Annotated in this window: 51 protein-coding genes, 1 other RNA gene and 1 pseudogene (2 of these 53 cut by a window edge); 28 read left to right on the forward strand and 25 right to left on the reverse strand. The window is 55.8% G+C overall.

The annotated features are described in order from the left end of the window. The 6 genes from carB to grpE all read right to left on the reverse strand — a co-directional run. Positions 1–1,248: the 5' end (the start) of a carbamoyl-phosphate synthase large subunit gene (carB, locus tag FIV39_RS23995; RefSeq protein ID WP_090399744.1), read on the reverse strand. Its footprint begins 1,974 nt before the window's first position; 1,248 of the gene's 3,222 nt are visible here — the first part of the coding sequence; its start codon is at positions 1,246–1,248; its stop codon lies off the left edge, out of view. Between the two features lie 104 nt (positions 1,249–1,352). Further along, positions 1,353–2,489, reverse strand: coding sequence for a glutamine-hydrolyzing carbamoyl-phosphate synthase small subunit (gene carA / locus FIV39_RS24000; protein WP_090399742.1), 1,137 nt, complete (start codon positions 2,487–2,489; stop codon positions 1,353–1,355). Positions 2,490–2,748: 259 nt separating this feature from the next. Then, positions 2,749–3,555 carry a 4-hydroxy-tetrahydrodipicolinate reductase gene (dapB, locus tag FIV39_RS24005; protein ID WP_090399740.1) on the reverse strand — a complete coding sequence of 269 codons (807 nt, stop codon included), beginning with the start codon at positions 3,553–3,555 and terminating at the stop codon, positions 2,749–2,751. A 10-nt stretch (positions 3,556–3,565) separates the two neighbouring features. Next, a complete protein-coding gene (gene dnaJ / locus FIV39_RS24010; protein ID WP_090399738.1) occupies positions 3,566–4,690 on the reverse strand; it encodes a molecular chaperone DnaJ in 1,125 nt (374 codons plus the stop codon). A 318-nt stretch (positions 4,691–5,008) separates the two neighbouring features. Next, complete coding sequence (gene dnaK / locus FIV39_RS24015) at positions 5,009–6,922, reverse strand: molecular chaperone DnaK (protein WP_090399737.1); 1,914 nt, start codon at positions 6,920–6,922, stop codon at positions 5,009–5,011. A 103-nt stretch (positions 6,923–7,025) separates the two neighbouring features. Next, positions 7,026–7,586: a nucleotide exchange factor GrpE gene (gene grpE, locus FIV39_RS24020; RefSeq protein ID WP_053137824.1), complete on the reverse strand. Its 561-nt coding sequence runs from the start codon at positions 7,584–7,586 to the stop codon at positions 7,026–7,028. Positions 7,587–7,840: 254 nt separating this feature from the next. Between grpE and recN the strand changes: the two genes are divergently transcribed. Further along, on the forward strand, positions 7,841–9,514 hold the full coding sequence (gene recN / locus FIV39_RS24025; protein WP_090399734.1) for a DNA repair protein RecN: 1,674 nt from the start codon (positions 7,841–7,843) through the stop codon (positions 9,512–9,514). An 84-nt stretch (positions 9,515–9,598) separates the two neighbouring features. On the opposite strand, the gene fur is transcribed toward recN, so the two are convergent. Beyond that, positions 9,599–10,003 carry a ferric iron uptake transcriptional regulator gene (gene fur, locus FIV39_RS24030; RefSeq protein WP_003194220.1) on the reverse strand — a complete coding sequence of 135 codons (405 nt, stop codon included), beginning with the start codon at positions 10,001–10,003 and terminating at the stop codon, positions 9,599–9,601. A gap of 98 nt (positions 10,004–10,101) precedes the next feature. Between fur and FIV39_RS24035 the strand changes: the two genes are divergently transcribed. Continuing rightward, positions 10,102–10,629, forward strand: a complete 528-nt coding sequence (locus FIV39_RS24035) for an outer membrane protein assembly factor BamE (protein WP_090399732.1) — start codon at positions 10,102–10,104, stop codon at positions 10,627–10,629. A gap of 62 nt (positions 10,630–10,691) precedes the next feature. Here the strand turns inward: FIV39_RS24035 and FIV39_RS24040 are convergent, their stop codons facing one another. After that, positions 10,692–10,994, reverse strand: coding sequence for an RnfH family protein (locus FIV39_RS24040; RefSeq protein WP_090399730.1), 303 nt, complete (start codon positions 10,992–10,994; stop codon positions 10,692–10,694). Beyond that, positions 10,987–11,421: a type II toxin-antitoxin system RatA family toxin gene (locus FIV39_RS24045; protein WP_090399728.1), complete on the reverse strand. Its 435-nt coding sequence runs from the start codon at positions 11,419–11,421 to the stop codon at positions 10,987–10,989. The genes FIV39_RS24040 and FIV39_RS24045 overlap by 8 nt, the downstream gene beginning before the upstream one ends. Positions 11,422–11,589: 168 nt before the next feature. On the opposite strand from FIV39_RS24045, the gene smpB reads away from it, so the two are divergent. Then, entirely contained in the window at positions 11,590–12,072 is a 483-nt protein-coding gene (gene smpB, locus FIV39_RS24050; RefSeq protein ID WP_003176160.1) for an SsrA-binding protein SmpB, read from the forward strand. A 35-nt stretch (positions 12,073–12,107) separates the two neighbouring features. Here the strand turns inward: smpB and FIV39_RS24055 are convergent, their stop codons facing one another. Further along, on the reverse strand, positions 12,108–12,875 hold the full coding sequence (locus FIV39_RS24055; RefSeq protein ID WP_090399726.1) for an FCD domain-containing protein: 768 nt from the start codon (positions 12,873–12,875) through the stop codon (positions 12,108–12,110). Positions 12,876–13,136: 261 nt separating this feature from the next. On the opposite strand from FIV39_RS24055, the gene FIV39_RS24060 reads away from it, so the two are divergent. The 6 genes from FIV39_RS24060 to FIV39_RS24085 all read left to right on the forward strand — a co-directional run bounded on the left by FIV39_RS24060 (position 13,137) and on the right by FIV39_RS24085 (position 20,981). Beyond that, positions 13,137–14,831 carry a lactate permease LctP family transporter gene (locus tag FIV39_RS24060; RefSeq protein WP_090399723.1) on the forward strand — a complete coding sequence of 565 codons (1,695 nt, stop codon included), beginning with the start codon at positions 13,137–13,139 and terminating at the stop codon, positions 14,829–14,831. A 106-nt stretch (positions 14,832–14,937) separates the two neighbouring features. Then, positions 14,938–17,748 carry an FAD-binding and (Fe-S)-binding domain-containing protein gene (locus tag FIV39_RS24065; RefSeq protein WP_090399721.1) on the forward strand — a complete coding sequence of 937 codons (2,811 nt, stop codon included), beginning with the start codon at positions 14,938–14,940 and terminating at the stop codon, positions 17,746–17,748. Positions 17,749–17,885: 137 nt separating this feature from the next. Then, a complete protein-coding gene (locus FIV39_RS24070) occupies positions 17,886–18,164 on the forward strand; it encodes a hypothetical protein (protein ID WP_027605349.1) in 279 nt (92 codons plus the stop codon). A gap of 94 nt (positions 18,165–18,258) precedes the next feature. Further along, positions 18,259–18,656: a transfer-messenger RNA gene (gene ssrA / locus FIV39_RS24075) on the forward strand. A gap of 182 nt (positions 18,657–18,838) precedes the next feature. Beyond that, positions 18,839–20,074, forward strand: a complete 1,236-nt coding sequence (locus FIV39_RS24080) for an integrase domain-containing protein (protein ID WP_090399718.1) — start codon at positions 18,839–18,841, stop codon at positions 20,072–20,074. A 244-nt stretch (positions 20,075–20,318) separates the two neighbouring features. Next, complete coding sequence (locus tag FIV39_RS24085) at positions 20,319–20,981, forward strand: hypothetical protein (RefSeq protein ID WP_090399716.1); 663 nt, start codon at positions 20,319–20,321, stop codon at positions 20,979–20,981. A gap of 3 nt (positions 20,982–20,984) precedes the next feature. On the opposite strand, the gene FIV39_RS24090 is transcribed toward FIV39_RS24085, so the two are convergent. Both FIV39_RS24090 and FIV39_RS24095 read right to left on the reverse strand, forming a co-directional pair. After that, on the reverse strand, positions 20,985–22,070 hold the full coding sequence (locus FIV39_RS24090; RefSeq protein WP_090399714.1) for a YagK/YfjJ domain-containing protein: 1,086 nt from the start codon (positions 22,068–22,070) through the stop codon (positions 20,985–20,987). Positions 22,071–22,434: 364 nt separating this feature from the next. Further along, the gene (locus tag FIV39_RS24095) at positions 22,435–22,659 is read right to left on the reverse strand and encodes a helix-turn-helix transcriptional regulator (RefSeq protein ID WP_090399712.1); all 225 of its coding nucleotides are present in this window, start codon (positions 22,657–22,659) and stop codon (positions 22,435–22,437) included. Positions 22,660–23,025: 366 nt separating this feature from the next. Between FIV39_RS24095 and FIV39_RS33590 the strand changes: the two genes are divergently transcribed. Both FIV39_RS33590 and FIV39_RS24105 read left to right on the forward strand, forming a co-directional pair. Beyond that, on the forward strand, positions 23,026–23,355 hold the full coding sequence (locus FIV39_RS33590; protein ID WP_090399709.1) for a hypothetical protein: 330 nt from the start codon (positions 23,026–23,028) through the stop codon (positions 23,353–23,355). A gap of 49 nt (positions 23,356–23,404) precedes the next feature. After that, positions 23,405–24,373 (forward strand): DUF932 domain-containing protein, encoded by a 969-nt coding sequence (locus FIV39_RS24105; protein WP_090399707.1) that lies wholly within the window; start codon positions 23,405–23,407, stop codon positions 24,371–24,373. 63 nt (positions 24,374–24,436) lie between these two features. Here FIV39_RS24105 and FIV39_RS24110 read toward each other — a convergent pair whose 3' ends face one another. Further along, entirely contained in the window at positions 24,437–24,682 is a 246-nt protein-coding gene (locus tag FIV39_RS24110) for a helix-turn-helix domain-containing protein (RefSeq protein ID WP_090399705.1), read from the reverse strand. 151 nt (positions 24,683–24,833) lie between these two features. On the opposite strand from FIV39_RS24110, the gene FIV39_RS24115 reads away from it, so the two are divergent. Then, positions 24,834–25,502 carry a hypothetical protein gene (locus tag FIV39_RS24115; RefSeq protein ID WP_143513823.1) on the forward strand — a complete coding sequence of 223 codons (669 nt, stop codon included), beginning with the start codon at positions 24,834–24,836 and terminating at the stop codon, positions 25,500–25,502. A 75-nt stretch (positions 25,503–25,577) separates the two neighbouring features. On the opposite strand, the gene FIV39_RS24120 is transcribed toward FIV39_RS24115, so the two are convergent. The 6 genes from FIV39_RS24120 to FIV39_RS24145 form a co-directional block, all read right to left on the reverse strand. Then, positions 25,578–28,754 carry an N-6 DNA methylase gene (locus tag FIV39_RS24120; protein ID WP_143513822.1) on the reverse strand — a complete coding sequence of 1,059 codons (3,177 nt, stop codon included), beginning with the start codon at positions 28,752–28,754 and terminating at the stop codon, positions 25,578–25,580. A 34-nt stretch (positions 28,755–28,788) separates the two neighbouring features. Next, complete coding sequence (locus FIV39_RS24125) at positions 28,789–29,874, reverse strand: DNA cytosine methyltransferase (RefSeq protein WP_208603988.1); 1,086 nt, start codon at positions 29,872–29,874, stop codon at positions 28,789–28,791. Further along, positions 29,855–30,004, reverse strand: a complete 150-nt coding sequence (locus tag FIV39_RS33220; RefSeq protein WP_162207700.1) for a hypothetical protein — start codon at positions 30,002–30,004, stop codon at positions 29,855–29,857. Before FIV39_RS33220 ends, FIV39_RS24125 begins: the two co-directional genes overlap by 20 nt. Positions 30,005–30,811: 807 nt before the next feature. Next, positions 30,812–31,945: an MFS transporter gene (locus FIV39_RS24135; protein WP_244176206.1), complete on the reverse strand. Its 1,134-nt coding sequence runs from the start codon at positions 31,943–31,945 to the stop codon at positions 30,812–30,814. 215 nt (positions 31,946–32,160) lie between these two features. Further along, the gene (locus FIV39_RS24140) at positions 32,161–32,601 is read right to left on the reverse strand and encodes an Lrp/AsnC family transcriptional regulator (RefSeq protein WP_090399822.1); all 441 of its coding nucleotides are present in this window, start codon (positions 32,599–32,601) and stop codon (positions 32,161–32,163) included. Between the two features lie 208 nt (positions 32,602–32,809). Beyond that, the gene (locus tag FIV39_RS24145; protein WP_090399819.1) at positions 32,810–33,439 is read right to left on the reverse strand and encodes a LysE family translocator; all 630 of its coding nucleotides are present in this window, start codon (positions 33,437–33,439) and stop codon (positions 32,810–32,812) included. A 432-nt stretch (positions 33,440–33,871) separates the two neighbouring features. On the opposite strand from FIV39_RS24145, the gene FIV39_RS24150 reads away from it, so the two are divergent. The 4 genes from FIV39_RS24150 to FIV39_RS24165 are packed head-to-tail and all read left to right on the forward strand — an operon-like array spanning position 33,872 to position 38,604. Then, positions 33,872–34,831 carry an ATP-binding protein gene (locus tag FIV39_RS24150; protein WP_090399695.1) on the forward strand — a complete coding sequence of 320 codons (960 nt, stop codon included), beginning with the start codon at positions 33,872–33,874 and terminating at the stop codon, positions 34,829–34,831. Next, on the forward strand, positions 34,770–36,077 hold the full coding sequence (locus tag FIV39_RS24155) for a hypothetical protein (protein ID WP_143513821.1): 1,308 nt from the start codon (positions 34,770–34,772) through the stop codon (positions 36,075–36,077). Before FIV39_RS24150 ends, FIV39_RS24155 begins: the two co-directional genes overlap by 62 nt. Further along, on the forward strand, positions 36,074–37,939 hold the full coding sequence (locus tag FIV39_RS24160; protein WP_143513820.1) for a hypothetical protein: 1,866 nt from the start codon (positions 36,074–36,076) through the stop codon (positions 37,937–37,939). Before FIV39_RS24155 ends, FIV39_RS24160 begins: the two co-directional genes overlap by 4 nt. Positions 37,940–37,947: 8 nt before the next feature. After that, positions 37,948–38,604, forward strand: coding sequence for an OmpA/MotB family protein (locus FIV39_RS24165; protein WP_074847689.1), 657 nt, complete (start codon positions 37,948–37,950; stop codon positions 38,602–38,604). A 65-nt stretch (positions 38,605–38,669) separates the two neighbouring features. Here FIV39_RS24165 and FIV39_RS24170 read toward each other — a convergent pair whose 3' ends face one another. Together FIV39_RS24170 and FIV39_RS24175 are read right to left on the reverse strand one after the other, a co-directional pair. Next, positions 38,670–39,818: a hypothetical protein gene (locus FIV39_RS24170; RefSeq protein ID WP_090399688.1), complete on the reverse strand. Its 1,149-nt coding sequence runs from the start codon at positions 39,816–39,818 to the stop codon at positions 38,670–38,672. A gap of 28 nt (positions 39,819–39,846) precedes the next feature. Then, positions 39,847–40,656 (reverse strand): ubiquinol-cytochrome C chaperone family protein, encoded by an 810-nt coding sequence (locus FIV39_RS24175; protein WP_090399686.1) that lies wholly within the window; start codon positions 40,654–40,656, stop codon positions 39,847–39,849. 23 nt (positions 40,657–40,679) lie between these two features. Between FIV39_RS24175 and FIV39_RS33770 the strand changes: the two genes are divergently transcribed. Then, positions 40,680–40,961, forward strand: a complete 282-nt coding sequence (locus tag FIV39_RS33770; protein ID WP_159440106.1) for a hypothetical protein — start codon at positions 40,680–40,682, stop codon at positions 40,959–40,961. Positions 40,962–40,976: 15 nt separating this feature from the next. Here FIV39_RS33770 and FIV39_RS24185 read toward each other — a convergent pair whose 3' ends face one another. Continuing rightward, positions 40,977–41,234, reverse strand: coding sequence for a hypothetical protein (locus FIV39_RS24185; protein ID WP_090399683.1), 258 nt, complete (start codon positions 41,232–41,234; stop codon positions 40,977–40,979). 119 nt (positions 41,235–41,353) lie between these two features. Here FIV39_RS24185 and FIV39_RS24190 point away from each other — a divergent pair, with 119 nt between their 5' ends. From FIV39_RS24190 to FIV39_RS24210, 6 genes and pseudogenes are all read left to right on the forward strand, one after another. Continuing rightward, a complete protein-coding gene (locus tag FIV39_RS24190) occupies positions 41,354–42,229 on the forward strand; it encodes a WYL domain-containing protein (RefSeq protein WP_090399681.1) in 876 nt (291 codons plus the stop codon). Between the two features lie 458 nt (positions 42,230–42,687). Next, positions 42,688–43,620, forward strand: coding sequence for a chemotaxis protein CheV (locus tag FIV39_RS24195; RefSeq protein WP_090399679.1), 933 nt, complete (start codon positions 42,688–42,690; stop codon positions 43,618–43,620). Between the two features lie 75 nt (positions 43,621–43,695). Next, positions 43,696–44,811: an HD-GYP domain-containing protein gene (locus FIV39_RS24200; protein ID WP_090399676.1), complete on the forward strand. Its 1,116-nt coding sequence runs from the start codon at positions 43,696–43,698 to the stop codon at positions 44,809–44,811. Between the two features lie 443 nt (positions 44,812–45,254). Next, positions 45,255–46,205: pseudogene (locus tag FIV39_RS34140) on the forward strand (PDC sensor domain-containing protein); the annotation flags it as partial. A 111-nt stretch (positions 46,206–46,316) separates the two neighbouring features. Further along, positions 46,317–47,105 (forward strand): methyl-accepting chemotaxis protein, encoded by a 789-nt coding sequence (locus FIV39_RS34145; protein WP_452603503.1) that lies wholly within the window; start codon positions 46,317–46,319, stop codon positions 47,103–47,105. A 148-nt stretch (positions 47,106–47,253) separates the two neighbouring features. Further along, positions 47,254–48,693, forward strand: a complete 1,440-nt coding sequence (locus FIV39_RS24210; protein ID WP_090399672.1) for an ArnT family glycosyltransferase — start codon at positions 47,254–47,256, stop codon at positions 48,691–48,693. 15 nt (positions 48,694–48,708) lie between these two features. On the opposite strand, the gene FIV39_RS24215 is transcribed toward FIV39_RS24210, so the two are convergent. Further along, positions 48,709–49,197 carry a TIGR00645 family protein gene (locus tag FIV39_RS24215; protein ID WP_016976786.1) on the reverse strand — a complete coding sequence of 163 codons (489 nt, stop codon included), beginning with the start codon at positions 49,195–49,197 and terminating at the stop codon, positions 48,709–48,711. 163 nt (positions 49,198–49,360) lie between these two features. On the opposite strand from FIV39_RS24215, the gene FIV39_RS24220 reads away from it, so the two are divergent. Then, positions 49,361–51,184, forward strand: coding sequence for a hypothetical protein (locus FIV39_RS24220; protein ID WP_090399670.1), 1,824 nt, complete (start codon positions 49,361–49,363; stop codon positions 51,182–51,184). Positions 51,185–51,190: 6 nt separating this feature from the next. Here the strand turns inward: FIV39_RS24220 and FIV39_RS24225 are convergent, their stop codons facing one another. Continuing rightward, the gene (locus tag FIV39_RS24225) at positions 51,191–51,508 is read right to left on the reverse strand and encodes a PA4575 family protein (protein WP_090399668.1); all 318 of its coding nucleotides are present in this window, start codon (positions 51,506–51,508) and stop codon (positions 51,191–51,193) included. Positions 51,509–51,806: 298 nt separating this feature from the next. Continuing rightward, positions 51,807–54,245 (reverse strand): Lon protease family protein, encoded by a 2,439-nt coding sequence (locus FIV39_RS24230; protein ID WP_090399666.1) that lies wholly within the window; start codon positions 54,243–54,245, stop codon positions 51,807–51,809. A 267-nt stretch (positions 54,246–54,512) separates the two neighbouring features. Here FIV39_RS24230 and FIV39_RS24235 point away from each other — a divergent pair, with 267 nt between their 5' ends. The 4 genes from FIV39_RS24235 to FIV39_RS24250 all read left to right on the forward strand — a co-directional run. Then, positions 54,513–55,001, forward strand: coding sequence for a DUF3015 domain-containing protein (locus FIV39_RS24235; RefSeq protein ID WP_090399664.1), 489 nt, complete (start codon positions 54,513–54,515; stop codon positions 54,999–55,001). 91 nt (positions 55,002–55,092) lie between these two features. Then, the gene (locus tag FIV39_RS24240) at positions 55,093–56,946 is read left to right on the forward strand and encodes an Lnb N-terminal periplasmic domain-containing protein (protein WP_090399661.1); all 1,854 of its coding nucleotides are present in this window, start codon (positions 55,093–55,095) and stop codon (positions 56,944–56,946) included. Positions 56,947–56,994: 48 nt separating this feature from the next. Next, entirely contained in the window at positions 56,995–57,300 is a 306-nt protein-coding gene (locus tag FIV39_RS24245) for a chorismate mutase (RefSeq protein ID WP_090399659.1), read from the forward strand. Positions 57,301–57,447: 147 nt separating this feature from the next. Beyond that, a protein-coding gene (locus tag FIV39_RS24250; protein WP_090399656.1) for a hypothetical protein crosses the window boundary here: on the forward strand, positions 57,448–57,671 show its 5' portion. Its footprint extends 133 nt past the window's final position; only the first 224 of its 357 coding nucleotides appear in the window; it begins with the start codon at positions 57,448–57,450; its stop codon lies off the right edge, out of view.

The raw sequence follows: 57,671 nt of genomic DNA on the forward strand, positions 1-57,671 counted from the left end.
GCTCAGGTCAAGCTTCTCGTCCAGACCGCAAACGCCCACTTCCAGGCCGCGCAGGGCTTTCTGCAGGGATTCCTGGAAGGTCCGGCCGATGGCCATGACTTCACCGACCGACTTCATCTGGGTGGTCAGGCGCGCGTCGGCTTTCGGGAATTTCTCGAAAGCAAAGCGCGGCAGCTTGGTCACAACGTAATCGATAGACGGCTCGAACGACGCGGGCGTAGCGCCGCCCGTGATTTCGTTTTGCAGTTCATCCAAGGTGTAACCGATGGCCAGCTTGGCAGCGATACGTGCAATCGGGAAGCCGGTAGCTTTCGATGCCAGCGCCGAAGAACGCGATACACGCGGGTTCATCTCGATCACGACCATGCGGCCCGTGTCCGGGCAGATGCCGAACTGAACGTTGGAACCACCGGTTTCAACGCCGATCTCACGCAATACCGCCAACGAGGCGTTACGCATGATCTGGTATTCCTTGTCCGTCAGGGTCTGCGCCGGAGCAACGGTGATCGAGTCACCGGTGTGTACGCCCATCGGGTCGAAGTTTTCGATGGAGCAGACGATGATGCAGTTGTCCTTTTTGTCGCGGACAACCTCCATCTCATACTCTTTCCAACCGATCAGGGATTCGTCGATCAGCAGCTCTTTGGTCGGCGACAGATCCAGGCCGCGCGCGCAGATTTCTTCGAACTCTTCACGGTTGTAAGCAATGCCACCACCGGTGCCGCCCATGGTGAAGGACGGACGGATAATGCACGGGAAGCCCAGCTTTTCGAGAACTGCGTTGGCCTCCTCCATACTGTGGGCGATACCGGAGCGCGGGCAGTCAAGGCCGATGGACTTCATGGCCTTGTCGAAACGCGAACGGTCTTCAGCCTTGTCGATGGTGTCGGCGTTGGCGCCGATCATCTCTACGCCGAATTTTTCCAGGACACCTTCGCGCTCCAGGTCCAGGGCGCAGTTCAGTGCAGTCTGGCCGCCCATGGTCGGCAGCAGTGCGTCTGGGCGCTCTTTCTCGATGATCTTGGCAACCGTCTGCCACTTGATCGGTTCGATATAGGTGGCGTCGGCCATGTCCGGATCGGTCATGATGGTGGCCGGGTTGGAGTTCACCAGGATGACGCGGTAACCCTCTTCGCGCAGGGCTTTACAGGCCTGCGCGCCGGAGTAGTCGAATTCGCAGGCCTGGCCGATAACGATCGGGCCAGCGCCGAGAATCAGGATGCTTTTTATGTCTGTACGTTTTGGCATGGGTTTGTCACTCAAATCCGCAGGTCAGTCGGCAAGCCGTCTTGAACAATCTTCGAAGAGCCTGCGAGGGCCGCCGAGGTAGCGGCCGCCCGCAGGCCACTCAGTCAGCGTCGCTTGGCCATCTCATTGATGAAACGGTCGAACAGCGGCGCTACGTCGTTCGGGCCCGGGCTTGCTTCAGGGTGACCCTGGAAGCTGAACGCGCTCTTGTCAGTACGCTCGATGCCCTGCAGGGAACCGTCGAACAAAGACTTGTGAATCGCGCGAACATTGCTCGGCAAGGTCGCTTCATCCACCGCAAAACCGTGGTTCTGGCTGGTGATCATCACAACGCCAGTGTCCAGATCCTGCACAGGGTGGTTGGCACCGTGATGGCCATGACCCATTTTCAGGGTCTTGGCGCCGGAGGCCAGCGCCAGCAATTGGTGACCGAGGCAGATACCAAATACCGGAATCTCGGTTTCCAGCACTTCCCTGATTGCCTGGATGGCGTAGTCGCAAGGCTCCGGATCACCCGGGCCGTTGGACAGGAACACACCGTCAGGTTGCAGGGCCAGCACATCGCTGGCAGGCGTTTGCGCCGGCACCACGGTGACGCGGCACCCACGCTCGACCAGCATGCGCAGGATGTTGTACTTGACCCCATAGTCGTATGCGACCACGTGATACGGCAGGTCAGCCGCCTCGATAGTCTCGTGGCTGTCGGTCTTCAAGTCCCAGACAGTGGAGCGCCACTCGTACTGCTCCTTGGTGCTGACAACTTTCGCCAGGTCCATGCCTTTCAGGCCTGGGAAGCCTTGCGCTGCAGCAATCGCCGCCGCTTCGGAAATATTGTCACCGACCATGATGCAGCCGTTCTGCGAGCCCTTTTCGCGCAGGATGCGAGTCAGGCGGCGCGTATCGATACCGGCGATCGCCACAACGTTGTTGGCTTTCAGGTAATCGGACAGCGACATCGTGTTACGCCAGTTGCTCGCAACCAGTGGCAGATCACGAATGACCAGGCCCGCCGACCAGACACGATCAGACTCAACGTCTTCCGGCGTCGTACCGGTGTTGCCAATGTGTGGATAGGTCAGGGTAACGATCTGTTGGGCGTAGGAAGGATCGGTAAGGATTTCCTGATAGCCGGTCATGGCGGTGTTAAACACCACCTCTCCAACGGTCTGACCGTCGGCTCCAATGGCTTCGCCGCGAAAAATGCTGCCATCAGCAAGGGCGAGTATGGCTGGCTTAGTCAAGAAGACCTCCCGTAAATAAAGCCTGAAAGGGCGATCGCAGGTTGTAAAAAAGCGGAGTGACGTATGGACACGTCACCCCGCTTCTTCACTGAATTATTCTGCGCGCTTTTAGTGGACACACTAAAGCTGTAGCTTACAGAAAAAGGCTTTTTTGGTCCACCGCTAATGAGCCTTAAAGGCAGGAGAATGCGACAGGACGTCGCTTAGCGGGTAAAAACGGGGCCTTAGGATAATCCCGAGGCCCCGTTTTAGCTACTGCTTAGTGCAGATCCAACACATCGCGCATGTCGTACAGACCAGGCTCGCGACCTTCCAGCCAGAGCGCAGCACGCACTGCCCCCTTGGCGAATGTCATGCGACTGGAGGCCTTGTGCGTGATTTCCAGGCGCTCGCCCTCGGTAGCGAACAACACCGTGTGGTCGCCTACGACATCACCGCCACGTACGGTCGCAAAACCAATGGTGTCACGCGCACGCGCACCGGTATGCCCTTCGCGACCGTAAACCGCCACTTTGGACAGGTCACGCCCCAGCGCATCAGCAATAGCTTCACCCATGCGTAGCGCGGTCCCCGACGGCGCATCGATCTTGTGACGGTGATGAGTCTCGATAATCTCGATATCCGCCTCATCCCCCAGCACGCGCGCCGCCATGTCCAGCAACTTGAGCGACAGGTTCACGCCGACACTGAAGTTGGCAGCGAAGACGACAGGAATATCCTTACCCGCCTCCTCCAACAACTGCTTCTGCGGAGCAGTCAAGCCAGTGGTACCGATCACCATCGCCTTGCCCGCCTTGCGGCAGAACGCGAGGTTTTTCAGCATCACCTCCGGCAAGGTGAAGTCAATCAGCACATCGAATTCGTCAGCCACCTGCTCCAGGTTGCCTGACAATGAAACACCGATACGCCCAAGCGAAGCCAACTCACCAGCATCCGCACCGATCAACGTGCTACCGGGACGAACAATCGCCGCGGTCAGCCCAGAGGCCGGAGAACGCTGCTGCACCGCCTCGACCAGCGTCTTGCCCATGCGCCCGGCAGCGCCCATTACGGCTATACGTCGCATATTCCCTTCCTTACAGGTCGCCGAAGAAGCGCTTCACGCCTTCGAAGAAGCCAGTGGTTTTCGGCGAATGAGTGTCATCCCCTTCCAGCGAACTGCGGAACTCCTCAAGCAGTTCACGCTGACGGCGCCCCAGATTGACCGGAGTCTCCACGGCCACACGACACATCAAGTCGCCAGCACCACCACCGCGTACCGGAGCTACGCCTTTGCCGCGGATACGGAACTGCTTGCCGGTCTGCGTACCTTCAGGAATCTTGAGCTTGACCCGACCGTCCAGGGTCGGAATCTCCAATTCGCCACCCAAGGCCGCATCGACAAAGCTGATCGGCACTTCACAGAACAGGTGCTTGCCGTCGCGCTGGAAGATCGAGTGCTCGCGCACATTGATCACCACGTACAGGTCGCCCGTTGGACCACCCTGAGTACCGGCCTCACCTTCGCCCGACAGACGAATACGGTCTCCGGTGTCCACGCCCGCCGGCACTTTCACCGCCAGGGTCTTGTACTCTTCGACGCGGCCTTCGCCGTGGCAGGCGTCGCACGGATCGGAAATGATCTTGCCCTGCCCATGGCAACGCGGACAGGTCTGCTGCACCGAGAAGAAACCCTGCTGCATACGGACCTGGCCGATACCGCCGCACGTCGGGCAAGTAATCGGCGAGGAGCCTTTCTTGGCCCCCGAACCATCGCAGGGCTTGCAGTTAACCAGCGTCGGCACACGAATATTGACGCTGGTGCCGCGTACAGCTTCTTCCAGGTTCAGCTCCAGGGTGTAACGCAAGTCACTTCCACGCTGGGCACCACCGCGCTGACCACCCCGGCCACCACCAAAGAAGTCACTGAATACATCACCGAAAATATCGGAGAAGTTCTGACCGCCAAAACCGGCACCGCCGCCACCCATGCTCGGATCGACACCGGCATGCCCATACTGGTCGTAGGCCGCACGCTTGTTGGGATCAGACAGACACTCGTAGGCCTCATTGGCCTCTTTGAACATATCTTCGGATTCTTTGCTATCCGGATTACGGTCCGGGTGGTGCTTCATTGCCAGGCGACGGTAAGCCTTTTTCAGGTCCGCCTCGCTGGAGCCGCGCTCCACACCCAACACTTCGTAATAGTCACGCTTTGCCATAAGTCTTTGCACTCTTAAGGACGTTCAGCCAGACCCTCCTGAGCCTGACTAAACTCGTTGAGCCCCAATACAGGCCCGGACCCAACTCACGTCAATTCAACGATCCTGGTCATTACTACTTTTTAGCCAGGGACCCGGCCAAAAACACGGTATTTATTGCTCGGAAAGCAGGAGCATCCCCGATCACACCGCCAACATCCGAACGCTGTCGCATGCTGTAAAAATTCGCATACCCCAGACACGCCAACGCGGGAGCAAGCTCCCGCGCGGCGACATCCTACCAGTCACCGCTTGATAGCGGTCAACCGGGCGACCAACTTACTTCTTGTCTGTAACTTCTTCGAACTCGGCATCGACAACATCGTCTTTGGCTTCAGGCTCTGCCTTTTGAGCAGCACCATCAGCTGGCTGTGCCTGTTCGGCGTACATTTTCTGAGCCACTGGCGCGGAGACTTTCGACAGCTCTTCAACCTTGGCTTCAATGGCAGCCTTGTCGTCGCCTTTAACAGCGGCTTCCAGGGCAACCACAGCAGCTTCGATTGAAGCCTTCTCTTCAGCGGTCACTTTCTCGCCAGCATCAGCGATCATTTTGCGCGTCGAGTGAACCAGTGCGTCACCCTGGTTACGGGCACCTGCCAGCTCTTCGAACTTCTTGTCAGCTTCAGCATTGGTTTCAGCATCACGGATCATCTGTTGAATTTCTTCGTCAGACAGGCCGGAGTTGGCCTTGATGGTGATCTTCTGCTCTTTGCCGGTAGCCTTGTCTTTCGCACCTACGTGCAGAATGCCGTTGGCGTCGATATCGAAGGTCACTTCGATTTGTGGCACGCCACGTGGTGCTGGTGGAATCTCAGCCAGGTCGAACTTGCCCAGGGACTTGTTCTGAGCCGCCTGCTTACGCTCACCTTGCAGCACGTGAATGGTTACAGCGCCTTGGTTGTCATCGGCAGTCGAGAACACTTGGGATTTCTTGGTAGGAATCGTGGTGTTTTTCTCGATCAGCGCAGTCATCACGCCACCCATGGTTTCGATACCCAGGGTCAGCGGACTTACGTCCAGCAGCAACACGTCCTTCACGTCCCCGGCCAATACTGCGCCCTGGATGGCAGCACCCATGGCAACGGCTTCGTCCGGATTCACGTCTTTACGTGCTTCTTTACCGAAGAACTCGGTAACCAATTTCTGAACCAGTGGCATACGGGTCTGACCGCCTACCAGGATCACGTCGTTGATCGCGCCAACGTCGATACCGGAGTCTTTCAGTGCAATGCGGCACGGCTCGATAGTGCGCTGAACCAGGTCTTCGACCAGCGCTTCCAACTTGGCGCGAGAGATCTTCACGTTCAAGTGCTTAGGACCGGTGGCGTCTGCAGTGATGTACGGCAGGTTAACGTCGGTCGACTGAGCGGAAGACAGCTCGATCTTGGCTTTTTCAGCAGCTTCTTTCAGGCGCTGCATCGCCAGCGGGTCACCCTTGAGGTTCATGCCGCTTTCTTTCTTGAATTCGTCAACGAGGTAGTCGATCAGACGAATGTCAAAGTCCTCACCACCCAGGAAGGTGTCACCGTTGGTGGCCAACACTTCGAACTGGTGCTCGCCGTCTACTTCAGCGATCTCGATCACGGAAACGTCGAAGGTACCGCCACCCAGGTCATAAACGATCACGGTGTGATCGCCTTTGGCCTTGTCCATACCGTAAGCCAGAGCAGCTGCGGTTGGTTCGTTGATGATACGTTTTACGTCCAGGCCCGCGATGCGGCCGGCGTCTTTGGTCGCCTGGCGCTGGCTGTCGTTGAAGTAGGCCGGAACGGTGATCACCGCCTCAGTCACTGTCTCACCCAGGTAATCTTCGGCAGTCTTCTTCATCTTCTTCAAGATTTCAGCCGAGATTTGCGGTGGCGACATTTTCTGGCCATTTACTTCAACCCAGGCGTCACCGTTGTCAGCCTTGGCGATCTTGTAAGGGACCATCTTGATGTCTTTCTGTACGACTTCTTCGTCGAACTTGCGACCGATCAGGCGCTTCACCGCGTAAAGGGTGTTATGCGGGTTGGTCACAGCCTGACGCTTGGCCGACTGGCCAACGAGGATTTCACCATCGTTGGCGTAAGCGATGATCGACGGCGTGGTACGCGCGCCCTCGGCGTTTTCGATTACTTTTGCAACGCCGTTTTCCAGCACGGAGACGCAGGAGTTGGTGGTCCCCAGGTCAATACCGATAATTTTGCCCATGATTTACTCTCCCGAAACTTGAATTTGGTTGCCGCAGCAGTGGTGGCTAAACTGCGGTAGCACTTAAACGCTTGACTTATAAATGGGGGCCTTGCGGCGGATTTCAAGCCTGCTCATCAATAGAAGGTGCAACGGGTGCAGGAGCCTTGCTCACTACCACCATTGCCGGGCGCAACAGGCGACCGTTGAGCTGATAGCCCTTCTGGAACACTTTCAACACACTGTTGGGTTCCAGGTCGTGGCTCTCTTGCATGGCCATGGCCTGGTGATGCTCAGCGCTGAACGGTTCGCCGCCTTGCGGATCAATGGCTTCGAGCTGATAACGCTTCAGGGTGTCCTGAAACATTTTCAGGGTCAGTTCGATCCCTTCGCGCATCGGACGGATGTTTTCGTCATCCGGGTTGGACAACTCAAGGCCGCGCTCCAGGCTGTCAATGATTGGCAGCAGGTCGCCTGCGAATTTTTCCAGCCCGAACTTGTGAGCTTTTTCTACATCCTGCTCGGCACGGCGGCGGACGTTCTGCAGATCGGCGGCAACACGCAAAGACTGATCCTGCGCAGCGGCCAACTGCTCTTCGAGCACTTGCACACGAGTTGCCAGTTCATCACCGACAGCCGAATTGGCGTCTGGAGTTTGCGTATCCTGCGTCTGTTCGTCAGCCATAGATTTCTCCTTTCAAAATCATGCGCGAACTCAACTCGCGCTTCTGTTCCGGTATATGGGGCCACAATTTCCAGGTTCAAGGGCGCAGGCGTTACCAAAAGTCTTTCGCCTGCCCCAGATCAACTTCGACACAATCATTCCCCTTTGCACTAAAAAACCTGGATGACCGAGCAAATTGAGCTAAGCATCAGGATTGTCAGCCCAGAACAAAACACTGTATAAATAACCAGACCTAAAGCCTGGGAGCGGCCGTCATGCTCGTGCACCTGTCTGTACACAACTACGCCATCGTTGAACATCTGGATCTCGAACTGGATCGAGGGATGAGCGTAATCACAGGCGAAACCGGCGCCGGCAAGTCGATCATGCTCGACGCCCTGGGCCTGACCCTGGGCGACCGCGCCGACAGTGGCGTGGTGCGCCCCGGCGCGGACAAGGCCGATATTCTGGCCACCTTCGACCTCGCAGACATTCCCGAAGCCGAAGCCTGGCTGGCCGAGCGCGACCTTAATAATGATGGCCCGTGCATCCTGCGCCGAGTCATCACCGCCGAGGGGCGCTCGCGCGGCTATATCAATGGAACACCCTGCCCCCTTGGCGACCTGAAGGCCCTGGGTGAACTGCTGATCGACATCCATAGCCAGCATGAACACCAGTCCCTGCTCAAAACCGACACCCATCGCCGCCTGCTCGATGAATACGCTGGCGCCACGGACCTTGCCCGACAGGTACAACTGGCTGCCCAGCGCTGGCGCCAGACCCGACAGGAGCTGGAGCGACTGTCCAATTCAGGTGATGAGCAACGCGCTCGCCATCAATTACTCAGCTATCAGCTTGAAGAGCTCGAAAGCCTGGGTCTTGGCGAAACCGAGTTGGAACAACTGGAACAGGAACACAAGAACCTCACCAACGCCGAAACCCTGCTGGGTATCTGCCGCCAGGTGGTGGAGCAATGCAGCGAGAGCGACTCCGGTAATGTGCTCAATGCACTCACGGCCAGCCTCAATCGACTATCCAGTGTTAACAGCGCTTCAGGCTCACTGAGTGAAGCCACCACCCTACTGACCAGTGCGCAAATCCAAGTAGAAGAAGCCGTAGGCGAACTCAATCGCTTTCTTGATCATTTCGACGCCGACCCGGCGCGCCTGCAGGAAATAGAAGAGCGCCTGGACACCATCTATACGCTGGCGCGCAAACATCGAATCCAGCCCACCGAAGTGGCAACAATGCAGCAGAAACTGCTGGATGAAATCGAGACCCTGAACGCGAATGATGAATCCATTGAGCGACTAGGCGAAGAGCTCGGCTCTTTTGCCCGCCACTATCAGGAGAAGGCCCGCGAACTGAGCGATCTGCGTCAACAGGCAGCCACCAGCCTGGCTGGCGCCGTCGAGCAGGAAATTCAACGCCTGGGCATGCCGGGCGGACGCTTTACCATCGAGTTGCGCACCAACGCCAGCAATGAGCTGCAGCCCTACGGCCTGGAACAGGTAGAGCTACTGGTCAGCGCCAACCCTGGGCAACCGCTCAAGGCACTGGCAAAAGTGGCGTCTGGTGGTGAGCTGTCGCGAATAAGCCTGGCCATCCAAGTAATTACCGCGCAAACCTCCCGGGTACCGACGCTGGTGTTCGATGAAGTAGACGTAGGTATCGGTGGCCCCACCGCGGAAATCGTTGGTCAGCTACTGCGCCGCCTGGGGGATCGCGGCCAGGTACTGACCGTCACTCACTTGCCACAAGTCGCGGCCCAGGGGCATCAACACTTGTTTGTGCACAAGGTGAGAGGCAGCGATGCGACACGCACAGCGGTATCCAAACTGAACAAATCGGAGCGCGTGGAAGAAGTGGCACGGATGCTCGGAGGGATCGACTTGACCAAAGAGTCTTTGGCGCACGCGAAGAAAATGGTCGTAGCCGCCAAGGCTTGAGCCGGACTTTTCCTTATTATAGAAAGCACGAAGGCGACGCTAGGGTCGCCTTCGATCGTTTCGCTGAGCAATTCTGCGTCTTTTTTACTTTTTCTTACGGATGTACAACACGAGATTGTGGTCAACCAAATCGAATCCATGCTCCTCAGCAATCTTATGCTGCAGCGCTTCGATCTCCGGGCTGGTGAACTCGATAACCTCATTGGTATCCAGGTCAACCATGTGATCGTGATGACCACCGTCAGCCAATTCGAACACTGCGTGACCGCCGTCGAAATTATGACGAACCACCAGCCCTGCGGCTTCAAACTGGGTCAGTACACGGTAAACCGTGGCCAGGCCGACGTCCTCGTTAGACTCCATCAGCGCCTTGTAAACATCCTCGGCACTCATGTGGCGCTGCTCAGCAGAATCGAGCATTTGTAGAATCTTGACTCGTGGCAGAGTCACTTTAAGACCGGCTTTGCGTAGTTCGCTATTTTCAACCATGGTTAGCTTTCTCGCGGATGCTGCTTCGCAGCTTCTCTTAATACGGGTATGATCGGCGTTTACGTTGTCCCAGCCAAGATAGTGGAAGTCGCCCACCGATGCAAAACACCAAGCTCTTGCTAACCAGTTTCACCTTTGTGGGACTGCTCGCACTCGCCGGTTGTTCATTCCCCGGGGTTTACAAAATCGACATCCAGCAGGGCAATGTCGTCACGCAGGACATGATAGACCAGTTACGCCCGGGAATGACCCGACGGCAAGTACGGTTTATTATGGGCAACCCCCTGCTGACCGACACTTTCCACGCCGATCGCTGGGATTATCTCTACAGCCTGCAGCCTGGTGGCGGTGAACGCCAACAGGAGCGCGTCAGCGTCATTTTCAATGGCAATGACCAGCTTGTCAGCCTGTCGGGTGATTTCATGCCAGGCGTAAGCCGGGATCAAGCACTGCTCGGCAACGATAACGGCACGAACGTGACTGCACCTGTGCAGGGAAGCGAGAAACCGAAGTCCGAAGTGCCGGCCAAACCAGGCTCCTTGCTCGACAAGATCCAGAAAGACGTCGACGGGGTCGAAACAGTCCCAGTCCCGACGCCTCAGCCTCTGGACACCAGCCCGCAGTAACGTTGCGGCGCACATAAAAAGCCCGGCATGCCGGGCTTTTTGTTACCTGTCGTTTAGCCAGATTATGGATTCTGCCGCTTTGCCAGCGCCGCCTTGGCCGCACGCAGCCTGCGCACTTCTTTAGGGTCTAACAGCAAGGGCCGATAGATTTCAATGCGATCGCCCGATTGCACAGGGCGCACCTCAGCATCCGTAACGACCTTACCGAATACCCCCAAAGGGCAATCAGCCAGATACAGTTCAGGAAACTGCGCAGCCATGCCTGACAACTGCACCGCCGCGCGCAAACTGGTTCCCGAAGCCACCGTCAACGCCAGCAAAACCTGGCGATCCTCGGCGGCATATACCACCTCAATCTCAACCATGCTGCTGCTTGGCTCGTTGGCAGAATGCATCCACCAGGGTATTGGCCGCCTGATTGAACAACGGCCCCAATGTCGCCCGCACAATCGGCCCAGCGTAATCAAACGACAGGTCCAGGCTGATCTTGCAGGCCTTTTCGGTAAGCGCCTTGAAAACCCAGACACCATGCAGTTGGGTAAACGGCCCTTCCTGCAGATTCATTTCAATGGACTTGCCCGGCACCAGCACATTACGCGTAACAAAGTGCTGACTGAGTCCGCCTTTCGCCACCCCCAAACTGGCAACCATATGTTCATCACTGCTTTCCAGCACCTCGGCAGTTGAACACCAAGGCAGGAATTCCGGGTAACGCGCCACGTCGTTGACCAGGTCATAGAGCGCCTGCGCCGGATAGGGCAGCAGGGCCGAACGTTGAATATGCGTCGTCATGTGTGCGTGATTTCCACAGCTGAGCGGCAAACATCGCGAAAGAACAGTCCGATCCGCGAAAGAAAAAAACCAAAGAACTGCCCGTATTGTCCGGGATTCGACCAACACGCTCAAGCACGCAGGTTGACCGTAGCCGACACGCTCGCAACTCCCTATAATGCCGCCCCTATGGCTAAACAAAAGAAACACCCCACAGGGACCATCGCGCAAAATAAAAAAGCGCGACACGATTACTTCATCGAACATCGGTTCGAGGCTGGTCTGGTCCTGGCCGGCTGGGAAGTAAAGAGTCTGCGTGCCAGCAAGTTGCAACTGGTCGACAGCTACGTATTGCTCAAGGATGGCGAGGCATGGCTGCTCGGCAGTCATATCACCCCGCTGACCACCGCGAGCACCCACGTGATTGCCGATCCGGTGCGCACGCGCAAACTATTGCTCAATGCCCGTGAACTGGAAAAGCTCGCCGCAGCCGTACAGCAGAAAGGCTACGCCTGTATCTGCCTGTCCTGGTATTGGAGCAAGCATCTGGTCAAGTGCGAGATCGCACTGGGCAAGGGCAAGAAGGAATACGATAAGCGTGATACTGAACGCGAACGCGATTCCAACCGCGAACTGCATCGCGCCGTTCGCAACAAGGGCAAGGAAGAATAATCCTTGTGTCGATGTAGCCTCGGGACTTCCCCCGGCTACATCCCCTTGCGTCGCTCCGCACGCGCCACGCGCTGAACCTCTTGACGCACTTCCTCCAACACTTCCTGCACGTATTCCAGGTGACGAGTCGAGACTTCCCGCGCCTGCTCGGCCCGCCCCTCGATAATCGCCAGGTACAGTTCCCGGTGCTGACTGATCAGCATGTCGCGCGTCTCCGTACGTTGCTGATACATGCCACCAATGTTGGTCACCACGTTACGCTTGAGCAGGTCGAACAAGCCGCGAATGGTGTGCAGCAACACCGCGTTATGGCTGGCCTCCGCAATGGCCAGGTGGAACCTTGCATCCGCAGCACCCTCCTCGACCCGGCTCACTTCATCAACGCGGGCGTAGCAATCCTGCAACGCCTCGAATGCAGCGGTCAGCCGCTCACGGTCGACCTCAGTCGCGCGCAATGCTGCGTAATAAGCACAGGACGCTTCAAGGGTCTGGCGAAACTCCAGCAGGTCACGCTGGGCCTCGGGATTGTTTTCCAACAGGTGCAACAGCGGATCGCTGAACGTCGAGCCCAGTGACTCGGCAACATAATTGCCCCCACCCTGACGGCTCACCAACAAGCCCTTGGCCGCCAGTTTCTGAATCGCCTCCCGCAATGACGGACGCGACACACCAAACTGCTCAGCCAAAGCACGCTCGGCCGGCAAGCGTTCACCCGACTTCAGCGTGCCCTCGAGGATCATCCCCTCAAGCTGCTCGACAATATCGTCAGACAAACGGCGCTGACGCACCTGATCAAACCCCATAACTCACTCTCCACCATCCCGACCACTCGCCGGGGCCTCTATTCTGGCCTATCACCGCCCTTCCAGCACCTATCAGAACCGCTTCGATTCACCCAATCAGGCCACCTCGCCTGCCGAGCTACGACCAAAGTTTCGCGAGCGGCAAATTGACACATCCCCCGAAGACTTTTAACCTAGCCTCCAGCGATTGTAAATTGGTATTACCAATTATCCAAGTCGACTGAAAAGTGCCTGACCAACAACAATTAGGGGCCACCCCATATGCAAACCTGGCAACAGCTCTACAGCCCGCTCGGCAGCCTCGGCCTGTCCGCATTGGCCGCCGTCATTCCGATCGTGTTCTTCTTCCTGGCTCTGGCCGTGTTTCGCCTCAAAGGCCACGTGGCCGGCAGCATCACCCTGGTTTTATCGATACTGGTGGCGATCTTTGCCTTTCACATGCCGGTGGACATGGCGCTGGCCGCCGCCGGTTACGGTTTTGCCTATGGCCTGTGGCCTATCGCCTGGATCATTGTCGCGGCGGTGTTTCTCTACAAACTCACCGTCAAGAGCGGCCAGTTCGAGATCATCCGCAGCTCTGTCCTGTCGATCACCGATGACCAACGCCTACAGGTACTGCTGATCGGTTTCTGCTTCGGCGCATTCCTGGAAGGTGCTGCCGGTTTCGGCGCGCCCGTGGCGATTACTGCCGCGCTGCTGGTAGGCCTGGGCTTCAACCCGCTGTACGCGGCCGGCCTGTGCCTGATTGCCAACACCGCCCCCGTCGCCTTCGGCGCCCTGGGGATTCCGATCATCGTTGCCGGGCAGGTGACCGGTATCGATGCCTTCAAGATCGGCGCCATGACCGGCCGGCAGTTGCCACTGCTGTCGCTGTTCGTACCGTTCTGGCTGATATTCATGATGGATGGCCTGCGTGGTGTTCGCGAAACCTGGCCGGCTGCGCTGGTCGCAGGCTTGAGCTTTGCCATTACCCAATACTTCACGTCCAATTTCATCGGACCGGAACTGCCGGACATCACCTCTGCCTTAGCCAGCCTGATCTCCCTGACCCTGTTCCTGAAAGTCTGGCAACCCAAACGCACTGCGGGTGCGCAGATTGCCGGCGCCACGTCCGACGTAGCGATTACCGCCAGTGCCGGCGGTTTCGGCCTGCCGCGCAGCACCGTTGCCTCGCCTTATAGCCTGGGGCAGATCTTCAAGGCCTGGTCACCGTTCCTGATCCTCACCGTGCTGGTCACCATCTGGACCCTCAAACCGTTCAAGGCGATGTTCGCCGCAGGCGGTTCGATGTACAGCTGGGTATTCAACTTCGCGATCCCGCACCTGGATCAAATGGTGATCAAGGTTGCACCAATTGTGACCAACCCGACTGCAGTTCCGGCGATATTCAAGCTGGACCCGATCTCGGCGACTGGCACCGCGATTTTCTTCTCCGCACTGATTTCGATGCTGGTACTGAAGATCAACATCAAGATTGGTCTTACCACTTTAAAAGAGACTTTCTACGAACTGCGTTGGCCGATCCTGTCCATCGGCATGGTGCTGGCATTCGCCTTCGTCACCAATTACTCCGGCATGTCTTCGACCATGGCACTGGTATTGGCCGGCACCGGCGCAGCCTTCCCGTTCTTCTCGCCTTTCCTCGGCTGGCTGGGGGTTTTCCTGACAGGCTCCGACACTTCGTCCAATGCCCTGTTCAGCTCGCTGCAAGCCACCACGGCGCACCAGATCGGCGTCAATGACACGCTTCTGGTAGCTGCAAACACCAGCGGCGGCGTGACCGGCAAAATGATCTCGCCGCAATCGATCGCCGTGGCCTGCGCGGCTACCGGATTGGTGGGCAAGGAATCCGACCTGTTCCGCTTCACGCTCAAGCACAGCCTGTTCTTCGCCACGATCGTCGGGCTGATCACCCTGGCCCAGGCTTACTGGTTTACCGGCATGCTCGTGCACTAAAGCCGCAAGCAATAGGGTAATAACCGACGCCGGGCTGTAACCTCGGTGTCGGCTTTGCGCAATCGTGTCAATACGGCGCCCAGGGGGTGCTGATCCTGGAGGACCAATGAGTCTGCCTGCCGCTTTCCTTGCTGACGTCGCACAGTTGATCCCAAAAAGTCGGCGTTTCGACGATCCACTTTCCACCCTCGCATTCGGTACCGACGCCAGCTTTTACCGATTGGTCCCACAACTGGTGATCCGCGTCGAGTCGGAAGACGAAGTGGTGGCGCTGCTGAAACTGGCCCAGCGTGAACGTGTGCCGGTAACCTTCCGCGCAGCCGGCACCAGCCTGTCCGGGCAGGCGATAAGCGACTCGGTGCTGATCGTGCTGGGGGACAATTGGAACGGCCGTGAGATTCGCGGGCAAGGCACTCAGATCCGCCTGCAACCCGGTGTGATCGGCGCACAGGCTAACGCCTGGCTGGCGCCATTCGGACGCAAGATCGGCCCAGACCCGGCGTCGATCAATGCCTGCAAGATTGGCGGAATCGTCGCCAACAACGCCAGTGGCATGTGCTGCGGTACGGCGCAGAACACCTACCACACCCTGGCCGGAATTCGTCTGGTCCTGGCTGATGGCAGTCGCCTCGATACAGAAGACACAACCAGCGTTACCGCGTTTCGTGAACAGCACGGCGCACTGCTCGAGCGCTTGGCGACACTCGGTCGTGAGACGCGGGCAAACGCCGAATTGGCAGCCAAAATACGCCACAAATACCGTCTGAAAAATACCACCGGCCTGTCACTCAACGCCCTGGTGGACTTTGATGATCCGCTGGATATTCTCAGCCATTTATTGGTGGGTTCCGAAGGTACCCTCGGATTTATCAGCGCAGTCACCTACGACACCGTGATCGATCATCCCAACAAGGCGTCGGCGTTAATTGTGTTTCCGGATGTGGAGACCTGCTGCAACGCAGTCACCGTCCTGAAAACCCAACCCGTATCGGCCGTCGAGCTGCTGGACCGACGCAGCATGCGCTCCGTGCAGAACAAACCGGGCATGCCCGCATTCGTACAGCACTTGTCAGAAAATGCCTGCGCCCTGCTGATTGAATCCCGTGCCGCGTCGCCGTCATTGCTGCATGAGCAACTGGCGCTGATCATGGCGTCGCTGGACGGTTTCCCAGTAGAGAAACAGGTCGACTTCACCGAAGACCCGGTGGAAAACGCACGCCTGTGGGCAATCCGCAAGGACACCTTTCCCGCCGTAGGTGCTGTACGCAAAACCGGCACCACGGTAATCATCGAAGACGTCACCTTCCCGGTCGAGCAACTGGCCATTGGCGTGAACCGCTTGATCGAACTGTTCGACAAGCATCACTACGACGAAGCCATCCTTTTCGGACATGCCCTGGAAGGTAATCTGCACTTTGTGTTCACCCAAGGCTTCAACAGCGCGGATGAAGTCACACGCTATCAAGCGTTCATGGATGACGTCGCGCAATTGGTGGCCGTGGAGTTCGGCGGTTCACTGAAAGCCGAGCACGGCACCGGTCGTAATATGGCACCGTTCGTCGAGCTGGAATGGGGCAGCGATGCCTATCAACTGATGTGGCAACTCAAACGCCTGCTCGACCCCAACGGCATTCTCAACCCGGACGTAGTGCTCAGCGAAGACCCGCAGATTCACCTCAAGCACCTCAAACCCCTGCCGGCGGCCGACGAGCTTGTGGATAAGTGCATTGAGTGCGGCTTCTGTGAACCGGTGTGCCCATCGAAAGGCCTGACGTTGAGCCCGCGCCAGCGCATCGTGATCTGGCGAGATATACAGGCGAAAAAACGCGCTGGCGTCGACACCACCGAATTGGAAGCGGCCTACCACTACCAGGGCATCGACACGTGCGCCGCTACGGGCTTATGCGCCCAGCGCTGCCCAGTAGGAATCAATACCGGCGACCTCGTGAAAAAACTACGAAGCCGTGACGCCGACCGTACGAAAACCGCCGAGTGGCTGGCCACCCATTTCGCCACCGCCCTGCAAGGCGCGCGCTTTACCCTGCATGTAGCCAATGGTGCACGCATGCTGCTGGGGGCGCCTCGCCTGGCGAAACTGTCGGCCACCGTGACCAAGCTCTCCAAGGGGCAAATCCCGCAGTGGAGCAACGCCATGCCACAACCGGAAAAAGCCATTCGCTTCAGCCCGGTGGTGACGGATGAGCGGCCACGGGTGGTCTACCTTGCGGCCTGCGTCTCACGCGCCATGGGGCCGGCGGCCGGTGATAAAGAGCAGATGTCGCTGTACGAAAAAACCCAGGGCCTGCTGGAAAAAGCCGGTTACCAGGTCGTGTTTCCCGACAATCAGGACAGCCTGTGCTGCGGTCAGCCTTTCGCTTCCAAAGGCTATGCCGAACAGGCAGAACACAAACGCCAGGAGCTGATCGGCGCCCTGCTCCATGCCAGCCGCGGCGGCCTGGACCCAATCTATTGCGACACCAGCCCCTGCACCCTACGCCTGGTGCAAGGCCTCGACGAAACGCGCCTGGACCTCTACGACCCCGTACGTTTCATCCGTACGCACCTGATGGACCGTCTCGATTTCACACCGCAAGAGGCGCCGATCGCTGTACACGTCACCTGCAGCACGCAACACTTGGGGGAAAGCCAGGCGCTGATCGACCTGGCCCGTCGTTGCGCGAAAACCGTGGTGATCCCGGAAGGCATCCACTGCTGCGGGTTTGCCGGCGACAAGGGTTTCACCACGCCGGAACTCAACGCCCACTCGCTGCGCTCCCTCAAGGATGCAGTGCAGTTTTGCAGTGAAGGGATCTCCACCAGCCGCACCTGCGAGATAGGCCTGAGCCAGCATGGCGGCATCGACTATCACGGATTGGTGTACCTCGTGGATCGCGTGACCCAGGCTCGCGCCCACTAATCCCGCAAAAAAAACAGAACCCCTGCGCACCGGTGTAGTCATCTGCATAGGCCTCGGCAAACGAGGCCCATCAGTGATGTCGCTGGCAGCCCTTGAACGCCAGCAGCGTCGAGCCTTTTTGCGCAAGGAGATACCCTATGAAGCGTTCCGCTCTTGCTGGCTTGTTCATTACCGCTGCGATGCTGGCGTCCCCTGCTTTCGCTGCTGGCGAGCCCGATCTGTGCAAGATCAACCTGGACAAAATCAACAACGGTAAAGCGCTGCTCGCCACCGACACCAGTGGCAAAAGCGGCGAAATCGACACGGCCGTCTCCCAGGCCAAGGCGGCCCACGCGGCCGGTGATGACAAGAAGTGCATCGAAATCACCTCCAAGGCCCTGCAAGACCTACAGAACCTCGATAAAGGCGGCCAGTAAACGACAGGGCCAACCTTCGGGTTGGCCTTCCGTGACGGTTTGGCGTACACTGCACAGGCTTGTCACTCACTATGAAACAACGAGTTACAAGCACGGGGCCGTTTAGGATTCGACGCCGGTCGCGAAACTTTAGGTGCATGCCGAGTTGGTAACAGAACTCGTAAATCCACTGTTGCAACTACTTATAGTTGCCAATGACGCCAATCCAAGCTGGGACAACTCCATCGCTGCGTAAGCAGCCTTAGAGCCTGAGCTTCTGGTACCTTCGGGTCCAGCAATCACCAGGGGATGTCTGTAAACCCAAAGTGATTGTCATATAGAACAGAATCGCCGTGCAGTACGTTGTGGACGAAGCGGCTAAAACTTACACAACTCGCCCAAAGCACCCTGCCCTTCGGGTCGCTGAGGGTTAACTTAATAGAAACGGCTACGCATGTAGTACCGACAGCGGAGTACTGGCGGACGGGGGTTCAAATCCCCCCGGCTCCACCACTTTTACATCTAAAGACGTCCAAGGGCGTCTTTTTTTGTGCCTGAAATCCAGCAAATACGGGGCTTTCAGGTCCAATGGTGTCCGATGGTATCTGAGTTCATCCTACAATTCGTGTATTCCACGTGGTATTCCAAACCCACGACTGGTATTTTTTGGAATACACGCAGTATCGGAGATCACCATGGGTGCTCAAGCCACGCGGCTTTCAGACGTCAAAGTCAAAGCAGCGAAACCAAAAGAAAAAGACTACATCCTCACTGATGGCGACGGCCTTCAAATGAGGGTGAGAGCCAATGGCTCAAAGCTGTGGAATTTTAACTACATTCACCCAGCAAGCAAAAAACGAATCAACATGGGCCTTGGCACCTTTCCGGAGGTGAGCTTGGCTCAAGCCCGGAAACGGACCGTAGAAGCCAGGGAGTTGGTAGCGCAAGGGATAGATCCGAAGGAGAAGCGCGACGCGGATCGAAAAACCTTAAGAGCGACTACGGAACACACATTTAAAAACGTAGCCACCGCGTGGTTCGAGCTCAAAAAAGACTCCGTCACGACTGCCTATGCTGAGGACATCTGGCGTTCGCTGACGCTGCATGTTTTCCCCGACTTGGGTACGACCCCGATCTCAGCGATCACTGCGCCGGAGGTCATAAAATTGCTTAGACCGCTTGAGACCAAAGGCAGCCTCGAGACCGTGAAGCGACTGAGCCAGCGTCTTAACGAAATCATGACTTACGGCGTGAACTCCGGCCTGATTCACTCAAATCCACTCAGCGGGATTCGCTCGGTCTTCAAGAAACCGAAGAAGAAAAACATGGCAGCGCTCGCGCCAGACGAACTGAAAGAACTAATGATGACTGTGGCCAATGCCAGCATAAAAAGGACTACACGTTGCTTGATTGAGTGGCAGCTTCACACCATGACTCGCCCCGCAGAAGCAGCTACCGCACGGTGGGCAGACATCGATATCGGCAAGAAGATCTGGACAATACCAGCGGAGCGGATGAAAAAGCGTCGGACTCACATTATCCCACTCACGGAACAGGCTTTAGGGCTTCTAGAGGCTATAAAGCCGCTGAGTGGCCACCGCGAGCATGTTTTCCCAGCAGACCGTAATCCCCGAACCCATTGCAACAGCCAAACGGCCAATATGGCGCTGAAGCGTATGGGATTTGAAGGCCGCCTTGTGAGCCATGGAATGCGCTCAATGGCCAGCACCATCCTCAACGAGCACGGGTGGGATCCTGAGCTGATCGAGGTTGCGCTTGCTCACGTCGACAAGGACGAGGTACGTAGCGCGTATAATCGGGCCGATTACATTGAGCGTCGACGCCCAATGATGAAGTGGTGGAGCGAGCATATCAAGGAAGCGGCTACCGGAAACCTTTCAATCGCCGCAATCATTGACTGCCAGGACTGAAGCCACACTTCAATGAGTTGGAAGACCAACGTCTCATCTTCGGGTGGCCCGTGAGCAGGCATTAGCTTGCGATCTACAGAGCTAAGTGAAGGCAGCGTTTTTTCGCTGCCTTCCTGTCTGATAAAGTGGCACGCCATGATGGCAGTGGTTCTTGCAACGACTTACGCGCCCCAAGTGAATTGTTAGTAAATGAACAACCTAATAACGATTAGACAAAACACCACAAACTCCAGGAACGATACGAATGTCGTTTGAAAAGCTGTCTAAAATTAACATAGATGAATTCATTCACGGTTTAAGACAATCACTTCGAACGTCGTATGAGCTCATATTCGAAGATACTGAATTTGACGAATACATGCAGAGCATTCGAGTCAACATAGAGAGCGGCGATCTCGATCAGGAGCGCCTGAATGATGAGCTAATTAACTATCTTGCTTCAACTCCTCTCAGTCCCCATTACCCTTTTTTACGTGCTGCCGCTCTAACCGACTTAACCCTACAAGCTCTAGCTCGCAAGGATTATGAAGCCTTTATAGCGCTGGCTTTGCAGGCCAGCGCCTACGTTGAAGGCGCTGCTGTGCATGCGCAATTCAATTCACTACTGGATATCCCCGCTGCACTACGTCGACGAACCACGCAAGCAGCAGCGGCAGCCCGAAGTGAAACATTCCAATTAGCGAAGGATCAGGCACTGCTGTTAATCAGCCAAAGACGTCCAAGCGACGGCTGGGATGATCTGACACATGCAGCAGAGTCAATAGAAGAGGAGCTAGGCGCCTTTATAAAAAGTAACAAAATCAGTTTAACGAAAACGCGGATCGTGAGCAATCTGAGACAATGGTCTAAAGAAGACGCAAGCTTTCGAGACTCATTAAACCGTATACTTACACCTTCCGCCAGGTAGTTTTCATACTCCAAGACAGGACGACCGACGAGGCCGCCCTCTTTTCTTAACTGCCCGCTTCGGCATCTCTCCACGACCGAAAGTTCTAGCTCTTCCATCTATAACTATTCGAACGTAATATTCAATCTTAGTTAAGTAAACCGCTGCTTTTTGCAAATTCTTTCGCTTATCCTTGTCAGAGTGCTCAATCATACCAATGCCGCAAGCACGATACGCATCCTTTCTACGATTGCAATTGTAATACACCCCTCTTCCGTGGGTCGCTTTGTCGGCCCATGTCTCACCGATCATTCTGGCCCAGCCTATATCCTCCCTGACCCGAGAACCATCTAAAAAAAACATGCAGTGATAATGATATCCTTTGGACAGTCCGTACTCCAACTTCCAGGAATGCCCTAGCAATGTGTTTGTAGGAAGCTTACGCCTCAACATACCCATTAACCTTTCTCTATGCAATTTTACATCTTCGAAATCTAATTGCTCTCGCACTCCTCCACCGCCGACCAGCTTCGAATATCCTAAATCCACTCGCAGAACCAATACTCGTGATGTGTCTTTAAAAATAGCATCGATATACGCGATCAGGCTTTTGTAATTTTTATTGGAAAGTCTACGGTGTGCATTTAGCTGCTTTCTGAAAGCCGCACCACGCACCAAGAATCTAATCCGCTCAACAGCAACATTAATCGAATCGACAAGCGCAAGCAGATCACCGTGAAAGTTTTTTAGATTTCGGTGACTGTAATATTGAAAAGCATGTTCTTCAGTCGCTTGAAAGAAAACATTAACCAATGGGCTGAAATCATGAATTGGGTAATACCGCTGAATCTCCTGCTTGGCCCAGATATAAACCAACAGTTTTTCTCCCATGCTGGTCAGCTTTATTTTCTGCCCACCATAACCTTCGTGGAGATATGCCACATCATCATCAGTCTCGGCCACTTTTTGAACGAGCTTCTCTATTGCGCTAATTTTCAGTATCGCACTTCTTTCCCCATTGACTGCGATTGCTCCGGATGTACCACTATCGAAATACGATGTGGTACTTTCCAACAATGCCTCTTCAACGTATCTATCTACTCTTTTCATCCCCACCTCTGCATCATCATTCTATAACCCTGTGCTATGTGCGCACAGTTTTAGCCAGCACAACAAACGTCTCACCTGACGGAACACTCATTCATTGCTTACTTTCATTATTCGACAAACCTATTCACCATTGATAGCTCACTGACAAAAGTCAGAGCTATCAATAGGTATATATGCTCACAAATGCTTAGAGCTAATACTAATTAACACCAATAACAAAGAATCCAGAATTCCTCTATAGGAGATTCATAAGGGAGTCTAGGCACAGGAAGAAATCTGCAAAGCGTTGGTCCGGAGCAAAAAGGCATAGTTGCAGAACCACAACCATCGAGTTAGTGCTACGCCAGATACGACCAACGGCGACTCAGAGCTCAGAGTCGGTTGCCCTAGACTGAATCCAGTCGTTGATATTCGCTTCCAGCCATCCAACAGCTGAGCAGCCAAGCTTTATCGGCTTGGGGAAGGTTTTATCGTACCTGGGCGAATTGACGTTCATCCGATCATAAATTGTGGACCGCGATAAACCGATACGGTCTTGGACCTGCCTCAACCGGAGAACCCTTATTTGCCGTTGCGCCTGCGCTTCCATCGTCAACCTCTCGTGAGTCAAATTGGCTATGGATCGACTTTAAATATTCATGCGGATCGCGTGCGAAATTGTGCTTACGTAAAAAAATACACCACGCTTACGCCCTAAGAATGACGACCTGAAGAACTAACCCAAGCTTTCCTGAAGAACCAACACGCACAGCGGTTGTAGACCTAACTGGAACACGACACTTATAACTAAATAGAATATTAAAATTATTTTATATGCAAATATAAGCAGAACTGATTAAAGCGAAATATCAATACCCCATTCAAACTTATTTGAAATACATATTACTTAATTGAATATATAGATTATTCAAAGCGAAACCCTATCTACGACAATAACGCCATTACGGAAACTCAAATGAACAACTCTTGCCCGAACTGCAACTCTTCTCGCATAACCACTAGAAATATCGGACGAAAGACTGGCGGTTTCATTGGATCTATAGGAGGTGCCACAAGTGGTGCCACGGGAGCGTTATCAGGTGCAGAGCTAGGCGCAACTCTAGGTGTAACTGGTGGCCCTATAGGCATTGCGATAGGGGGTATCGCTGGCGCTCTTATCGGTGGGATATTCGGTGGAGTAGCTGGTGGCATCGCTGGCGCGACTGTTGGGGAACAGGTCGACACGAGAATACTTAACAACTTGCAGTGTTTAAGTTGTGGCCATTCTTTTACGCCCAGAAGCTAATAACTCAAAAGGCTTTGAACTTCATAAATCTTTGTTAGCGAGTTAAATAATGGCTCATCTTATCGATCAAATGGCTTATGTCGGTGCTACTCCTTGGCATGGACTTGGCAACCAACTAACGAAAAAGCAACCTCTGGAAGTCTGGCAACAGGAAGCGGGCATGAACTGGCTGATACAGGAAAGCCCGGTCCACTACAAAGCTGGGTCTGTCGGCCACCTGGGAAGCATTCACACCTTTCCTGAACAGAAAGTACTGTACCGCTCCGATACGAAAGTCGCTCTCTCGGTCGTATCTCAACGCTACCAAGTGGTGCAGCCCCGTGAGGTATTAGAGTTCTACAGAGACCTCACCGAGGTTTCAGGCTACGAGCTAGAAACGGCCGGGGTACTGAAAGGTGGTCGTAAGTTCTGGGCGCTGGCCCGAACAGGGCAAGGCACGACGCTCCGTGGTAACGACCAGGTAAATGGCTACCTGCTGCTTGCCACCTCCTGTGACGGTACGCTGGCCACGACGGCAACACCGACCACGGTGCGGGTGGTATGCAACAACACGTTGACCATAGCCCTGGACGGCGTAGCCAACGCTATCAAAGTGCCGCACAGCACGCGTTTCGATTCACAAGCGGTGAAAAAGCAGCTCGGTATCGCCGTCTCTCAATGGGACGAGTTCATGTACCGAATGAAAAATCTGTCTGAGCGAAAGGTTCAGTGGCCCGAGGCGATGAGTTTCTTCATGAACGTACTGTGTGACACCAGCCCTGATAGTCCGCTACCGACAGTCCTGCCTAATGAGCGGGCATTGCGGAAGGTGCAAAGTCTATACGAAGGACAGGGACGCGGATCGACATTGGAGTCGGCTCAGGGTACTGCCTGGGGGTTACTCAACGCTGTAACGGAGTATGTGGACCACGAGCGTCGAGCTCGAAGTAGTGAGTACCGCATGGATTCCGCATGGTTCGGCCAGGGGGCAATTCTCAAGCAACGAGCACTAAATGCGGCCCTAAAGCTTGCGGCATAAAGCAACGGCCTCTTAGCCCGAATCAAACAGGCTGGGAGGTCGTCGTTGGGAAGACAGTGATTTTCAAAGCCCGGCGTCACCCAGCAGCTCAGATGGCTTGCGTTGGATCGCTTTGGCAATGCGCAAGATATTCAAGAACGTAACATTTCGTTCTCCACGCTCGATTTTTCCCATGTGGGACCGATCGATCTGCGCGAAGTCGGCTAATGCTTCCTGGGAAAGCCCAAGCTCAAGTCGACGAGCACGCACAGCAGCCCCCAAACGTACAAGGTCACGGTCTTTATCAAGGCTTGCGGAGATTCTTTCCATGCCGAGAATCGTTGCGCTATGATGCCTAAACGACCACGGTATTTACGACCCTTTTTCGGGTTCGTTGACGTAGCGTGCGAGACCCCAACCGAGCCCCTCACGGCATCAACGCCAAGTCTTCAAAACTAAGGTAAGGAAAGCAACGGAAGCTATGAAAATTTCTAATGTACTTTTCGCAACAGCACTCATAATTTTATCGACGCAATCTAAAGCAGATCTTTGGAGCCAATATCAAACCCCGAACGCTATAAAATGTGAAGTTTTAAGAAGCAACATTAAGCACTGTACCGATTCAACTAGACCAGAAAAACATGTAGTACAGTACCAAGACCAAAGTGGTCAATCCACAATGCGAGAAGAGTCTACTATTGAGGTCGTCACATGCATTCCACAGCTAGATAAATGCATAGACAACAGTCGTAACTATCGTGGCAAAAGCAATACTGAAAAAGACATGAAGTACGTTGTGTACTTAGATTTTTATGTCCATCCAGGAACCGACGGAACTGACTGGGCATATAAAAATGGTACAGGGCCTTTATTCGGAGGAGCTCCAGCAGGCAACAACGTAGCAACACCTATGACCTCCTCTGTGAAAGCAACGCCAACAGCTAACGGTACTTACGACATCTGGTGCGACCCACAAGGCGATAGCTGCGACCTGACCATTGACGGAGGGAGTGATCAAGTCAGTCGCGCCAGGTTGCCTGTGTATGTCCCGGTGGCTTCCGACACAAGCAATTGCACTATGGAGTTCTGTTATAACTCCAAGCAAGACGTAATTGGCCTCAACCCTGACTACCATCTCTGGAAAAAATAGCTCCTGGGCCTACTCTAATGTTTATAGCTGAGGCGTGATTTTCTATCAGTAGAAGTCACGCCCCCGTCAAAGCTATTAAAAATTCAATAATTTTTTGACATGCATATCAAGAGCTAAAAGCTCACTTTCGGCCGCACCATTAAGCCTAGCGGTGATCTCAAGTGATAAATCTCGGATCGCCCTAATTTGCGCATTACTTTCATCGTAGCGTGGGATATTCAAGTATTCCGCCACGCTCACCCCTAAACTTAACCGAGAAGCATAGGCCGATACTGTGCTGGAAATCACAGGAGCATTTAGAAAGCCGGTTAGATATGCAGCCTCTCCCTCGGTTTCAGCGGGAATAAAGTAAAGTTTGTGATCCGGGATCACTATTTTTTCACCAGAAAAGCTAGTAACCGCACTTCCTACATAGGCTGCGGCAAAAACTTTTCCGATCTCACGCCACAATACCTTGTAAGGCGAAAACGTATATGCACCAGTGCTCCATAGTGAATAAAACGCCTGCCCCTTTTGGAACCTCTTGAGGCTAGAGCGACCTTCAAGATGGGATTTAAAACGATTAAAAAATTTGAACACCAACGGAGAATGAACCGCGAGTTCAGTATCTCCATGCATCCCACGCTGAGGAACTATGATACGTAGATGCTCGTCCGGAACAGCACAAAACGGTCTGACTCCTTGACCTCTGAGTAGCGGAAAAAGGTGTTCGGACTCAATTCGAGCGGTTATCTCCGGAATACCTTTCGTTTTACCGATGGAGGCGGCATTTCGTACTGTAACTGTATTTTCATCGCCCTCCTCCGCCTCATAGACCCAAAACACTCCGTTACGGTCTGCCGTAACGCCTTTGCGAGCTTGGTACACTCGCTCTGCACCAGCAAAAACTTTAGCGAACACCACCTGCTCTTCATGCGGGCCGGTAAGCCAAGGTCGGCCTCCCTCCCCACCCGGCACAGGAACAGCCGTATATTCGATTTGAGTTGCAGCTCGACGAAACTCCTCAGCACTCCTTGACCTCCGTAAAGTTGAGGCCGGCACATCACCCGTAGTCCAGACACGGTACGGTACAGGAAAAACAGTCGAAGCATCTCGTTCTAGAGCCAGGAAACGAGGCATGTTGGTCACACCGTCGAATGGACTGATTGCATCAAAATCCTCAACCAATAACACTTTACAGTTCACGTTATTGGGACCGACAGAGAATCTGCGGAAGCCAGCGCTTGAGGGAGTAGTAAAGACCGAGCCGGGCAGGAAAAAGCCAAGCCGCCCCGAGGGGGCCAGGTAATGATAGATCGCTTGGTAAGTCACAACTGTGGAAATATCTGCCTCGATTCCACCGACCCATTTATCGTTACTGAAAACACCAAGCTGCTTGCATTGCGCCTGAATCGTCTTGGTGTATTCCTCCGGAAGATTGCTCCATTTCACCCAGGGAGGATTACCGCAAACATGACTCGATGGTGGGATGGCACCCGCCGCAAAACGATCAGCAAGAATGGCGCACCAAATCCCATTCCATCCTTGCTCATGGAGCGACACTAGGTTTCCGACAGTCGTCTCGACAGTTTGAATATCGTAATCATCCAACTGCATTCCCTTAAGATCAGGTCGAATCGCACTGTTTATTTTAGCGGCAATAACATCTGCATCGATTAACCCCCGGATTCTTGTAAATACCTTGAAGAATTCCGCATGGCTAATCATCGCCTCCGGCACTGAAAACTCTCTAGGGCCGACCTCGGTCTGCATGACATAGCTGTAGCTTGGGAAAAGACCGCTGCTTACGCGAGCAGGGTTTATGGCGTCAGCCAAGTAGACCGGCAAGCGTATAGGATCAGCAGGATCCAAAAATGGGGAAAGAAATACAGCCAGGGATCCCTTGGCGGCAAGTACTGCTAACGGATTCAAATCGATTCCATGCAGCCCCAAAAGCAGAGACTTTGCAGTGGCGCTATCGCCTTGCTGTAATCGACGCCGACGCAGCGCCTCCAACAGGAACGTGCCTGAGCCGCATGTCGGATCAGTAAGCGAGTCTTCCGCCCCCCACTCAATGAGATCCATCCCATGCTCGGCAAGCCAGTCAGGTGTATAGAACTCCCCAAGAGCGTGCCGGACTTCGCGAGGAATAAAGCGCTCGTATATTCCCTTAAATAAATCTCGCGTAGTATTCGGATGTTTTTTTGCGATTGTGAAGTCGACTCCGGAGAGCTTCCCAAACAATGCGTCTAAATGAGGACTGTAATCCTCCCAACCACTATCATCTAAATACCAAGCAAAAAAATCGCCGCTGAGCATATTTAGAATACCTGAGTGCTCAAAAAGTTCGCCCGTTTCAACTGCACGCAAACGATCAACCACTGGCACAGTCGAATCCAGAAGATTTTGGCTCGGCCGAGGAAGAGCGCATGCAGTGACAATTTTGGCGATTATCGCAATATAAGTATTCAGAGCAAAAAGATAAGCAGCAGGATTTTCATCATAGGGTTGATCATGGGATATTTCTTGCCGAGCAAGCAGCGTCTTCATATTAGCAGGCTGAAAACCGACAACTTGACTAAAAAGCCTGCGCCACTCTGTAAAAAGCATCTTCGTTTTGGAAGTACGAGAGGTCGACTCCGCTCGACATATACTGTCGTAAAGAGCAGGAATTAGAGCAATCCCATGATCGGAATCTGGCCCAACCAGCGCCTGTAATAGCTGAGGGTGAACAAGCGGACGGCCATCCTGCTCAAGTAAAGCCAATAATCGATTTGCGGCGCTGATGTCAAAAGGAATGACACCATCCCATTGCGGGCATGCCTCTTCAAAACTGCCAAAGCTGATATGGGATCCATCCCATATAACTAATACATAGTCTTCTAAAAGACGGCCTTCTTCGGCCGAGATAAGGACAGCGTATTCTTCAGCTTGATCACGAGCATGCTTAGCCTTGCTATTGAGACGTCCAGTGAACGATCTCGGAGGCTCATACTCGATTACCACTGCTCCATGTGCTACATCAGCAAACTTAGTGGGTTTACCGGCTTCTTTAAGCGCTCTTTCCAGCTGGAATGGCGTCCATGGAATATTTCGTGCTTCGCAAGCAACCTTAAGAGCACCTTCCAGCTCATGTCGCAACTGCGCCTCGTTCCTTGCGGCCTCAGAAGCAGACGCAACTTTACTGACGAGCTGTGATGCAATTTTTGGCACTGCCATAACCCTATTAGAATTGACGTAATTTTTATCGTCGCAGAAGACTAGAGAATCCAAACGCCGTCAGCGCCTCTACCTTGTTCAGATTTTTCTACGCCGTGCTCTTCAATCCAGCTCCGGTAAAGAGATGTTTGAAAATTGCCTCAGCAAGCATTGGCGGTACGGCATTACCAATCTGAGTAAACTTCGAGTCGGTATCGCCTACCGGCTCGAAATCACGCCCAAATGTTTGAATGCGGGAGCACTCTCTCCAGGAGAGTCGTCTCGGTAGTTCAAGGATAGGTCGAGTAGGGTCTGCGGATAGGTGTTCATACTCGTCCGAAAAGTCCCACCTTTGCTTCCACCCATCAGCCAAATTCGACCATGTCAGTTTCATTACTGGACTTGCTGGATGCAGCGTTATATGCCGCGAATTAGCAACCACTGTATACGCTGGTTCACTCCACTTAGCTTTACGGTTCCGGGACATAAAGTACCAAGAAAAATGGCCTTCAGGATCATGCGGACGCTCATAAAACTCTCCCTCAGGCCATAGAGGCAAATCCAAAATTGCATCGCCATGAGAAGTATAAGGCTTCAGATCAGGGTTTTTCTTTGTTGCCTTCCCGTGTGTTTCAGGCGGAAATTCAAAAACTTGGTTTAGGTCCTTCCTTACTCCGACAATAATTAGACGCTTGCGAGATTGAGGAACTCCATATGCCTTGGCGTTTATGAGGTGATGACTCACAACATAGCCCTCCTGCCTGTAGGCCGTCTCCTGTTCCTCCAGAAAGCTACCCGCCCCCAATTGCTTCAATCCAGAAACATTCTCCGCCACGAAATATTTAGGACGGACGAGGCTGATTACTCGCAAAAACTGCTTATAGAGGTTCGTGCGCTCGTCTCTCTTGGGGTCCCTGTTGCCAGCCATAGAAAAAGACTGGCATGGATATCCGCCGACGACGACATCGGCACTCGGAAATGCGAGGATCTGCGATATATCGCCATTCCTCACATCAGTATCAGGAAAATACTTTTCCAGCGTTTTACACGCATCCTTAAGGATGTCGTTTGCAAAAACGATGTGGCCTCCGGCGGCCTCGATACCGAAGTCCATTCCGCCGCATCCGGAAAATAAAGACAGGACCCGGATTTCTTCCCCATCTTTCTCAAAAATATTATTCACGTTGACCCGCATCAGATTTCTTTTCTTCCGAGCTCTCGCCCTGCGCCAAAAGCGGCCAGCGCGCTTTCAAGTACCCATCGACCGCATCCCGTACCACCCATGCAAGCGAGACCCGGTGTTCTGCCGCGATCTTTTCCAGCACGGAGTACTGCTCTTCAGGAAAGCTTATGGATGCACGAACGCTACGCTCATGAGCGCCTGCGTCCTGCCGTCTTCGCTGTATCGACATAACATGCATACTCGCAAAATTCTCTCACCACCTTACACCAAAGTGGTGAACTGTGGATACATCCAGCAGTCTAAAAAACCGTGACGATTCTTGACGACCTATGGGACATTCGTAAGGACGATCCGTCGACCTATCCATCGCTGTACCCGGCATTGCCTCACGACATCACAAAATGGGGGACAAAAACATCAACAACCATAATCCCCAGCAAAACAAGGTCAAAACTCAATAACAAAGCCGCCCACAAGCCGGGCTAACCTAAAATCTAAATGGCAAGAACATGATGGATTTAGACGCGATACTGACGTTACAAAGGGGCATCTGCTTTGCTCGGCTCCCACGGTCAGGTGGAACATCATCGACCTGGCCGATCACGCCTCAAAGCATTTCAAATGGACTTGGTATTCCAAAGAGTATTCCAAGAAAAAACAAAATACGTACAAACCTATAAAAACCAATAAGTTATGAATCCAGTTCAGATTACCCCGGCACTCATCCTCTAAAGACGTCCACGGACGTCTTTTTTTGTGCCTGAAATCCAGCAAATACAGGAGCTTCAGCACTACTTGGCTCCGCAGAGTATTTTTGAGTTCCAGCCGCCAGGATATTCCAAATGGTGTCCCCGCCTCTCCGACCGCCAGCAAGACGGAGAGGCCGTGAAGGCGCAGCGATCCGCCTAAGGCTTTGCAACTGAACCAAAGAAGCCCAAGACCTCCCACGTTACAAGAAAGCGGGCTCTGTCCGAGCGCGAACGCCGGCGGAAATCATCAGGATGATGGCCGGGATAATCACCACACTGGCCGATAGCATCGCCCCATTGAACCCGGCCACATTCAGCGCTCCTGCGCCGATCATCACACCCAGCCCGATCGCGCTATTCAGCACAGCTGTATGGATTGCCGTGGCCGGTACGGTGTGATCACCGGCAATCCTCAAGACCCAGGTCTGCAGGCCAGTAAATAAAGCGGAAATGGCCACACCCCAAATCACCAGCAAGATAACCACCGGCGTGATACCCAGCAGAGGACCATAAATGCCCAAGGTGGCCAAGGCCAGTGCCATCGAAATCAACGCTATCAGAATGAAAGCGTTCAAGTAGCGATCAATAAAGAGCGCACTCAGCAGGTTGCCCAGAAACCCGGCGGCACCGAAGGCGAACAGCAGCACGGCAATTAGATATGAAGTGATACCGGGCACCTGTCCAATAAAAGGTTCAACGAAGGTGTAGGCACCAAAATGAGCCGCCGCTGTCAGCCCGGTGATCACATAAGTGATCAACAGATCCTTGCGCCGCAACACCGTTGAAAAGCCAACCCCCTTGGCAAGCGAGTCAATCTGCAGGGGGGGAAGCACCAGTGCTATCGCACCGGCGCTGGCGACACACATCAACGCCAGGCACATAAAGGCCGTGCGCCAACCATCGTATTGGCCCACCAGATTGATCAACGGAACCCCCATGACCGTGGCGATCGTAATACCGCCCAACACAATCGAGGTGGCTAGCCCCATGCGATGCAGCGGCACAATATGCGCGGCACTGGCGGCCACGATTGCCCAGAACACGCCGTGAGCCAATGCGCCGACGGCGCGGGCGCCGAGCAGCATCGAAAACTCGGCGGATAACGCCGCCAGTCCGTTGGATACGGCCAGCATGAGCATCAACGCGATCAGCAGCGTCTTGCGGGAGATCCAGCGATTCAGCCAACTGGATAGCAAGCCGCTGGCAGCCCCGATCCATGCGTACAACGTCACCGTCAGCCCGACGGTAGATGGGGCTTGACCCAGGTCGGATGATATCTGCGACAACAAACCAATGGGGGCGAACTCGGACGTCACCATCGTGAAAGAAGCCATACACAGCACACTGACTGCACACCATATTCGCAAAGCTGAGCTGGCCATCGGTAATCTCCCCCCCTGTTCACTGCTGAGTAATCGTGAACGTACCCCCCAGCCCCCAATACGGCGTGTCCTTGACTCGTCCCAAGTCCAACAGTCGACGAATCACATCAAAAGACTCACTTTTTCACTCAATCCGGCAGGGGAAGTATCTCCTCTGAATCCGGTTCCTATTTGTCGAAAAATACCAGTTTTCGTCTTTCGATCGGAACCGATAAGACGATGCTGGTGCGCGTTTCGCCGTAGTTATTAACTTTCCCGATAATGCTCTCAAGGTCTGACATTGACTTGGCATAGATCCTGATAAGGTACGAGTCATCACCGGTGACGTGCAGGCACTCAACGACTTCAGGTATGTCGTTGAGGGTTGCGATCAACTTAGTTTTTGATGGCTTAAAGGTCGTCATGCCGACAACTGCCGATATTCCAAACCCGAGCTTCGCTGGATCAACCTGAGCACCATAGCCAGAAATGACTCCGGCATCTTCGAGCTTTCGCAGCCGGTCCGTTGTGGCGGGGATGGAAAGACCTGCGTGCTTTGACAATTCGGTAATGGAGATTCGCCCCGAATCCTGCACCACACTCAAGATTTTTATGTCTATACGATCCATGAAGGCGCGCCCTGAAACAGATGAGTACTTTAACGAGAATCCTATATCATCAACAAAAAAATAACGCATTAAAAACAGGGTACACCTGCCCATTTTCCAGCGCATACTCCCTGCAAAACAAAACCGACTAAACTTTCAGCTCTTCCGCAGCGATTACTTAAATAATGAATAACTGCCAGAGACAATCATGGACAGTTTCACATGAAACTTATACTTCTATGACAAGCATGATACCGACCACCACTTGATACGCAGCAAGAACGGTTATGGTAGAGCCGGAAAAGTAGTTTATCAGCTTGAGTCTTGACTCGGACATCCTCGTCTTGAATGCGGAAGAAAAACCGCTTAACCCAAGCCACCACACCGCGGAGCCTAGAAATATACCGGTCACCATTGACCACATAGAATATTGGCCTTGGTCGCCGACCATGCCATCGCTCATTGACGCGAATAGGGCGATGAACGACAAAATAGTCATCGGGTTCGATAAGGTCAACAGCAAGGTCGTCGAATAAGCCTTCATAATACCGGCCTTTTCGCCTGACAAAGCGGTGGCGGGCTCCTTCGACCTTATCGTCTGGTAGCCGATGTATGCCAGGAAAAGTCCGCCGAAAATGCACAACCAGGGTTTTAACGTAATCAATGTTGTGATAATTGCGGTGATCCCTAGCGCGCCTATAAAACCATACATTGCGTCGGCGGTTGCTGCTCCTAATCCCGTTGCAAAGCCTGACCGCCAGCCACGCATAAGGCTCCGCTGTATACATAAAAAGCCTATTGGACCAACTGGAGCGGCTATGCACAGCCCAACGATCATTGACTTCATAAAGATGAACATAATACCCCTCCGCATTTGAGCTTATAGATTAGATACTAAACACCTCCAGACAAATTAAATATTCATCTATTTTAATTAGTTTATATAGATTTTTAAGGCGACAATTAAGCACCGCCTTATTTATTAAGGAAAACAAAAAAACCGTCAGATAGCGGATTTATTCACTGAAAAGATTTCCACGTCGGTCCGTCTATTCTTGAAGTTCCCCAGGTGGCCTTGCTAAAGCTTACCCACCCCACGCCGATAACGGAGTGCAGCCCTATCTCACACACGGACGTGTCTCTTGCCCTTAGCCAAACGCCCTTCCCCACCCTTCAGCACTCAAGCACAGCTGGTTGCCACGCATTATGTCGCCCGGTTGTTCGGCACGCCTTCCGCGCCTGGAACACCTATCCGCCCCCAATATTCCTGATCGATCAAAGGCTCGAACCTATGGCAGCGAATGATTATCTGCGCAACAAGATACGCCCCAGCTTTCTTGAAGGTCTGGATGCCGAGCCAGCGCCAGCGGCTACGCCCGCCAAGACGGAATTTCGGTGTGTCGAACCGCGTTTTACGCTGGAGCGCGATGTTGTGATGTCCACCGAGCTCAAACAGCAGTTGGCGGAGGCTGTTGCAAAGATCGAGCACTACCGCACGATTTATATCGAATGGGGTTTCGCCGCCGCAGACCCGGCCGGCAAGGGTACGATCCTCAACTTCTATGGCCCTCCCGGCACAGGAAAAACCCTCACCGCCGAGGCGTTTGCCGGCAGCCTGGGCAAGAAGATCATGCTGGTGAGCATCGCCGACCTGGAAAGCAAGTTCATGGGCGATACCGCCAAGAACATTGCAAGCGTGTTCCGCAGTGCCCAAGCCGAAGACGCGGTGTTGTTTTTTGATGAAGCCGACACCTTGCTGGGCAAGCGTTTGTCCTCTGTCACCCAAGGTATCGATAACGAAGTGAACGCCATGCGCTCGACCCTGCTGATTGAGTTGGAGCGGCACGAAGGCGTGGTCATCTTTGCGACTAACTTTGCGAAAAACTACGACGCGGCCTTCGTCAGCCGTATCTCTCAACACGTTGGTTTCGAACTGCCGGGCGAGCCGGAGCGGCTGGCTATCTGGGCGAAGCTGTTGGTGCCCGGTATTCCGCTGGCTGACGCGCGGGAGACGCTACTGAATTCAGCAACGCACCTGTCGGCAGGGCTGTCAGGGCGCGAGATGCGTACCTGCATGCGCCTGGCGCTGGCCAAGGCAGTCCGTATCCCGGATCAGCCTGCGCTGGCGCAAGCACATTTGCAGGACGCCATCGAACAGGTCGGCAGTGCCATGGCACAGATGCAGGCACATGGCGGCAAAACCAACACACCAACATTGGAAGCAGCCCGCACGTTATTGGGCGTGCGCTGAGGAGCGAATCATGGGTCTATGGAACTGGGTCAAATCAACCGCGTCCTCTATTTACGAAACGGTGAAGGAGAAAGCCGTTGCTACGGTCAATTGGCTGGCCGACAAGGCGGAAACGTTTGTCGGCGATGTGAAAAACATCTGGCAATCGGTAAAGCCTTATCTGGCGCATGCACGTGTTGCCCTGACGACGCTGGCGAACCTCGCGCCATGGCCGATCGTCAAGTGGATGGCGCTGGGTCTGGAGAAGGTCCTGGGTTTCCTCGAAAACATTGAAAGCCATCCGTTGATGACCAAGCTCAAACAGGCCATCGACTGGGTCATACAATCCGCCAGGAATATCCGGGAGAAGGTGCTGAACGATATTGAGATCAAAGAAGCCGAAGCCCGGGCGCAAGTATTCAAGGAGGGCGCCCCGCAGGTGCCCGCCACCGAGCGCGGCGTAGTGAAAATCGCTGAACTCATCAACGCTTACATGTTGACCAAGGCCAAGATCCAGCGTGTGGTCAACAGCGAGCAGTTTGCTGATTTCAACCACTACCTGCGCGTGCGTGCCGCCCAAAAGCTGCTGAATTTCTACGAAAGGCGCATGACGTCCATCGAAAACCTGGCCGACGTTGATGCCGACATGCTCGCGCTGATGGACATCTCTACCAGCTTGCTCGATGAGACACCGACCCTCACCCTCGAACAAACTCAAACCCTGAACGAACTCACCACCCTGCACTTCGGCAAGCCAGTCGTGCCGTTCGTCTTCGAGGAGATGACCCTCGCATGGGGCGCAGATCTGCGCCGCCTTGAGGTCCAGTGGCAAAAACTCAACCAGGACCTGGCCCGCGACAAAGTGCTGGCCAAACGGATGTCCATGGCCAGCCGCACCGAAGCATTGAGCGCAGAAGAACAAGTCGTGCTCAACGACCTTGAGCGAAATGTGAGTCGAGACACCCAGCGACTTGAAAACCTCGACGTCAGCATTCGAGAAAAACGCTACTACGTGTATGCATCGGAAGGCTTTCTCCAGTTGCTGGAAAAAGATGAGCAACAGTTGATTGCCGACGATCAGGAGTATCTGCTCGACCGCAGCGAGGAAGTCGGTTCACTGATCGCCCGATGCGCTCAACAAAACCTGAAATGGGCCTCCCTGAGCGAAAGCGAACAAGCGCTGCTGATCGACTTCGGTAACATTTTCGAAAATGACTGCCTTGCTCGGACCGAAGCCGCTCTTCAAGAAGTTGAGGTAGGCGTGTGAATAACGAATTAGTGAGTTTTTTACTGCCTCGGTTTGAACCCTTGCAGATGTTCTTCTTCCTGTTCATCACCGGTGCAACCCTCCTGACGGGATTGATGGTGGCTCTGCGAGCGAACGAGCACCACTGGGAAAAGAAGTGGCAAGGGGGCAAGTTGGGCACCTCGGGGCTGCGCGCGGATCATGGTTCGATCCACGACCTGAGTGAAGCCGTCTCGACCACTGCCGAGAAAATCGCCGGCATCATGCCCGGGATGCTCTTGGTGGTCGGCTTGCTGGGCACCTTCCTGGGTCTGGGCATGGCACTCGATCACGCATCGACTATTTTGCAGAAAAGCGGCAATGCTTCCGTGGGCGCCATGGGCGGCGCGATGCAGGACATGACCGCGATGATGCAAGGGCTGGGGACCAAGTTCAAAACCTCCACCTGGGGCATCATGGCCTTCATTTTACTGAAGGTATGGGACTTGCTCCTGGGCTATGAGGGTCGCCGCCTGGCTTGGTGCATCACACAAGTCAAGACGCAAATGTCGACCTCTGAGCAGCAACGCGACAGCGCCCGCGCCGCTCACGACGCCTTCCTCCAAAACTGCATATCCAGTGCGGCCAAGTACATGACCGGCGCGCTCGGCAAACAGGTCGACACCTTCAGTGAACTGATGCAGCAACAGGCCAATCGGCGCCACGGCACTGACGCCGAACAACGGCAGTTATTGCAAACCGGCTTCGACAGCGTCAGTACCCACATCAGTGGTCTGGCGAACGGCATCAACGGCTTACTGCAAAGTGAGAGCAACAGCCAGCAGATCGCCCGCGAAGGGCAGGCGATCGTCCGCGAAGCCGCAGACACCGCTCAACGCACCGAACTAGCCCTGAGCGCTTTGACCGACAGCAACAAGCAACATCTGCAAACAGGTTTTGCGGGGCTCGACACTCGTATTGCCAACGTCACCGAGGGCATCGGTACGCTGCTGCAACGCCACACCGAGAGTTTGCAGGTGCATCGCGACACGCAAGATGTTCTCAGCCAAATCGCCACGTCAGGCAAACGCACTGAACAGGCGATGACCACGTTTACCGACAACAGCCGCGACAACCTGCAAGCGTTGCAAACGGCAGGAGAAACGATGGGCGACGCGGCCGGCAAGGTGGGCCAGTCCGCTGCTGAACTGCAAGTCGTGGTGAGTGCCTTGAAGGGTCAGATGGCAGAGGTCATGAATGGCGTCAAAGCGGATTTGAACAGCACGCTGGCCACCATGAACAAGGACTTCAGCGACAACCTGCACGGCATGGGCGCGCAACTGGAAAGCGCCACCACAAAACTGGGTGACGTGATGGAGGCCGTCAAGACTGACCTGGGTTCGAACATCAAGACCATGAACCACGACTTCGGCACCAACCTGGTCAACATGACCACCAGCCTGGGACAGGCGACCGGGAATATTTCCAAGGCTATCGACAGCATGTCCGGCACCGTCAGCCAGGCCATGGAAGAAGTCGCCACCAACATGCAGAAAACTGCTATCGCGCAGGAAAAGACCACGTTGGAGTTCGAGATGGTGAGTGAGAACCTGAATACGAACATCCTGGCGATCCAGGGCGTGGTGCAGAAACTGTCCAAGGACATTCTCAGCGGCCTTAAAGCCGTATCCGAAAGCGGCCAGCGCATGGTCTCGCTGGATCAACGTTACGGCAAAGTCTCGGAAATGCTGATCAAGGTCCCCGAGTCCCTCGACGCTCTGGCGAGTGTTGTCACGCGCGCGCCTGTGGACCTGCAACCCCTGCTGCAATCCGTGAATCAGTTGACGGGTGTTGCCAACAGCATCAATAAATCAGTCACGGCCCGAAAAGCCGTGAAAGCCTGAGCGCCCTTATGAAAGAGAAACCAAGCGAGTGGGTATCCATCTCTGACCTGATGGCAGGCGTAATGGCCGTGGTGATGCTGCTGTTGGTAATGTCGGTATTGCAGAATCAATTTGCCGAACTCAAGCGCCAGGAAGAGCAAAACCAAGCGGGGGTGACCGAGCAGGAAAAGGTCACCGGTCTATTGCAGGAGATGAAAGCCGCCCTGGATGCACAGGGCGACTCCGGGTTGGTTTCGTTCGACCTCGCCGGTAACAAGATGACCCTGGGGGACAAGATGTTCGCCCGGGGCAGCGCATGCCTGACGGATGAGGCCAAGCGCGAACTTCGCCTCGTCAGCCCACGCATCGCCACCTTCTTTGGCAGTTCGGGTGACGCCCAGATACTGGTGGAGGGGCATACCGACAATACGCAGGTCGCACGCCCGGTGACTGACTTCGTCAAGTTCTGCACGGTCTACGACGACAACTTCACACTGTCTGCCGCAAGGGCCAGAGAGGCGCGCAAGTTGATCATCGAACTCCTTGAACCAGGCCAGGCCAAGCGCGTCATCGTTGCCGGCTATGGGGATTCGCAACCGCTGCCAGAGCTTGATCCGGCGGACGAACACAATCGGCGCGTAGAAGTGCAGTTTGTGAATCGCCGGGATTCGAACAAGCGCATTTGAATCGGCCGCCGCACCGCCGACAGACACTCCCTGTCGGCGACGTGGCACACCGGTGATCAGGAAGGCTAAGCGGTACGGGGCTGATAGGCGCCGATAAACTCATTGCCCCGCATCTCTACCGTCAACACGACCGGCGATTGCTGTTCAACCAGCAATTGCTGCATCTGTCCGATCTCGCTGATTGCACCTGCCATAAACAACGGTAGCGTCTCCTCCTCCCACTCTCTTAACGATAAGCGATTCGCCTGGATCGTGGATTGAGAATCCAGATAAGAAGACAGATTTTTCGCCCGCGTCTCTACGGCGTCCTTGAAGCCGGACAAGTGCCCGTTCTCTCCCAGAAACTGACTCGTCACACGGCTCAGCGTCGTTTGACGTCGCTGAACCAGAGCGCTTTCGCCAGGAAATGAGGCCAGCAGTCGGCACGCCGCTAACCGGGTTCCCATACACAGTTTCCACTCTTCTGCGCGGGCGTCCGATTTGCTCTGCATCACTTTCAATGCAGCGGTCAATCCAGCCGTGGTTTCAAACATGCCGGGCGCTTTATGCTCCGTCGCTTCCTTGGCCAGTGTGACCAGTTCGCCTTCCAACTGATTGTGGATCGAGCCCAGATCCAACTCGATGTCTTCCAGCTTCTGCCTGATCGCCGGGCTCAACTCACCGGCCAGAACCAGCGGTGCAACCTGCGTCAGGTAATTCAGAGCGCCTTTGACAATGGACTTGCGCCCCTCGACCAAGAACGTCGAGATACCCTCGACGCCCGCCTGAATCTCGCTCAACTTGGCGCTGATGTCGGCCAGGTGCTTTTGAGCCACCACAGCAGACGCGATCTGGAACATTGCTGCAGAACTGACCAGTTGCTGAAGCTTTTCAGGCTCAAACAACCTCGCATGTTCCTTGATATGTCCGCCTTGTATCGAGAAGGCTCGAAAGCCGTGGCCATCTGCGGCCGCCGCGAGAGGACCGTCGATCACCACTTGCATGTATCGGGACTGGGCAACATCGTTCGCGACGATCAGATTGGGGAGTGTTTGCAGCAACGGGCCCAAACGGTCGATGCCCAAACGAGCGGCATCAACCTTTTCAACGCCGGCAGGAATGACCTGCTGCGCCGCCAACGTAACGCTCATCAACGGCTTTTCGGCGGACTTACCGATCAACCAGGTTGGCCGGTCGTTGCTTCCAGAGCTCGGCAGCGTGAGGGTGTTTTCCATGACAGGCTCCAGATTCAAATGAGAGGGTTCATTGCGCCAGGCCTGCCCCGCATTCGCTGCAGAATTTACTGGTTTTAGGGGTGGGAACCTCACAGGACGGGCAAGTAACCAACGCGCTTTTTTGCCGAATGTAGGCGATCTGCACAACGCAAGGCACCGTCACCCGATAGGCCTGACTCGTCAGGGTGTGAGCGCCGGCGATACCCGACAGCGCTACGCCAATCGGGCCGAAGGCCAACCCCGCTGCTCGACCCGCTATCAGGCTGGTGCCGGTGGCCAATGCGCCCCCCATTGCCAGCCGGGCGAACGCACCGGTGGCCAGAAGAGCAGCCTGTATGGCAGCAGGGCCACCGCGGCGTATGGCGGCTTGAATAGCAGCGTATGACACGCCCAAGGGGCCCGTTTCATTTTGAAAGCCCTTGGAAAAGTCGGCCTGTTCCTGGGCCGACATTTTCTCCCAGGCATCGGACAGCAGCTTCTCCAACACCTTGAGCTCCATGCTCGCAACCGGTTCATTCTTGCCACCAGTACCGCCCACATGGCTGAGCACATCGGCGACGATCTCAGCATAGGGCACACCGTTGCGGCGGAACAGGTTGACGAAGCTATTACCGCCAAAATGTTGCAGCTCGCGAATCAGCAGGAGCAACACACCCCTGGAGAACTTGTTCTTCTTCTTTGCCGACTCCAGTGCTTCACGTACCTCGCTGGCCATCGCCAGCCGTCCCTTGCCAGAGTCGGTCAGGAAATCGACCAGCACGATTACATCGACTGGATCTGCATCGATAAGCATCTGCAGCAGATCGCTGTCCCCATTGATATCAATCTCGCTTTCCATCAACCATCCCCTGGAGTCCGTTCATGCAAGCCGCAATCAGCGGCCTATTTATCCCTAACTTATCCGCAGCGCGTGGGAAAACTTTAGCCGGTCAGAGGGGCGGCGCCCTGAACTGCGCCGCCACCGTTTCAAACCACCCTGCCGCGCGCATTTTCAGAGCCGTGTTGCCACACTTCGGACAGGTGGCCAACCAATCGCCGGGCATCAATGCATCGCTGCGCGGTGCGATGGTTTTCTTCCAATTGCAGTCTTCACACACAAACGTGAAGGGTCTGGGTTTTATCGGCATGGATGTGTTCTCCTGATAATAATGCCGCGAACTATTCTGCGATCGGAATCAGCGCTTGCAGCAATTCCAGCTTTCGCTGCAACTGCGCGACATGCTCCCGCTCCGCCCGCAACGCCGAGCGCAGCTCGCGGTTTTCCACCTCCCAGATCTGTGCCCAACGCAAATCCTTCTGATAATGGGCGACCATTTTCCAAAGCTCGCTCAACTTTAAACATTGCTGTATCAGCACCAGCAGGATGACGCCCATCACCACCAGTGCCCCCGTCGAAACCACTTCCGACATACTCATGTTTACGTCCTTTACTGTCTTCGATGAATTCCGCTGACAGAGACACGATATGTAGTGATTCACGACAGGTCTAGAATGTAGACTTATACAGGTAAAGTATTCACACACATGGAGCGGGTATGAAACGCAAGCAATCCATCGAGCAAGTGCGCTGGGACCTGGCACTTCGCTATCGCTTGATCGAGACAGTCGCCTGGTGGGAAGGCCGGCTGACCACGGGCCACTTGATCCAGAGCTTCGGCATCAGTCGCCAGCAAGCCTCCAAGGACATCAACACCTACATCAACGAACATGCGCCCCGAAACTTGACATATGACAAGCAGCGCAAAGGCTACGTCCCCAGCAAACAGTTCAAACCGCTGTTCATTGATGACAGCGCCAGCGCCTACCTGCACCTGCTTTACCAGAACAACGAACGGGCGCCGCACATCGACGGGCTGGCCCTGGCCTATGCGCATACCAAGGTACTCGAAGTGCCGGACCGGCCAATTCGGCCCGAAGTCTTGCGCCCATTGCTCGCAGCCTGTCGCGACGGTTTGCGCCTGGAAACCGAGTACGTTTCGCTCAACACCCCAAACGTGGAAGTCCGCCTGATTGCCCCGCACACCCTGGTGTACACCGGCATGCGCTGGCATGTGCGCGCCTATTGCGAGAAGAACCGCCAGTACCGGGATTTTGTGCTGAGTCGCCTGCGAGGTGAGCCGGACCTGCTTGACGCATCACAGAACACCCGGGAGCTGGACGAAGACTGGAATACCGAAGTACCCATCATCTTTACCCCCGATGGCCGCTTGAACGCTGCGCAACAGGCAATCATCGAGATCGACTTCGGCATGACGGATGGGCAGTTGGTGGTCGCCAGCCGCAAAGCACTGGTGAAGTACGTATTGCGCCGCTATCAGGTAGACCCGAGAAACCAGGCGACCAACCCGGAAGCCCAGCAGATCGTGGTCAGCAATATCAAGGAGCTGCGGCCGTGGCTCATGCATGATTGAATGTTCGTTCACAGACTGACGCCGTGAGCCGCGTGCAACCCAGGCGTCGAGCCGTTAAGTCGAGGATGGCCGCTCATACAGGTAGGCACGTGAGCAGGCCGCGCCGGGGTCGGTAGGGTTGTTTGTGGGATTGGGAGGCGCAGCACGAGCCTTCGGAGTTTCCTGCAAGATGTCGCGATCTTGCTGAACTGGCGCGCACCTCGCCACAACGCTAACTTCCCCAAGCCGCTGCTCCTCAGCAAACGGCTTTCCAACCTTAATCATTCTCAACACTCAAACTAGCAAGTTAGCCAACTAACTAATTTCAAACATCCGCCTGAATAGCTAATCATCCGCGCTGCCATTGCTTTAACGATAAACCTCAAAATTATTTTGCCTTCACATATATTTTACATTCCCACACATATGCTAATGTCATTACGACATCAACGCTGTTCAATCAAACTAAAGGGGTGCGTATGGCAGGTGTAATGGCATCCGTTAACAGTCGTACACAACTGGTCGGCCAGAACAGGCTGGAATTATTGCTATTCCGCTTCAACGACCAACAGCTGTATGGCATCAACGTCTTTAAAGTCAGGGAAGTTATTCGCTGTCCCAAGTTATCTCTACTACCAAAGTCTAATAACAACATCTGTGGTGTCGCCAATATACGCGGCGCTTGCATCCCTATTCTAGACCTCGCGATGGCAACAGGGCTGCCCGGCATCACGGATAAAGAAAGCGCCTTTATTATACTTACGGAGTACAACAACCGCGTTCAAGGCTTCCTGGTCTATGCGGTTGAGCACATCGTCAATTTGAACTGGGAAGACATTCATCCGCCCCCCAAGGGCAGCGGTGACAACAATTACCTGACGGCCGTTACCCGTACCGATGATCGCCTGGTCGAAATCATCGATGTGGAAAAGGTGCTGACGGAAATCTCGCCCTCATCCGAAGAAATATCCATTGGCGTGGTGGATGACACGGTCACCCAACAGGCCAGGCACCTGCGTGTGCTGACCGTGGACGACTCGATGGTGGCACGTAAACAGGTGACCCGGTGCCTGGAGACGGTAGGCGTCGAGGTGGTCGCCTTGAACGATGGGCGCCAGGCGCTGGATTACCTTCGGGCCATGCTCGACGAGGGGCGCAACCCGCAAGAGGAGTTTCTGATGATGATTTCAGACATCGAAATGCCGGAAATGGACGGTTATACCCTGACCGCCGAAATCCGCAGCGATCCGCGCATGGCCAAGTTGCATATCGTGCTGCACACCTCCCTGTCCGGCGGTTTCAACCAGGCCATGGTCAAGAAAGTCGGGGCCGATGACTTCCTGGCGAAGTTTCGCCCGGATGACCTGGCAGGTCGCGTAGTCGCGCGCATCAAGGCCGCGATCCCTATCTGAAAGGCAAAACGAAACAGCTCAAGCCAAGGAGGCTGATGAGAAACGTATAAGAAGAACATCAACAGAGGGCATACCATGTTGAAGTGCAATGAACTCAATCTTCAGGCGCCTGACGGTGAGGCAAAGCCCTTCTGGCGGGACGGCGCACCTTCAGAGGGGCCGTGCGCCTTGGGCTGCGGTGCTGAGCCGGCCACTCCCGCCCAAACAGTTGCGCCAGCCATCCCCATCATCCCCACATCCATGCAAGACGAATTGGTCGCCGCACAGGAAATCTGCAGCCGCGCCAAGACCGCCGTTGTCGAAATGTTTGGGCATGCCCGCATGGGCCGGGCCCTGGAGCTTGAAAACGTCAGCGCACTGGTGGACGACATTTCGAGCTCGATCGCCCGCCATCCCAACGCCCTTATCAGCCTGGCACGCCTGAAAAGCATCGACGACTACACCTACATGCATTCGGTCGCCGTGTGTGCGTTGATGATTGCCCTGGGTAATCAATTGGGCCTGTCCCCCGCAATGATTCGGCGCGTCGGGATGGCCGGACTGCTGCACGACATCGGCAAAATGGCCATACCGGGCGCCGTTCTCAACAAGCCTGGCCGCCTGAGCAGTGACGAATTGCAGCTGGTGCGCACCCATCCACTGGAGGGGGAAAAAACCCTGCTGTCAGCCTCGCAGATGTGCGAAATGGTTGTGGATGTGTGCCTGCATCACCACGAAAAAGTCGACGGCACCGGCTACCCCCATCAGTTGGTGGGGGACCAGATCAGCCTGGTGGCCCGGATGGCTGCGGTGTGCGACGTCTACGATGCAGTCACCTCGGACCGCTCCTACAACCAAGGCTGGGACCCCGCCGTCGCCATCCAGCAAATGTCCACATGGGACGGGCATTTTGATGACGAAGTATTCCGCGCCTTTTTAAAGTCCGTGGGTATTTACCCGGTCGGCTCCATCGTTCAATTGAAAAGTGGCAGTATCGGCGTAGTGATAGAACAACATCCCGACTCTTTATTGACGCCAAAAATCAAAGTGTTCTTCCTGCCCGTTCTAAATATCTATGTAACGCCGAAAATAATAGACCTGAGTGATCCCGCCCAACCCGACCGAATTGTCGCGCGGGTACCGTCACAGCGTTACGGTTTTAAAAATACCGAACGTTTATGGCTTGATGAAGAGATGCCCAAAGAGCATTAAGCAATCCCCAGCGCTGTACCGCATGTATATGCCTAAGCAGCCAATGATAAACATTATGCCTTGCGCAAAAAAAGTACCGGAATGTCGACATTCGATGATGTTGGCGACTATTAGCATGGGCAGGAAATATCATGAAATTCAACTCATTGCAGACTCGAATTTGCTTCACCGCCGGACTCTGCCTGTTTATCTCGTGTGCAAGCCTGGTCTTATATGGCCTGTATTCCTCATCGGCCAATCAAACCTATGTGGGCACTGAAGTTTCAACCCTGGTTGAAAGCGCCACCATCCGCGAAGTGCAAAACCTCGCCGAGTCGCGTGCCAATGCCATCCAGGCGAAACTGCAAAACGCCCTGGATTCGGCACGCACAATGGCCAATACGCTGGGAGCGAGTAAAAGTGCCCAGAGCCCGCTGACCCTGGGCCGTGAGCAGATCAATACGATGCTGCTCAGCGTGCTCAAGGACAACCCCGACTTCAACGGCACCTATTCATGCTGGGAACCGGATGCGCTGGACGGCCAGGATCAAGCCTTTCGTATCAATGAGGGCGGTAACAACCCGTTGACGGGCCGCTTCACCCCTTACTGGACACGCAGTTCAGATGGCCATATCGCCGTGCAACCGCTGGTTGAGTACGACTCCGATGCCCGCCACCCCAATGGCGTGTTGAAGGGCGGCTGGTATTCAGGCCCACGGGACACCCAGAAAGAAAGCGTGCTGGACCCGCTTCCCTACGTGGTGCAAGGCAAAAATGTGTGGCTGACCACGCTATCGGTCCCCATCACCGCCAATGGCAAGTTCTACGGCGTGGTCGGTGCTGACTTCGACATCTCGTTTATCCAGAAACTCAGCGAGCAAATGTCCGCCGACCTGTATAGCGGCAAAGGCTCCGTGTCGATCCTGAGCAATCAGGGGTTGGTGGTGGCCGACAGTAAACACCCGGAACTCATCGGCCAGTCACTGAAAGCCTTGCTGCCCGGCACGTGGGAAAAAGTGTTGGCCAATGTGCAGAAGGGCCAGGGAGACAGCCGGCTCAACCCGGACTCCCAGGAAATCGAAGTGCAGATGCCGATCAACCTGGGTCGCACCGGCAAGCCCTGGGCGATCGTGATCCACCTGCCCAAGGCGGTGGTCATGAGCCAGGCCATGGCCCTGGAGCAGGAACTGCAGTCACGCGGCGTCAAGAGCAGCATCTGGCAAGTCTCGGTCGGCGTGGGCATCTCCCTGCTGGCATTGCTGGCGCTGTGGTTCGCCACGGCGAAAATCGTCGGCCCGATTCGTGAAGCCGCCGCCCTGGCAGCCAACATCAGCCTGGGTGATTTCTCTCGTCGGCTGGTGCAAAAATCCGAAGATGAAGTCGGCCAGCTGTCCTTTGCCTTGAACGATATGTCGGAAAGCCTGCAACGCCAGGTGCGCGTGGCCGAGCGCATTTCCGAAGGGGATCTGGATCTGGAAGTACGCCTGTCCTCGCCCAACGACACCCTGGGCAAGTCGCTGGAAAAAATGGTCGGCAACCTGAACAGCTTGATTTCCCAGGTGCAGGCCAGCGCCACGCAAATCACCGGCAGCTCCGCGCAGGTCACCGAATTGAGCCAGTCGCTGTCCGACGGCGCGTCGAATTCTGCATCGTCCATCACCGAAATCAGTGCAGTGATGACCCAGATGGCGGCGCAAACCACCGACAACGCCGCCAATGCGAAAAAGGCCGACGAGCAATCCCAGGCCTCGCGCGCCGACGCCGGGGAAAGCGACAAGCTGATGAGTGAATTGATCGCGGCCATGGCGGAAATCGACAACTCAGGCAAAGACATCACCGCCATTATCACCACCATCGACAACATCGCCGCTCAAACCAACCTGCTGGCGCTGAACGCGGCCATCGAGGCGGCACGTGCCGGCGAACTGGGTCGCGGTTTTGCGGTGGTCGCCGATGAAGTCAGGAGCCTCGCCGCCCGCAGCGCCGAAGCCGCCCAGCAAACCGCCGCGCTGATTGCCGACTCTTCGACCAAGACGCAACGCGGCATGATCATCGCCGGCCGCACGGCCGACTCGTTGAGAAATATCGTCACCGGCACCAGCACGGTGTCCAGCCTGGTGTCGTTGATCTACCAAGCCTCCAGCGAACAGGCTTCCGGCCTGCAGCAGGCGAGCATCGGCCTGGAGCAGATCGACGAAGTCACCCAGCAGAATCAGGTCAATTCCCAACAATGCGCGGAGGCGGCCAAGAACCTGTCGGAGCGGGCCAACTCGATGCAACAGGGCCTGAGCCGGTTCAAAGTCAAAGCCTCGTAATACCTCACGCGAAGCCAGGGGGACGTCAACCTCCTGGCCCAGCGACATAACCCCACTCCCATTCATGAAATATTAAGAATCGTCTCCCTATACTCACCGATTGCGAGCCGTTCCCCCGAACGGCCGCCTGCCTCGGTAGCCAGACTCCATGACGCGTCCCGTTCCCCTGCTGCTCCTGCTTGCTGGTCTGTTGTTCTTCTTTGCCCTGGGAAACCATCAACTGCAAGGCTCCACCGAGGCCCGCGTCGCGGGGATCGCCATGGCCATGCACCTGGACAATGACTGGGTCGTACCGCAACTGTTTCGTGAACCCTTCCTGGAAAAACCACCCCTGAGCCTGTGGCTGGACGCCGGAGCGATTCGCCTGTTTGGCGGCACGCCTGGGGCGGTCCGCCTGGCCTCGGCATTTGCCGGTCTGTTCAGCGTGATGCTGTTCTACGCAATGCTGCGCAGGTTCGGGCGCCCGAAAACATTGGCCTTCAGCGCGGCACTGATCCTGGCGACCATGGCCAGCTACTGGAGCAATGTGCGCGGCGTGGGGGAAGACTCACTGCTCAGCCTGGGCGTGACCACCGCACTGCTGGCGTTCTACCAGGCGATGCGGCCAGAGTCCGAGCGCCAAGGCTCGACGGCCTGGGCCTGGGCGCTGTTTACCGCCGGCATGGTGATCGCCACCTTGAGCAAAGGCGTACTGGGCCTGGCAATGCCGGGCATCGTGATCTTTGTGTACCTGGCCAGCACCAGCCTGATGGACAAGCGCCTGCGCATCACCGACTGGCTCAAGCCAGCGCTGTTCACCCTACTGGCATTGGTGCCGCTGATGATCTGGCTGGGCTTCCTGTTCCAGCGCGGCGGGATGCAGGCCGTGGGCGAAGTGCTGTGGACCAACAGCGTCGGGCGCTTCAGCGGCTCATTTGTGGAGGCCGGGCATTACGAACCGTTCTACTACTACATCGCCAAGCTGCCCGAGGCCTTCCTGCCGTGGAACATCCTGGTGTACCTGGGCCTGTGGCATTTCCGTAAAAGCCTGGTGCGTAACCGCTATCGCCTGTTTTTCAGTGTATGGCTGGTGGCGCAATTCACCCTGCTGACGCTGGCCTCAAGCAAGCGCACGGTTTACTTGATGGCACTGACCCCCGCCGCCGCCGTACTGGCCGCAGAATATGCCCGGGTGTTGCTGGAATGGCTCAAGGATCATAAGCCGGCGCTGTACCGCCACCACCGGCGTGCGATCGGCGGTGTTTTCAGCCTGCTCATCGCCTGCTATCTGGTGACCGCATTCTGGTTCGCGCCAAAAGCTGATGCGCGCCAGTCATTCGTACCGGTGATCAGTCAGGTCCAGGCACTGCAGGCGCAAGGCAAGGAAGTCGCGCTGTTCCAGCCCAACGAGCGTATCGCGGGGGCCGGCGTGTTCTATATGAAGGGTTACCTGAGGATCCTGCAGACGGAGCCCGAACTGCACAGCTACCTCGCCGACAAGCCCGGCAACGTTGCGCTGCTGGACCATACCAACGACTTGACCACCAAGGTCACGGTGATCAAGACGATGGCGATCAACCGCCAGCCCTACTACTTCATCGAGCAGTAAGGCCAGCGCGGGGCATCAGTGCTTGGTGACCTTGTCCAGGTAACCCATGGCGAACGCCGAGATCACGAAGGTCATGTGAATGATCACGTACCACATCAAGTGTTGCGGATCGACGTTCTTGGCGTCCATGAAGATGCGCAGCAAGTGGATGGAGGAAATCGCCACGATGGAGGCCGCCACTTTCATCTTCAGCGACGAAGAGTCCATGGTGCCCAGCCAGTTGAGCTTTTCCTTGCTTTCGTCGATGTCCAACTGCGAGACGAAGTTCTCGTAGCCGGAAATCATCACCATCACCAGCAAGCCGCCGACCAGGGCCATGTCGATCAACGACAGCAGCACCAGGATCAACTCCGACTCGGCCATCGAGAACACGCTCGGCAGCAGGTGAATCACTTCCTGGAAAAATTTCAGCGCCAGCGCCAGCAACCCGAGGGACAGGCCGAAATAGATAGGCGCCAGCAGCCAGCGCGAGGCGTACATAGCATTTTCGATAAAGCGTTCCATTGGATCTCACACAGCATGGCTAGAAATGGCGGCGAGTATACCAGCCGCTATAAGACACCTGTAACCACGAGAAAACTGACCTGAGCGGCATCTGTAAGATAATTTTTCTGCTAGTGTCGAGCCCAATAACTCGGCTCGATGACGTCGGACAGGAAAAACTCAGATGATGGATGTGCGATCCCCTTTGGCCGGCGTTGGACTGTGCGCGGCATTGTTGCTAGCCGGCGGCTGCTCCCCAAGCGATGAGCAGAAACAGACCACCCTCGAAGAGAAAACCGCAAAGTTCGAACAATCCCTCGACAGCATCCAGGACCCAAAACTGCGCGACGCCATTGCCGACCTCGGCGGTTCGCTGCTGCTGCTGGAACGGGCACGGGTCAAGCTCGACACCAAGCCCATCGAAGCCGAATACGGCGAAGACACCCTCGCCCTGCTCAAGCACTACCCCACGCCTCAGGGGCTGGTGGACACCTACATCAATGGCCTGTTCGTGCTGCGCAAAGCCTCACATTCCGACTACCTGACCGATCTGCAGCCGGTCTTCCCGTTCAACTTCAATGTGCCAGACCAGTTCCCCTTCCCCCACGGCCTGGAGTGGCAGTCCGTGACCTTGAGCAACAACAAGGTCGTGCCGTTCCAGCCGGAATGGTCGGAGACCGATCCCGGCATCCAGTTGAGCCCCAGCAGCTCCAACCTGACCAACCCGGATGACCTGACGGTCACCTACCCGTTCATCGATGGCATCGAGACGGAAAACAAAAGCCAGCCGCAACCCGTCCGCCTCAAAGGCGCAGTGGAAGTGATCGCGCCGGGCAACGTGCTGACCTTTGATTTGTCGAAAAAGGACGTGGGCCACAAACGCACCGAAGGCAATATCACCGTCAACCTGCTGCTTCTGGAAAAGAACTACGCCGAAATCGAACTGACCAACAGCCAACCGCTGGCACCTGAAGTGGGTGACGAATCGCCTAACCCCTTGCTGGTACAGGCGCGGGACAGCACCGGGCAATTCCTCACACGCTCGGGTTCGATCAACGAAAGCAGCGCGCAAGTCGAGTTCTACCAGAAGCAACTGGCCGAGATGCAAAAACAGAAGGCCTGGTCCGACGCCTTTGAAAAGCAACTGGTCGATGAGCAGAAAGCCTTCGAACACAAGCAGGGCAGCCATTACGCCAAGGTGTATTTCAATGGCCTGATCGATAACCTGCAGATCAACGTGCTGGATTTTTCCACGGCCACGGTCACCCGCAAAGAGCTCGACCTGCCGGTCCTGCGCTTCGACAAGAACAGCCTGGAAAAGACCGTACAAGCCTTGCCCATGCCGGTCACCGTGTATGACGACGGCGCCGCCAGCTGGCTCAAGGACGCGACAATGACCGAGGAGCAGCTGAAGAACAGCATCACCATCAGCCAGTCCGTCGAAGATGCCAGCGCCGCCCATATCGTGTTCGACCACCCCTTCACCTTCAATGACGACCTGGTGGGCAGCGAGCGCAACAGCAGCGAGTCACCGGTGACGTTCTTCACCGCCGACGAGAAAGGTGAGCGCGGCGAGCCTATCGAATTGCCGACAGAAGCCTTCGAACTGAACCCGGCGCGGGGCACCCTCACCTACGACCTCAACCTGTTTCCGGAAAACCCGGCGTTTGTGGTGGGTTCGATCCCGCTGTTCCTGGCCACGATCGAGAAAACCGAGATAGACGTGGCCAAGCTGCCCAAAGGGTTGTCACTCAAGGACAACGCGCTGATCGTCGACCAAAAGGAATTCCCCGCCGACAGCTGGCGCTTCTACGCCAAGGACGCCAGCGGCAACTACCTCAAGGAAATCCTCGGCGTCAGCCACCGTGCCGAGGAATACGGCACGGCATTGTTTGACGTGCATTATTTCTACGGCCAGCCGACGGCACTGGAAAGCTACCAGCGCACCGACCTCAGTACCGTGCAATACGGCTTTGAGGTCAAGTTGGACAAGCCCGAGAGCAAATAAACGCGCCTACAGCGCCAGTTGCTCATGACTGCCATTGAGCTGCCGGAGATGGGCCTGCATGTGCAGGCACCAGATCTGCGGGTCACCTGCCAGCTCATAGCCGTGCAGGGTCAGGCTTTCGACGATCGATTGCAGAATGGTTTCTGCCACGAAGGGCCCATGAAACGGGCCCTGGGACTTGATCGTGGAAGGCTGTTCGCCGGTCATTCCAGCGGCAAACAACAAGATCCACATCCCGTTATCCCCCGCAAGCGGGCGAACGGAACATTCGATTCGGGTAACCAGGCCGAAGCACTGGCGGGTGAGGCAGAGGTTGCGCGGCATGGCGGCGACCCTCGGTAGATCGGTGTTCAACCTCAGCCTATGGCGAGGCTGTTTCTATCCAGCGACTCCTGTGGATATCCCTACGCTCAGAATAGAAGAAAAACACGACAAACCAAGGCTGTAGGGACCAACGGACATTAGTCCCTCAGAAGGAAGTCAATTTAGTGACGCAACCAGATCCAAATGTGGGAGGGGGCTTGCTCCCGATGCAGTGTGTCAGTCGACATCTACATGACTGACCTGTCGCAATCGGGAGCAAGCCCCCTCCCACATGTTTGATCCGGTTTGGCCTCAGAACTCAGGTGGGCTTGGCTTCGGCCAGCGCCTGCTGCGCCAGCTCCTTCTCCGCTTCCTTCAGGTCTTCCTCGCTGATCATCTCGGCAATCGCGCGCAAGCGCTCGACCACGCGGGCATTGACGGTGCCTTCCGGGAACTGCCCCTCGGCGTCCGGCTCACCGGCATCCTCGCCCACCAGCAGGCTCAACGCCTCATCCGCCTGACGCACGGCATAGATGTGGAATTGCCCGGCGCGCACGGCCTGCAGCACCTTCTCATCCAGCATCAACGTGGCAACGTTGGCCTGGGGAATGATCGCCCCTTGCTCACCGGTCAAACCGCGGGCCTCGCACAGGCGGAAGAAGCCTTCGATCTTCTCGTTGACCCCGCCCACGGCCTGCACTTCACCAAACTGGTTGATCGAACCGGTGATGGCAAAACACTGCTTGAGTGGCGTCTTCGACAAGGCCGAAATCAAGGTGCACGCCTCGCCCAGGGACGCGCTGTCACCGTCCACATAACCGTAGGACTGTTCCAACGCGATACTCGCCGAGATCGCCAGCGGGAATTCCTGGGCATAGCGGCTGCCCAGGTAACCGGTGAGGATCATCACGCCCTTGGAGTGAATCGGCTGCCCGAGGTTAACTTCACGCTCGATATCGACAATGCCGCTGCCGCCCGGGTACACCGTGGCGGAAATCCGTGCTGGCACACCGAACGCCGAGTCACCCACCTCCAGCACCGTCAGCCCGTTGCACTTGCCGACTGCCGCGCCAGCGGTGTCGATCAGGATGACTCCGGCGAGCATGTCGTCGAGAATCCGCGCCGACACACGCCCGGTGCGCGTGGCCTTGGCCTTGAGCGCTCGCTCGATATGGCCGGAATCGGTCATTTCATCGCCTGCCAGGTGACGGATAAAGTCCGCCTCGCTCACCAGCTGGAACAAGTCGCCAATGCGCGCCGACAAACGCCCCTGGTGTTCCGCCAGCCGCGCGCTGTAGGTGGCCAGGCGCGCCACCGCGTCCGAGGTCAGCGGCGCCATGCCTTCTTCCGACGTGCGGGTTTTAAGCAACTGGGCGAACTGCTCCAGGCTCTCGTCGACCATCGGGATGTCTTCGTCGAAATCCACCAATACCCGGAACATCTCCTGGAAGTCCGGATCGGCGTCCTGCAACGCGTAATACAACTGGCGCGAACCGATGATGATGACCTTGACCTGCAACGGGATCATCTGCGGGTTGAGGGTCACGGTGGCCAGGCGACCCAGTTCGCCCAGGGGCGATTCCATCTTCAGCTTGCGCGACTGCAAGGACCGCTTGAGGGCGTCCCAGACAAACGGCTCGCTGAGCATCTTCTCGGCTTCGAGAATCAGGAAACCGCCGTTGGCACGGTGCAAAGCGCCCGGGCGTAACTGGCGATAGGTGGTGTACAGCGCGCCCTGGTCGGTGCTGTATTCGATACGGCCGAACAGGTTGTCGTAGGTCGGGTGCGGCTCGAATACCACCGGCGCGCCGCCGTTGACCGGATGGCCGACCACCAGGCTCGGGCAGTATTGCTCTTCGAGCAGCTTGCGGGCCTGGGCGTCGGTCTTGGCGTCGTCCACCAATTGTTCCACCACGGTTTTCAGCAGGTACACCTGCATGGCCTGCAGGTAACCGCAGACGCCGGCGTTCTCGGCGTATTTTTCCGACAGCGGTGCGAGCAACGGCTGCAGGGCCAGGGTGATGGTTTCTTCGTTGAACTGACGCAGTTGGTTGTTGGACTCGCGCTTCCATTGGGGCAGGCTGGCCAACTCCTCGTTGAGGCGTTCTTCCAGCTCGGAAATATCCGTATGGAAGCGCTCGCGATCCACTTCCGGCAGTTGCGAGAACTCGGCCTCATCCAGCGCCTTGCCGTCGAGCATCGGCGTGAAGGCGATGTTGGAGCTGTCGCGGTACAGCGCCACGTCCTTTTCCAACGCCAGACGCTCGATCACGTCCAGGGCCTTGTCGTAACGCTGGTTGAAGGCGCGGTCGATGGCACTTTTGCGCTGTTGATAAGTCGGGTGCTCGAACACCGCCGGGAAGGTCGCGACGAGGTTGTCGACCAGGCCATTGATGTCGGCAATGAACGCCGCTGCCGCACCGCCTGGCAATTCCAGGGCGCGGGGTTCGCGAGGCTCGTCAAAGTTATTCACATAGACCCAGTCCGCCGGGGTCTGCAGGCGTTTGCCTTCGGCCTTCAGGTAGCGTTTGACGAATGAAAAGCGGCCGGTACCCGGCTCGCCCATGACAAACACGTTGTAACCGGGGCGTGGCATGGCCACACCGAACTGCAACGCTTCAACCGCGCGTTCCTGGCCAAGCACACCGCGAAAGGGCTCCAAATCATTGGTGGTCGAGAAGCTGAACTGTTCAGCGGAGAAAGGGCGAGTCAGCGCTTCGGGCGCTAGACGCAAGCTGGCAGCAACAGGATCAGGCATCGGGCTTCCTTACATCAGGCGGGGCAGATGACGGCATTCTGGCTCTCCGTTACTCGCTCTGGCAAGGCGAGCCGTTGGGAAAGCATAGACACGGAACCTACCCTGCAAAAAAAACGCGACATCTCTGATTGTTTTATAAAAACACACGGAACCCTTGGAACATGCCTAAACTCCAAATTGCGCGGGTTGGACTAATAACCGATCCCAGGGGCGCTATGAAGTGCCTGAACCCTTGTCCATTGGTTTGCACACAAAGAGAACAAAGCTATGAAACGGATCCTTCTCGGTACTCTCTTCACCGTCGTCTCCCTCAATGCAATGGCTGAGTCACCAGGCGGCCCGAACTGCGGTTGGGGCAACATGTTGTTCGAAGGCCAGCGCGGTACTCCGGCTCACTTCCTGGCTTCCACCACCAACGGTACATCGGGTAACGCCACCTTCGGCATGACCTCGGGCACCAACGGTTGCAGCACCAACAGCGCGCTGACCTACGGCGGCAAGTCCTGGATTGCCATGAATGGCATGATGAACGAGCTGTCCGAAGACATGGCCAAGGGTAATGGTGAAGCACTGACCACCTACGCCGTGGTACTGGGCGTTGCTCCGGAAGATCGCGAGCACTTCGCGGCTGTGGCTCACGAACACTTCCAGCAAATCTTCAGCAAGGCCGATGTGACCGCTGAAGACGTGCACAACAACACCCTGGCTGTACTGAAAGGCGATGCCCGTCTGGCGAAATACGCTACCCAGGCTTAAGCTCGACCTGCCCGCGCCTCCCCAGGCGCGGGTTTTATTTTTGGACCCGCCTCCCTTTGGGTCTCTCTAATTTCCGACTTAAGTTGCCCCTATGCTCAAACGCTTTGCCTGGATGGCACTCTTCGCCTGCGCCCCGCTGTACGCGGCACCGCACCTTGATGATCAACGTTTGCAGCAATTGGCCAATGATCCGTTCTGGCTTTCTTTAGGCCATTACGAAGCCGGCAAAATCAGTGGCTGGCGCAGCTATGTCAGCGAAAAGAAATTCTTCCTCGCAGCCGATGGCGCCCACCACCCGGATGCAGAACTCAAGGCCACCGTTGAAGCCCTCTATGCTCCGGCCAGCCTGGGTGAAAAACACGCCCAATGCGTTTACCCCGCACGTACCCGCTGGCTCAAGGATCAGTTGCACCTCACTGACCTGCCCGGCGTGGACTGCAAAGAATTCAAGCAGTGGTTCAAGGACGTCGCGCCCCATAGCGCGGTGATGATCTTCCCGGCGGCCTACCTCAATAGCCCGTCCTCCATGTTCGGCCACACCCTGCTGCGTATCGACCAGGCCGACGTGCAGAGCAACAAGACAGCGCTGCTCAGCTACGCAATCAACTTCGGCGCCTACATCGAAGGCTCGGACAACAGCATCCTCTATGCCTGGAAAGGCCTGATGGGCGGCTACCCCGGCCTGTTCGCCCTGGTGCCCTACCAGGAAAAACTCTCGGAATACCGCAGCCTCGAAAACCGTGACTTGTGGGAGTACCGGCTCAACCTCACCCAGGTCGAGACCGAGCGCATGGTCGAGCACGTGTGGGAGCTCAAGCAGATTCAGTTCGACTACTTCTTCTTCGATGAAAACTGCTCCTATCGCCTGTTGGAACTGCTGCAAGTGGCCCGCCCCGGCCTGCGCCTGACCGAGCAATTCCCGCTCACCGCCATCCCCACCGACACGGTCAAGGCAGTGAAAGAGGCCGGTCTGGTCGAGAAGATCGACTACCGTCCCTCCCGTGAGCGCGAGTTGCTGGAGCGCGCCAAGCCGCTGAACAGCGACGAGCAACAATGGGTGCTGAAGGTCAGCGACGACCAGCAGCAATTGCAGGCACCGACCTTCAAAGCGTTGCCTCGCGACCGCCAGGCCCTGATCATCGACGCTGCCTATCGCCTGGGCCGCTACCGCGCCAATGGCCTGGAGCGCGACACCGCGCGCTCCCAACGCAGCTTCGAACTGCTACGCGCGATCAACCAGAACCCTGCGCCCGACCTGAAGATCACGCCCCCCGGCCTGCCCGAAAACGGCCATGAGTCACGTACCTGGCAAGCCGGTATCGGCACCCGCGGCGACAAGGCCTTCGGCGAATACGGCCTGCGCATGGCCTACCACGACCTCAACGACAACGCCGAAGGCTTCCCCCTCGGCGCGCAGATCGAAATCCTGCAGATGAAACTGCGCCAGTACGAAGGCAACCACTGGCAACTGCAACAACTGGACCTGGCCACCATCCGCTCCCTGACCCCGCGCAACGCCTTGCTGCAGCCGTGGTCCTGGCAAGTCACCGGCGGCCTGGAGCGCGTGCCCGGTAAACACGACGACGAAACCCTGGTCGCCCACGTCAACGGTGGCGCCGGTGGCACCTGGCAACTGAGCGACGACATGCTCGGCTTCGCCCTCGGCACCGTGCGCGTGGAACACAACAACGACTTCAACGAAGCCATCTCCCCTGCCGCCGGGTTCAATACCGGCGTGCTGTGGAAAAACCCGCTGGGCAACTTGAGCCTCGAGGCCAAAGGAGACTTCTTCACCAATGGCGAAGTACGTCGCAGCCTCAGCCTGAACCAGCAGTGGGAACTGTCCCGCAACCTCGGCCTGCGCCTGAGTGCACAGCGCGAGTACAGCCACTTGTCGACGCCGGTAAATGAAGTGATGCTTGAAGTGAAGTGGTATCACTACTGACTAACACCTTTTGTCAGCATTGCCCGCACAACCAGGAGTTCACTCGACATGGCCGTTACCTGCACCACCCTTGAAGAAGTTCGAAACAACATCGACCGCCTCGACCAGCAAATAGTCACCCTGCTGGCCGAACGCGGCCGCTACGTCTCCCAGGCGGCACGCTTCAAAAAAGACACCGATGGCGTCAAGGCCCCACAGCGGGTTGAGCAAGTGATCGCCAAGGTGCGGGATCTGGCGCAGGCCGTGGGCGCCAACCCCGAGGTGACCGAACAGGTCTATCGCGCAATGATTGCGGCGTTTATCCAGCAGGAATTGGCGGAACATGCGGCTCTGGTGACCAACCAGGCAACATAGGCCCTTGTGGTGAGGGCGCCAACGGGTTCGGCGCTCACCGCTCGATCTCATTGCGCTCCACATCTTTCTCACACCCCTTTCACGCCTCCCCGACAAATCCCTATCTAGACTTCCCCTATCAGCCGTGAAGCGGCCAGGGAGCAAGCAATGTGGCGGTATGCAGTAATGCTGTGTGCGGTGGTGTGGCTGGCGGGTTGCCAGTCGACTCATCAGGAGTTGCTGGCCAAGGGTTATCCACCGGCCTTTGCCGATGGTTTTGATGATGGCTGCAGCAGCGGTCGCCAGGCCGCTGGCGTGATCAGCGGGGAGTTTCGCAAGAACGTTCCTCGCTACCTGAAAGACCGGGAATACGCCGCGGGCTGGGAGGACGG

It is taken from the genome of Pseudomonas grimontii (assembly GCF_007858185.1).
GTDB classification, from domain to species: Bacteria; Pseudomonadota; Gammaproteobacteria; order Pseudomonadales; family Pseudomonadaceae; genus Aquipseudomonas; species Aquipseudomonas grimontii.

Bases quoted from the DNA above. Each gene is read 5' to 3' on its own strand.
- dapB (WP_090399740.1), bottom strand. From the start codon at position 3,555: ATGCGACGTATAGCCGTAATGGGCGCTGCCGGGCGCATGGGCAAGACG.
- dnaJ (WP_090399738.1), bottom strand. From the start codon at position 4,690: ATGGCAAAGCGTGACTATTACGAAGTGTTGGGTGTGGAGCGCGGCTCC.
- dnaK (WP_090399737.1), bottom strand. From the start codon at position 6,922: ATGGGCAAAATTATCGGTATTGACCTGGGGACCACCAACTCCTGCGTC.
- grpE (WP_053137824.1), bottom strand. From the start codon at position 7,586: ATGGCTGACGAACAGACGCAGGATACGCAAACTCCAGACGCCAATTCG.
- recN (WP_090399734.1), top strand. From the start codon at position 7,841: ATGCTCGTGCACCTGTCTGTACACAACTACGCCATCGTTGAACATCTG.
- fur (WP_003194220.1), bottom strand. From the start codon at position 10,003: ATGGTTGAAAATAGCGAACTACGCAAAGCCGGTCTTAAAGTGACTCTG.
- FIV39_RS24035 (WP_090399732.1), top strand. From the start codon at position 10,102: ATGCAAAACACCAAGCTCTTGCTAACCAGTTTCACCTTTGTGGGACTG.
- FIV39_RS24040 (WP_090399730.1), bottom strand. From the start codon at position 10,994: ATGGTTGAGATTGAGGTGGTATATGCCGCCGAGGATCGCCAGGTTTTG.
- FIV39_RS24045 (WP_090399728.1), bottom strand. From the start codon at position 11,421: ATGACGACGCATATTCAACGTTCGGCCCTGCTGCCCTATCCGGCGCAG.
- smpB (WP_003176160.1), top strand. From the start codon at position 11,590: ATGGCTAAACAAAAGAAACACCCCACAGGGACCATCGCGCAAAATAAA.
- FIV39_RS24055 (WP_090399726.1), bottom strand. From the start codon at position 12,875: ATGGGGTTTGATCAGGTGCGTCAGCGCCGTTTGTCTGACGATATTGTC.
- FIV39_RS24060 (WP_090399723.1), top strand. From the start codon at position 13,137: ATGCAAACCTGGCAACAGCTCTACAGCCCGCTCGGCAGCCTCGGCCTG.
- FIV39_RS24065 (WP_090399721.1), top strand. From the start codon at position 14,938: ATGAGTCTGCCTGCCGCTTTCCTTGCTGACGTCGCACAGTTGATCCCA.
- FIV39_RS24070 (WP_027605349.1), top strand. From the start codon at position 17,886: ATGAAGCGTTCCGCTCTTGCTGGCTTGTTCATTACCGCTGCGATGCTG.
- FIV39_RS24080 (WP_090399718.1), top strand. From the start codon at position 18,839: ATGGGTGCTCAAGCCACGCGGCTTTCAGACGTCAAAGTCAAAGCAGCG.
- FIV39_RS24085 (WP_090399716.1), top strand. From the start codon at position 20,319: ATGTCGTTTGAAAAGCTGTCTAAAATTAACATAGATGAATTCATTCAC.
- FIV39_RS24090 (WP_090399714.1), bottom strand. From the start codon at position 22,070: ATGAAAAGAGTAGATAGATACGTTGAAGAGGCATTGTTGGAAAGTACC.
- FIV39_RS24095 (WP_090399712.1), bottom strand. From the start codon at position 22,659: ATGGAAGCGCAGGCGCAACGGCAAATAAGGGTTCTCCGGTTGAGGCAG.
- FIV39_RS33590 (WP_090399709.1), top strand. From the start codon at position 23,026: ATGAACAACTCTTGCCCGAACTGCAACTCTTCTCGCATAACCACTAGA.
- FIV39_RS24105 (WP_090399707.1), top strand. From the start codon at position 23,405: ATGGCTCATCTTATCGATCAAATGGCTTATGTCGGTGCTACTCCTTGG.
- FIV39_RS24110 (WP_090399705.1), bottom strand. From the start codon at position 24,682: ATGGAAAGAATCTCCGCAAGCCTTGATAAAGACCGTGACCTTGTACGT.
- FIV39_RS24115 (WP_143513823.1), top strand. From the start codon at position 24,834: ATGAAAATTTCTAATGTACTTTTCGCAACAGCACTCATAATTTTATCG.
- FIV39_RS24125 (WP_208603988.1), bottom strand. From the start codon at position 29,874: ATGCGGGTCAACGTGAATAATATTTTTGAGAAAGATGGGGAAGAAATC.
- FIV39_RS24135 (WP_244176206.1), bottom strand. From the start codon at position 31,945: ATGGCTTCTTTCACGATGGTGACGTCCGAGTTCGCCCCCATTGGTTTG.
- FIV39_RS24140 (WP_090399822.1), bottom strand. From the start codon at position 32,601: ATGGATCGTATAGACATAAAAATCTTGAGTGTGGTGCAGGATTCGGGG.
- FIV39_RS24145 (WP_090399819.1), bottom strand. From the start codon at position 33,439: ATGTTCATCTTTATGAAGTCAATGATCGTTGGGCTGTGCATAGCCGCT.
- FIV39_RS24150 (WP_090399695.1), top strand. From the start codon at position 33,872: ATGGCAGCGAATGATTATCTGCGCAACAAGATACGCCCCAGCTTTCTT.
- FIV39_RS24155 (WP_143513821.1), top strand. From the start codon at position 34,770: ATGGCGGCAAAACCAACACACCAACATTGGAAGCAGCCCGCACGTTAT.
- FIV39_RS24165 (WP_074847689.1), top strand. From the start codon at position 37,948: ATGAAAGAGAAACCAAGCGAGTGGGTATCCATCTCTGACCTGATGGCA.
- FIV39_RS24170 (WP_090399688.1), bottom strand. From the start codon at position 39,818: ATGGAAAACACCCTCACGCTGCCGAGCTCTGGAAGCAACGACCGGCCA.
- FIV39_RS24175 (WP_090399686.1), bottom strand. From the start codon at position 40,656: ATGGAAAGCGAGATTGATATCAATGGGGACAGCGATCTGCTGCAGATG.
- FIV39_RS33770 (WP_159440106.1), top strand. From the start codon at position 40,680: ATGCAAGCCGCAATCAGCGGCCTATTTATCCCTAACTTATCCGCAGCG.
- FIV39_RS24185 (WP_090399683.1), bottom strand. From the start codon at position 41,234: ATGAGTATGTCGGAAGTGGTTTCGACGGGGGCACTGGTGGTGATGGGC.
- FIV39_RS24190 (WP_090399681.1), top strand. From the start codon at position 41,354: ATGAAACGCAAGCAATCCATCGAGCAAGTGCGCTGGGACCTGGCACTT.
- FIV39_RS24195 (WP_090399679.1), top strand. From the start codon at position 42,688: ATGGCAGGTGTAATGGCATCCGTTAACAGTCGTACACAACTGGTCGGC.
- FIV39_RS24200 (WP_090399676.1), top strand. From the start codon at position 43,696: ATGTTGAAGTGCAATGAACTCAATCTTCAGGCGCCTGACGGTGAGGCA.
- FIV39_RS34145 (WP_452603503.1), top strand. From the start codon at position 46,317: ATGGTCGGCAACCTGAACAGCTTGATTTCCCAGGTGCAGGCCAGCGCC.
- FIV39_RS24210 (WP_090399672.1), top strand. From the start codon at position 47,254: ATGACGCGTCCCGTTCCCCTGCTGCTCCTGCTTGCTGGTCTGTTGTTC.
- FIV39_RS24215 (WP_016976786.1), bottom strand. From the start codon at position 49,197: ATGGAACGCTTTATCGAAAATGCTATGTACGCCTCGCGCTGGCTGCTG.
- FIV39_RS24220 (WP_090399670.1), top strand. From the start codon at position 49,361: ATGATGGATGTGCGATCCCCTTTGGCCGGCGTTGGACTGTGCGCGGCA.
- FIV39_RS24225 (WP_090399668.1), bottom strand. From the start codon at position 51,508: ATGCCGCGCAACCTCTGCCTCACCCGCCAGTGCTTCGGCCTGGTTACC.
- FIV39_RS24230 (WP_090399666.1), bottom strand. From the start codon at position 54,245: ATGCCTGATCCTGTTGCTGCCAGCTTGCGTCTAGCGCCCGAAGCGCTG.
- FIV39_RS24235 (WP_090399664.1), top strand. From the start codon at position 54,513: ATGAAACGGATCCTTCTCGGTACTCTCTTCACCGTCGTCTCCCTCAAT.
- FIV39_RS24240 (WP_090399661.1), top strand. From the start codon at position 55,093: ATGCTCAAACGCTTTGCCTGGATGGCACTCTTCGCCTGCGCCCCGCTG.
- FIV39_RS24245 (WP_090399659.1), top strand. From the start codon at position 56,995: ATGGCCGTTACCTGCACCACCCTTGAAGAAGTTCGAAACAACATCGAC.